This is a genomic window from Embleya sp. NPDC025285 (assembly GCF_055558835.1).
Window position 1 is genome coordinate 57672 of the sequence record NZ_JBVHLU010000022.1, and the last position, 57671, is coordinate 115342.

The following is a 57671-nucleotide window of genomic DNA, read 5'->3' on the forward strand; positions in this document are numbered from 1 at the left end:
GCCGGAGTTCCTCGGCACCGACGGCCTCGGCCGCAGCCACCTGACCCGGCTCGCCTTCGGCGCACGCGTGTCGATGATCGTCGCGCTGGTGTCGGTCGTGGTCGGCGTGGTGATCGGCGGCCTGCTCGGTCTGGTCGCGGCCTACTTCCGCGGCGTCACCGAGATGATCATCGACCTGTGCTCCGACGCGCTGCTCGCCTTTCCGCCGCTGATCCTGCTGCTCGCGCTGTCCTCGGTGTACGAGCCGTCGCAGACCAGCATCACCGCCGGTCTCGCCGTGTTGACCATCCCCGGCTTCACCCGGCTGACCAAGGCGAGCGCGATCGCCCAGTCCAACCGCGAGTACGTCACGGTGGCCAAGGCGATGGGAGCGGGTCCGGGTCGGATCATCTTCAAGGAACTGTTGCCCAACACGTTCCCGGCGGTGATGTCGTACTCGGTGATCGTGATGGCGGTGCTGATCGTCGCGGAGGGCTCGCTGTCCTTCCTCGGCCTGAGCATCCCGCCGCCGATGCCCAGTTGGGGCGGCATGATCAACGCCGCCAAGGACGACCTCTCGCTGTATCCGTCCCAGGTGTTCGTGCCGTGCGGCGTGCTCTTCCTGACCGTCTTCTCGCTCAACGTCATCGGCGACCGGCTGCGCGCGAAGTTCGACGTCCGCGACACCAAGCTGTAGCCGAGGGATCGGCGCCGGCCCTCGCCCCGAGGGCCGCCGTCGATCCCGTTCTTCGACCCCCTCACACAGACGGGACCGCTCTCATGGACGGGATCCAACAGCCGCGCGGCGCGAAGGTGGCGTGGTGACCATGGCGGAGCCGAAGACGACCGGCTCGCCCACGCCGGACGCACCACTGCTGCGGGCCACCGACCTGCGGGTCCACCTGGACACCCCGCGCGGGTTGCTCAAGGCGGTGGACGGGGTCTCCTTCAGCATCGAACGCGGCGAGACGCTCGGCCTGGTCGGCGAGTCCGGCTCGGGCAAGTCGATGCTGGTGCGCTCGCTGATGGGCATCTGCCCCTCGATCGCCGACATCCACGGCAGCGTGCGCCTGGACGGCCGCGAACTGGTCGGCGTACCGCGCAAGGAGGCCCGCACGATCTGGGGCAACCGGATCGCGATGGTCTTCCAGGACCCGATGACCTCGCTCAACCCGGTGCTGCGGATCGACCGCCAGCTCACCGAATCGATGCGGCTGCACCTGGGCATGGGCAAGAAGGAGGCCGGCGAGCGCGCGATCGAACTGCTCACGCTGGTCGGCATCCCCGAGCCGGTCAAGCGCGCCCGGCAGTATCCGCACCAGCTCTCCGGCGGTATGCGCCAGCGGGTGACCATCGCGATGGCGCTCGCGTGCGACCCCGACGTGCTGATCGCGGACGAGGCGACCACCGCGCTGGACGTGACCGTGCAGCGGCAGATCCTCGACCTGCTCCAGGAGATCCAGGCCGAACGCGGCATGGGCATGATCCTGGTCAGCCACGACCTGGGCGTGGTGGCCGGGCGGACCGACCAGATCGCCGTGATGTACGCCGGCCGCATGGTCGAACACTCGCCCACCGCCGACCTGTTCGCCCACCGCCGGCACCGCTACACCGAGGCCCTGCTGGGCGCCGTGCCGCGCCTGGACGTGCCCCGCGAGCAGCGCCCGCGGGCGATCCCGGGCGCGCCGCCCGACCTGGTCACGCTCAAGTCCGGCTGCGCGTTCGCGGCCCGGTGCACGGCGGCGGACGACCTGTGTCGGACCGAGCGGCCGGAGTTGGGCGACGAACTGGGCACGCACCGGTTCGCCTGCCACCACCCCGTCGGCGAGGACGTCGCCGTCGCCGCGGACGACGCGACCGGGCCGCCGTCCCTGATCAAGGAGACCTCCGCATGACCGCCGACGGCACCGCGCCGGGCGCGCTCGCCCTGGACACCAAGCCCGCCGCCGAGCCCGCGACCGGCACCGACCCGCTGCTCACGGTCACCGACCTGGTCCAGCGCTTCCGGGTGCCCGGCGGGATGATGAACGCCGTCGCGGGCGTGAGCTTCGAACTCGGGCGCGGCCGTACGCTCGGTCTGGTCGGTGAGTCCGGCTGCGGCAAGTCCACGCTGGCCCGGGCCATCCTGCAGTTGACCAAGCCGTCCGAGGGCTCGGTCCGGTTCGACGGGCAGGAACTGACCACGCTGCCCAAGGCCGGCCTGCGCACCATGCGCCGGCGGATCCAGATGGTGTTCCAGGACCCCATCTCGGCGCTGAACCCGCGTCGCAAGATCTTCGACATCGTCGCCGAGGGGCTGGTCATCTCCGGCCTGTCCGCCGAGGAGATCCGCCCGCGGGTGGAGGCGGTGCTGCGCCAGGTGGGCCTGGACCCGGAACTGGTCGCCGATCGGCGTCCGCATCAGTTCTCCGGCGGACAGTGCCAGCGGATCGCCATCGCCCGGGCCATGGTGGTCGACCCCGACCTGTTGATCTGCGACGAGCCGGTGGCGTCCCTGGACGTGTCGGTGCAGGCGCAGGTGCTGGACCTGCTCGACGAGATGAAGACCCGCACCGGCGTGTCGATGATCTTCGTCGCGCACGACCTCGCGGTGGTGCGCAACATCAGCGACGACGTCGCGGTGATGTACCTGGGCACCATCGCCGAGACCGGCGACACCGCGGCGATCTACGACTCGCCCGCGCACCCCTACACGCGCGCCCTGCTCGACGCGGTGCCCGCGCCCGACCCCGCGGCGGCGCCGGCCGGTCCCGCGCTCAAGGGCGAGATCCCCTCGCCGATGAACCCGCCCAGCGGCTGCCGGTTCCGGACCCGCTGCCCGATCGCGCGCGACGAGTGCGCGGCGCACGTACCGACGCTGCGCGAGATCGCGCCGGGGCACCGGGTCGCGTGTCACTTCCCGCTGGTGGGCGAGGCGGCCGTGTTCGACCGCGCCGTCTCGGCCGCGGAGCCCGACCCCGAGGCCGAGGCACGTTCCGAGGCACCGGCAGAGGCCGCGTCGAAGGCCGAGGTCACGTCGAAGTCCGGAAGCGAGGTCGAGCCGGCGCCCGAGACGAAGACCGGGACCGAGGCCGCGTCGAAGTCCGAGCCGGTCACCGAGGCCGCGGCCGAATCCGACCCGGAGGCGGAGGCAGCGGCGGAGCCGGCGGCCGACGCCGGGGCCAAGCCCACGACCAAGGCCGAGGCGACCGAGCGGGACTGAGCACCGACACCCGACGCGGTACGGCCGACCCGGCCGTACCGCGTCGCTGTCCGTACACGGGCGTGTCCGGGCCGAGCGATCGGGGGCCGAATCGGGCATCCCGTCGACGATGCGACACGTGTCGACCTATAGCCTCACGGCGCTGACCGCGCTGACCGCGCGGCAGCCGGCCTTCGGCCGGCCTGCTCCATGCTTGAGGACGTTTCCAGTGGCACACGCACGAACCTTCGCCCTTCGGGCACGCCGTCGCACCGCCGCCGTGATCGCGGCGATCGGCCTCCTGGCCGCGGCCGGCTGTGGTGCCGAGTCCGGTGAGATCCCCAGCGCGGCGGGCACGCCCAAGGCCGGCGGCTCGCTGGACGTCCTGGCCACCGCCGACGCCCGCAGCCTCGACCCCTTCCTGCCCTCGTACGCCGCGCAGGCGGACGGAAACCGGATGGCGGCGCTGTACGACAGCCTGGTCTGGACGAACCCGGTCACCGGCTCGGTGCAGCCGCAGCTCGCCGAGAGCCTGGCCCCGGTGGAGGGCGGCGGCAACAAGATCTGGAGCCTGCGGATCCGGCCCAACCTCAGGTTCACCGACGGCACGGTCTTCGACGCCGCGTCCGTCAAGATCAACTGGGACACGCACGCGGTGCCCACCACCAAATCCCGGCAGCGGGACGCCACCGTGGGCATGAAGAGCCAGATCGGCGCCGACGCGCTCGAACTGCGGATCATCCTGGACAAGCCGAACGGCAACTTCGACCGCCTGGTCGCACGCAGCCTGTCCTTCATCGCCTCGCCCAAGGCGATCGCCGAGGGCGTCGACAAGCTGGCCGAACACCCGGTCGGCGCGGGCCCGTTCATGCTCCCCCCGGGCGGCTGGGTCAAGGGTGACCACCTGACCCTGGTGAAGAACCCGACCTACTGGCAGGGCCCGGCGAAGCCGTTCCTGGACAGCCTCACCTTCCGCTTCGAGGGCTCCGGCAGCGCGGCGGTGGACAAGGTGAAGAAGGGCAAGGCCGACGTCGCCAACGTCAGCGACGCGTTCACCCTCAAGGCCGCGCGCGACGCGGGCATCGGCGTCGAGTCGCTCGCGCTCTCCGGTGGCCAACTGCTGAGCTTCGACACCTCCGGCGGCCCCACCGCCAACCCCGAGGTGCGCCGCGCGATCGTGCTGGCGCTGAGCAGCGAGGAAATCAACAAGCGCGTGTACGGCGGCGCGGGCACCCCCGCGCGTGGCATCTTCAACCAGGCCACCGCGCTGGCCAACCCGCAGTTGTCCGCGCCGGAGAACAAGCCGCAGCAGGCCGCCGAGTTGTTCGACAGGGTGACCGAGCACGGCGCCAAGCCGATGCGGATCAAGTTCTTCGCGCCCAAGAGCGGCGCGATCGACGAACTGGGCCGCTACATGAAGGAGACGCTGGAGCGGTACCCCGGCGTCGCGCTCGACGTGGAGACCGCCGACCTCTCCGAGTTCGTCAAGCGCTCCAACCTGGCCGAGGCGTTCGACGTCAAGGTCAGCCAGTTGCTCGCCGACGACCCCGAGCCGGTGGTCTACCAGTACCTGCACCGGGGCAGCCCGAGCAACTGCTGCTTCTATGGCGACGACGTGGTGGACCGGGCACTCGACGACGCCCGCAACACCACCGACCCGTCCCGGCGTCGCGCCGCCTACACGCAGCTCCAGCTCCAGTTGGACCGGGACATGCCGCTGTGGGTCTATCAGGAGGCGGTGGTGGCGGGGGTGTTCCGTTCCGGGGTGACCGGCGTGCAACTGTCCAACGACGGCATCTTCCTCTTCGATCGCATCGGCAAAAAGGACTGACTGGTCATCAGAAGTACAACAGTGACCCGATCTTGATGGACCAGATCGCCGGAAGGCAGTAGAAAGGGACGGCACCCTTACCAGTCGGTTCGTGGAGGCCGGGAATCACCTTCGTGATTCCCGGCCTTCACGTGTCTCGACTCCGGGCCGCAGACATCCGAGTAGCACGCACCACCGCACGACAGCACAGCCGCACGGACGCACCACCATGCTCCACCCGGGGCGCCGTCGCCCTCTCCCCCCGAGTCGGCCGACGTACCCGGCACCAAGCACGTCCGCCGCCCGGCCACGGAAGCCCGGGCGGTCCGTCAGGTGAAGGTTGGCCCTGCAGTGACTCGTACTTCCCCGTTGTCCCTTCGATCCACGCGCCGTTCCCGTCCCCGGCGCCGAATAACCGTGCTGGTCGTCGCGACCGCACTGGCCACCGTCCTCGCCGGTTGCGGGGGCGACGACGAGACCAAGCCGTCGGCCGCGGGCACGCCCAAGCAGGGCGGCTCGCTCACGATGAGCCTCCCGGGCGACTCCACCAGCCTGGACCCCTTCTCCACGTCGTACGTCAACGTCGCCGACGGCAGTCGCATGCAGGCGCTCTACGACTCGCTGGTGTGGGCGGACCCCACCACCGGCAGTGTGCGCCCGCAGATCGCCGAGTCGCTGGCGATCAACGGCCCCAAGGCCGACACGTGGCGACTCAAGCTCAAGCCCAACGTGAAGTTCAGCGACGGCACGGTGTTCGACGCCGAGGCCGTCCGGTTCAACTGGGACCGCCACAAGGACCCCAAGGTCGGTTCCTTCCAGCGCGGCGCGGCGAGTGCGATCCTCTCGCTCGCCGTCAGCGACCCGCTCACCCTCGACATCAAGCTGGTCACCGAGAACGCGAACTTCGACCACCTGGTGACCCGCAACCTCTCCTACATCGCCTCGCCCACCGCGCTTCGGGCCAGTCCCACCGGAATCGGTGACAAGCCGGTCGGCGCGGGTCCGTACAAGCTGGTGAAGTGGGATCGCGGGGTCAAGCAGACCTTCACCCGAAACCCCGACTACTGGCAACTCGACAAGGGTCTGCCACACCTGGACAACCTGACCATCACGGTGGACACCGACGTCAACCACTCGGTGACCGCGGTCGACGAGGGCAAGACCGACCTGACCGTCGCGGTGGACCCGCTCGCCACCGCACAGGCCGAGGAGAAGAAGCTGGGCGTGACGCGGATCGGGCTGAACGGCGGCCAGATGGTCGTGTTCAACCTCAGCGTCGCGCCGTTCAAGGATCTGCGGGCCCGCCGCGCGTTCGTCTACGCGTTCAACGGGATCGAGATCAACCAGAAGTTCTTCGGCGGCAAGGGTACGCCCGCCAAGGGCATCTTCGCCGCGTCCTCCCCCGTGGCCAACATCCAACTCGCGGCCTCGGAGAACGACCCGAAGCGGGCCAAGGAGCTCTTCGACGACGTGACGGCGGGCGGCACCAAGCCGCTCAAGTTCACCTACTGGGTGCCGCAGGCTCCCGCGTCGATCCGGGTCGCCGAGTACATGAAGCAGGTCCTGAACACCTACCCCGGCGTCGAGATGGAGGTCAAGGTCGTCGACATCGCGACCTACGTCAAGACCGTCCGCAGCGGCAACACGGAGTGGGCCGCCGCTCTCGGTCAGCAATGGATCGACGACCCGGAGCCGGGCATCTACGATCTGCTGCACAGCAAGAGCATGCCGAACAACAGCAATTACGAGAACCAGGCGGTCGACACCGCGCTCGAGGACGCGCGCAGGACGACCGACCCCGCCCAGCGACGCGACGCGTACACGCGTGTACAGCTGCAGGTGAACAAGGACATGCCGTTCTGGGTCTACCAGGAAGCGGTCACCGCCGCGGTCTACAGCCCCAGGATCACCGGCATCCAGTTGGCCAACGACGGCGCCATCCTGTGGGACCGGATCGGCACCACCGGCTAGTGGATCCACCCGTCCCGCCCGGGCCCGTGTGCCCGGGCGGGACGTCCCTCCGTACCCCCGGGCCGAATCACGCCCGCCATGCGGACGCACCCGGTTCCGCCGCGACTCGGGCGCGAACCGCCGCACCACAGCGCTACCGCACTTCCGGAACGACTGCACGACTGCACCGACGCACGAGGCACGTTCGAACCCCACAGTGATAGGTAGGTAGGCCGGCAGTGGTAACCCACCCGAAAACACCCTTGCGACGACCACCGTGCCGCGGCCTGCGCCGCCGACTGGCCCTCGCTCTCGCGGCGGCGACGGTGCTGGCGACGGCGGGCTGCGGTCTGGACTCCTCCGACTCCGGGAGTTCCTCCGGTGAGCCCGAGCACGGCGGTTCGGTCACGATCCTGATGCCCGGCGAGGAGCGCGGACTCGACCCGTTCACCGCCTCCTACTCCAGCGTCGCCGACTCGAACCGGTTGGCCGCGCTGTACGACGTCCTGGTGTGGACCGATCCGAGCACGGGCGGGGTGCGCCCCAAGCTGGCCGAATCGCTGGTCTCCGACCAGAGCGCGCGGATCTGGACCCTGACCCTGCGTCCGGACGTGCGGTTCAGCGACGGCAGTTCGCTCGACGCCGGCACGGTCAAGGCGAACTGGGAGGCGCACCGCGACCCCACGGTGCGCTCGCTGGTCGGCGGTCCGCTGCGCGGGGTGCTGCTGACCGAGGTCTCCACGCTCCAGTTGCGGATCGAACTGCCCTCCTCGAACGCCAACTTCGACCACACCATCGCGCGCAACCTCTCCTTCGTCGCGCCCCGACGCCTGGTCGCCACCGCCGACGGCCGCTACGAACTCAAGCACGCGCCGGTGGGCGCCGGCCCGTTCAAGGTGAAGAGCTGGGAGCCGGGCAAGGAGTTGCGGCTGGAGCGCAATCCCCAGTACTGGCAACGGAATCGGCCCTACCTCGACGAGGTGGTCTTCCGGGTGGACAAGGATGTCGAGGGCGCGAACAAGTCGATCCGGGCAAAGCGGGCCGACCTCACCCTGACCATCGATCCGCAGAGTGTGGCGCAGGCCCGCGCGGACGGACTGGTCGCCGAGGACACCCGTCTCAACGGCGGACTGATGGTCGCCTTCAACGTGCGCAAGGGAGTCTTCCAGGATCCGGCCGCCCGCCGAGCGGTGGCGCTGGCGCTCAGCAGCGCCGAGATCAACCGGCGTTTCTACGGCGGCCGGGGCGAATCGGCGCGTGGCATCTTCGACGCCACGTCGCCGCTGGCGAACGTCAACCTGGCCGCGCCGGAGAATCGGCCCGACGAGGCCCGCGCGCTGTTCGCGCAGCTCACCAACAACGGGAAGAAACCGTTCGTCTTCCGCTACCTGGTGCCCGACAACGTCAAGATGCGCGGCACCGCCGAGTACATCCGGCAGACCCTGGAGGGCTATCCGGGCGTCACCGTGATCGTCGAGATCACCGACATGGCCTCGCTGGTGACCCGGTTGGCGGGCAGCGACTTCGACGCCACCGTATGTCAGCTCTGGGCCGACGACGTCGAGCCGACGATCTATCAATTCCTGTACAGCAAGGCCGGTTTGAGCAACATCACCGGCTACGCGAACGACGTCGTGGACGCCGCTCTGGAGGACGGTCGGCGATCCACCGACGCGTCCTCGCGGCGGGACGCCTACACCCGGTTGCAGAACCAGGTCAATCGCGATCTCCCGTTCTGGGTCTACTCGTCGGCGGTCATCGGCGCGGTACACCGGGCCGACCTGGTCGGGATCCAGTTGTTCAACGACGGCCTGATCCACTTCGACGCCATCGGGCGGCGCTGATGAGCGGCTGACCCCCACAGACCCGGCCGGGTGGCCGGCGCGACCCGGTGTTCTCGGTGTCGCGCACACCACCCGGCCGTGCACCACAGCACCACAGCACCCGATCCGAACGGGGATCGGATGTGCCTTGTGACAACGGAGGAGTCACATGAGCAGCAACCTCGGCAACAACGCACGAAAGCGCTCGGCGGCCATCGCCGGCGTTTCCGCACTCGCCCTGACCCTCGCCGCGTGTGGCGGCGGGGACGACGCCGCCGGCGGCAAGGCCGACCCGAACGCGTCCGCGGGTGCCAAGAAGGGCGGCAACCTGACCCTGCTCACCGTGTCCGACGCGCGCAGCATGACGCCGTTCAACGCGTCGTACGCGGCGGTCACCGACCTCAACCGCATGCTCGCCGTCTACGACGCGCTGTTCTACGTGGACAACACGCAGAACAAGGTGGTCCCGCAGATCGGCGAGAGCCTCAAGAGCGACGACGGCGGCAAGGTCTGGACGCTCAAGGTCAAGCCGAACGTCAAGTTCAGCGACGGCACCCCGCTGGACGCCGCCGCCGTCAAGTTCAACTGGGAGATGCACGCCAAGCCGGAGGTGCTCAGCCAGCACCGCCCGGCCGCGAGCGGCCTGGGGCTGGAGGTGGCCGACCCGCTGACGCTCAGGATCACGCTGCCGATGCTGAACGCGAACTTCGACCGCACGGTGGCCTCGGAGCTGTCCTACATCGAGTCGCCCAAGCAGTACGCGGCCGACCCCAAGGGCGAAAAGCCGGTCGGAGCCGGTCCGTTCGTCCTCAAGTCCTGGACCCGGGACAGCCAGATGGTGTTCGAGAAGAACCCGAACTACTGGCAGGGACCGGACAAGCCCTACCTGGACACGCTGACCATCAAGGTGGTCAACGACGTCAAGCAGCAGGTCGACACGATCAAGGCCGGTGGCGCGGACATCACCTTCACCATCGACCCGCAGAAGACCAAGGCAGCGCAGGAAGGCGGCCTGGGCGTCACGCCGTTCACCCTCGACGGCGGCCAGATGATCGTCTTCAACACCTCGACGGCGCCGTTCGACGACGCTCGCGCGCGCCGTGCGGTCGCGCTCGCGCTCGACCCGGTCGACCTGAACCAGAAGATGTACGCGGGCACGGCGACCCCGGCCAAGAGCATCTTCCACAGCGGCAAGACCTTCACCGACGCCACCGCCGCGCAGCCGAGTCCGAACAAGGTCGAGGCGCAGAAGCTCTTCGACGAACTCGCGGCCGAGGGCAAGCCGGTCAAGTTCAACTACCTGGTCCCGGAGAACCCGACCTCCAACGCGACCTCCGAGTACACCATGACTGCGCTCAACGCCTTCAAGAACGTCGAGGTCAAGCTCGACAAGGCCGAGGTGGCCAGCTACTACCTGCGCCTGACGGTGCAGAAGAACTACACCGCGGCGCTCTACCAGATCTGGTCCAGCGACCCGGAACCGGTGCTGTTCAACAGCCTGTTCTCGCAGACCCCGTTGAACTTCACCGGGTACAAGAGCCCCGAGGCGGACGCGGCGCTGATCAAGGGCCGCTCCACCACCGACGAGGCGGCGCGCAAGGCCGCCTACTCCGACCTGCAGAAGGTGCTCGTCAAGGACCTGCCGATGCTCGCCTACCAGGAGGCGGTCACCAACATCATCTCCGGCCCCAGGGCCGTGGGTGTGGTGGGTGTGCAGGACGGTGGCATGCTGATGGACCGGGTCGGCCTGAAGTAGCCGAACGCCGGTCCCGGATCGCCTCCGGCTGATCCGACACACCGTCACCTCGGGTGTCCGGGAGGCCCGTTCGCAATCCGCGAGCGGGCTTCCCGGCCACCTCCCGGGCCGGAAAGTCCGGTCTCCCGACACGATTCGACAACTGTCTGTAACGATGTAACAGATCGGCTTACAGGTCGTGCAAGTTGCGCCGAGTGGACCTACGGTGTGCCGCACGCAGTACCGATTCGGCAGTGCCCGCTCCACAGCTCATGGCTCCCGGCACCACTTGTGTTGTTCCCGGCGGAGGTGGCAAGAACGTTGTCTGCACGACGCACGACCGCACGTCGCACGGCTCTCGTCTCGATGATGGTGGTCCTCGGTATCACGGCCACCGCGTGTGGCGGATCGGACGACTCCGGCTCCTCGGGCGGCAAACAGTCGACCGTCCAGGGCGAGGCCAAGTCCGGCGGCAGCATGACCATGCTGGCCGTCCAGGACTCCGCCTCGCTCGACCCGTTCAAGGCCGCGTCCGTCGCGGTGGCGGACGAGCCGCGCCTGGCGGCACTGTACGACCCGCTGTTCTACATCGACGCGGCGGACAACTCGGTCAAGCCGCACCTCGGTGCGAGCCTGGCCACCTCGGACAACGGCAAGACCTGGCAGCTCAAGCTCCGGCCGGGGGTCGTGTTCTCCGACAACACGCCGTTGAACGCCGAGGCGGTCAAGTTCAACTGGGACATGCACGCGAAGGCGGAGACCCAGTCCCAGCACCGCCAGATAGCCGCCGGGCTGACCAGCAAGGTGGTCGACGAGACCACGCTGGAGATCACCCCGCTGGGCATGCCGAACGCCAACCTGGACCGCGCGATCGCGATCGACCTGACCTACATCGCGTCGCCCGCGTCGCTGGCCAAGGGTCCGGACGAGTACCGCAACAAGCCGGTCGGCGCCGGCCCGTTCAAGCTGGAGAGCTGGACCCGCGGCAGCCAGCAGGTCTACGTCAAGAACGAGAACTACTGGCAGAAGGACAAGGGTCTGCCCAAGCTGGACAAGCTGACCATCAAGAACGTGCCGGACGTCAAGCAGCAGTACAACACCGTCAACAGCGGCGGCGCGGACATCTTCGTGAGCTCCGACAACGCCACCATCGCGCAGGCGGAGAAGGCGATCGGCGTCGTCCAGCGCTCGGTCGACGGCGGCCAGATGATCCAGTTCAACATGACCAAGCCGCCGTTCGACGACCCGCGGGCACGGCAGGCGATCACCCTCGCCCTGGACCCGGCCGGCATCCCCAAGACCCTCGCCAACGGCTACGTGCCCGCGAAGGGCTACTTCGCCCAGAAGTCGCCGTTCTACGACGCGGCGAGCGCGCAGGCCGCGCCCGACAAGGCCAAGGCCAAGCAGCTCTTCGACGAGCTCGAACGCGACGGCAAGAAGGTCGAGTTCAACTACCTGCTGCCGCAGAACCCGTCCTCGGTCAAGGTCGCCGAGTGGATGCAGACCCAGCTCGCCGAGTACAAGAACGTCTCGATGAAGCTGGAACCGCTGGAGATCGGCGCCTACATCGAGAAGTACGCGTTCCGCCGCGACTTCCAGGCGATGCTCTTCCAGCAGTGGCTGGTCGACCCCGAGCCGCTGGCCTTCAACAACTGGTTCTCCAAGAGCCCGACCAACTTCATCGGCTGGAACAACCCGGCGGTGGACGCGGCCCTGGTGACCGGCCGCAACTCGACCGACCCGACCATCCGCAAGAAGGCCTACTCGGAACTGCAGAAGGCGATGTCCGCCGACCTGCCGGTGTGGACGTACGCCGAGTCCTCGATCGGGGTCCTGTTCAACAAGAAGGTCACCGGTGTCGCGCAGTACAACACCGGCGTCTTCTTCATGGACCGGGTCGGGCTGAAGTAGTCCCGCCTCCCCGCCGTTCGGCCCCCGTCCGCCTCGCGCGGGCGGGGGCCGACGCGCGTCACGCGGTGGGGAACGGCGCCTCGGGCAGCTCGCGGGCCACCCGGGCGGCCAGGTCGCGCACCGCGGGATCGCTCGGGAAGCGCCCGGCCAGTGCCTCGACGGTGCGCCGCAACCGCACGATCAGCCGCTCGGAGCGCACCCGGGAGGCGATCTCCAGCGCCGCGCCGGCCTGCTCGACCGCGGCCGGCGGGTCGTTCTCGATCAGGAACACCGTGGCCAGCCCCACCCGGGCGAGCGCGAGGCTGCGGACGAACTCGTCGGTGCCCCGCAGCAGCCGTACGGCCTCGCCCAGCCGCTCCCCGGCCGGGGTCACGAACGCCGGTCGGGTGTAGGCGAGATCGCGATACGCGTGCCCGCTCTCGGCGAGCAGTTCGGCCCGGTCGAAGTAGCGGATCCAGTCCGGCTCGGTCCCGGGCCGGCTGTCGGCCAGCGCCTGTTCGGCCAGGCCCAGCGCGCGCCTACATCGATCCGCGTCGCCCAGCGCGGCGTACGCACGCCCCTCCAGCGCGCACAACATCGCCTGGAGCCCCGCTCCGCCGGTGTCCCGGCTGCCGTACTGGGCCAGGTGGATCAATTCCAGCGCGTCCTCGGGCAGCTCGTAGTGGATCATCTGCCGGGACATCACCCCGAGCACGTTGGCCCCGAACGGCGCGTCGTCGCACTCCTTCGCGGCGTGCAGCGCGAGCACCATGTACTTCTGCGCGCCCGGTTGCAGGCCGGTGTCGTAGGACATCCACCCGGCGAGCAAAGCGAGTTCGGCGGTCAGACCGAGCAGCCGGGTCCGGACGGCGGCCGACCGCTCGGTGCGCAACAGGTCGGTGAGCGCGTTGAGTTGTCCGATCACCGCCTTGCGCCGCAGCCCGCCGCCGCCCTGCATGTCCCAGCGCCGGAACAACCGCACCGAGTCGCGCAGATGTTCGGTCGCGGCGGCCGGCAGCCGCATCGGGCGAGCCGGCCCCGAACGGTCGCCGACACCGATCGACGGCGCGCTCGGTGTCGCGGGCAGCGGCGCCGACCAGCGCTGGAGCGGTTCGACCAGATCGCGGCCCGCCGCCAGGCGCAGCGCCGGGCCGACGAACTCCTGTCGGCCCAGCAGCAGATCGCCGCGGGTGTACTCGCCGAGGATCTCCACCACGGTCTCGAACGTCCAGGGCAGGTCCACGCCGAAGTCGCCGTGCGGCTCGTCCGGCTCGCGCAGGCCCAACTCGTCGATGCTGACCACCCGACCGAAGCGTCGGGTGAACAACTCGGCCAGGATCTGCGGTATCGGCTCGCGCGGTTGTTCCCCGTCCAGCCAGCGGCGCACCCGCGAGGTGTCGGTGCTCACGTGGGGGGCCGACATCGCCCGCGCGTGCCGGTTCACCTGGCGGGCCAGCTCGCCCTTCGACCACCCGCTGCGGGCGAACCACGCGGCGAGCCGGTCGTTGGGTTGCCGCCCGCCGTCCGGCTCGTGTTCGTCCGCGGACCCGCCGTCCCGCGTTCGCGTCGTCGCCACCGCATCGCCCCCATGCCCTCAGCGGTCCGGCCGGTCAGGCGTCGGGCCCCGATGGGAACCGTACGCGCAGGCCCGTTCGCCGAACGTATTCGCAACTCGCGCGCAGGCGTCGGTCGATGCGCCAAACGCCAGGCTTCGCCACCCCACGCGCCCGGGACGCGCCAGGGGGGAACCGGCGTTTGACTGATCATCGACACAGCGTCGACGACGACTGCCGGTCCTGTTCATATCGCGCGGAGCCGACAGCCGTCGAGATGACGTTCTGCGGTCACAGCGTAACCAAACGTAATGAGTGCCGTTGGGGAGGACATGGACATCATGCTCGGATCGCGCCGGCGTACGCGGGCCGCACTGTGGCAGGCGGTGGCCGAGTTCGCGGAGGAACGCGGCTGGCCGGTGGCCCAGGGTGCGCACCTGGTACGCGACGGACGCGGCACCCACTGTTCGTGCGGCCGCGTCACGTGTGCCGCGCCCGGCATGCACCCGGCGGACCCGCGCTGGTCGGAGCGGGCCACCGCGTCGCCGGCCGCGGTGCGCTACCTGTGGTCGCAGTGGCCGGACAGCACGGTCGTGGTCCCCACCGGCCGGGTCTTCGACGCGATCAGCGTGCCCCGCCAGGCGGGCACCCGGGCGCTGGTCCGGCTGGAGCGCATGGGCACGCCGCTGGGCCCGGTGCTGGCCACGCCGACCGGGCGGGTCGCGTTCCTGGTCGCCCCCGGCGCGGCGGCCGAACTACCCCACCTGCTCTACCAGATGGGTTGGGACGACGCCGTCCTGGACCTGCGCTGCCACGGTGAGGGCGACTACGTGTTCGCGCCGCCGTCGCCGATGGGCATGCTCGGCCCGGTGGAGTGGATCCGCCCGCCCGAGAGCGGCGACCCGGCGCTCCCGGAGGCCCGTCTGCTGCTCGGTACGCTGGCCTACGCGTGCCACCGCAAGGACGCGTCGTCGACCGGCCGAGGACTGTGGCTGGCGTCCTGACGCCACCCGGGTCCGGACCCGAAAACGCCGGACGGGCCGTGTCGGCCCGCCCGGCGTCGCAGCTCGAACCCGCTCAGTCGCCGATCAACGCGTCCACGAACGCGGACGGCTCGAACGGCGCCAGGTCGTCGGGCCCCTCGCCCAGGCCGATCAGCTTGACCGGCACACCCAACTCGCGCTGCACCGAGACCACGATGCCGCCCTTGGCGGTGCCGTCCAGCTTGGTCAGCACGATGCCGGTGATGTCCACCACCTCGGCGAACACCCGGGCCTGGACCAGACCGTTCTGACCGGTGGTGGCGTCCAGGACGAGCAGCACCTCGTCGACCGGACCGTGCTTCTCCACCACCCGCTTGACCTTGCCCAGCTCGTCCATCAGGCCGGTCTTGGTGTGCAGGCGGCCGGCGGTGTCCACGAGCACCGTGTCCACGCCCTCGGCGATGCCCTCCTTGACCGCGTCGAACGCGACACTGGCCGGGTCGCCCGCCTCCGGCCCGCGCACCGTGTGGGCGCCCACCCGCTCGCCCCACGTCTGCAACTGGTCGGCGGCGGCCGCACGGAAGGTGTCCGCGGCGCCGAGCACCACGCTGCGGCCGTCCGCGACCAGGACCCGTGCGAGCTTGCCGGTCGTAGTGGTCTTGCCGGTGCCGTTGACGCCGACCACGAGCACCACGGCCGGACGGTCGCCCCCCTCGCCGCCGGTGTGCCGGGCCGTCTTGAGGGTGCGGTCCAGGTCGGGGCCGAGCAGCGTGAGCAGTTCCTCGTGCAGCAGCGCGCGCAGCTCCGCGGGCGTACGGGTGCCCAGCACCTTGACCCGGGTACGCAGGCGCTCGACCAGTTCCTGCGTGGGCGCCACGCCGACGTCGGCGGTCAGCAGGGTGTCCTCGATCTCCTCCCAGGTGTCCTCGTCCAGGTGCTCGCGCGCGAGCAGCGCCAACAGGCCCTTGCCGAGCGTGCTCTGCGAGCGGGCCAACCGGGCGCGCAGCCGGACCAGCCGCCCGGCCGTCGGCTCGGGCACCTCCAGCGGAACGAGTTCCGGCTCGGCCGGCACGACGATCGACGTCTCCGGCAGATCGACCGTGTCGACGGTGCGCCGGGGCGCTTCGACGGGCGGGGCGGCCTCGTCGCCGACACCCGGCTCGACCGGTGTGCGCGGCGGCGCCGGCGGCGCGCCCTTGCGGCGCGAGCCGACCACGAACCAGCCGGCGGCGCCGAGGACGACGAGGGCAATGACGACGATCAGGATCACAGTCTCCATAGGACCTCCAGTCTCCCAGACCACCCGGCGCCGAACCGCGACCGGCCGCTCCCGGCGGGTCCGCGTCCGGCCGCCCGGCCGTGACCGGAAGACCGTTGAATCCTGACACTGCGTCAGATAGCTTGCCAGAGCCAAGCACCGTCCGGCAGATGACACGTGTCCGAGACGGCTTCGGCTCGACCCGGAAGGTGTTCACGCTCCATGGCTGTCACGAATCTGCGGTTCAACCAGGTCCTCCCCGGTCTCGACCGGCAGGAGATGTCCGCGCGTTATCGGGCCACCGTCGAGATGGCGGCCTTCGCGGACAAGAACGGGTTCGACATGATCAGCCTCGAGGAGCACCACGGCGCGGACAACGCGTGGAGCCCCTCCCCGCTGAGCACCGCGGGCGCGATCTTCGGCGCCACCGAGCGGATCGGCGTGATCGTCTGCGCACTGCTCGCCCCGCTGTACGACCCGATCCGGCTGGCCGAGGACATCGCGGTCCTGGACAACATCAGCGGCGGCCGACTCTCCCTGGTCGCCGGCCTGGGCTACCGGCCCGAGGAGTACGCGGCGCTGGGCAAGGACTGGAAGCGGCGCGGGAAGATCCAGGACGAGGTGCTGGAGACGCTGCTCAAGGCGTGGACCGGAGAGCCGTTCGAGTACCGCGGCACCACCGTCCGGGTCACCCCGAAGCCGTTCACCGACCCGCACCCGATGGTCATGGTCGGCGGCACCGCCAAGGCGTCCGTACGCCGCGCGGTGCGACTGCGCCTGCCGTTCTACGCCGCGGCGCCGATCCCGGAGCTCGAGCAGTACTACTACGAGCTCGCCGCCGAGGAGGGCTTCGAGGGCGGCTTCGCGATCCTGCCCCCGGTCAAGACCCGGATGATCTTCTGCACCGAGGATCCGGACAAGGCATGGGCGGAGTACGGCGAGTACTTCCTGCACGAGGCCACCACGTACGCCGGCTGGCAGACCCCCGACATAGCGTCGGTGGTCGAGTCCTCGGCCACCACGGTCGCCGCACTGCGCGAGGAGGGCATCTACTGCTGCCTCACCCCCGACGAGTGCGTCGAGATCGGCCAGGCCGGCGGCCTGACCGACGCGCTGATCCTGCACCCGCTGGTCGGCGGCCTGCCGATCGACGCGGGCTGGGCCAGCCTGCAACTGTTCAACGACAAGGTGATGCCGCGCAACGTGCCGGCCGAGTAGCCCGGCGCCCCGCACACGGCGGCGGTCACACCCTCGACTCGACCGGGGTGTGGCCGCCGTTCGTGTTCACCCGCTCGCGGCGACCCCGCTCATCGGCTCCGCGTGCTCGGACGCGACCCGCCGGTCCTCCTGCCGCAGCCGCTGGCTGATCACCGTGGTCACCCCGTCGCCACGCATCGAGACGCCGTACAGCGCGTCCGCGACCTCCATCGTGCGCTTCTGGTGGGTGATCACGATGAGCTGCGAACTCTCCCGCAGCTCCGCGAAGATCCCGATCAGCCGCTGGAGGTTCATGTCGTCCAGCGCCGCCTCGACCTCGTCCATCACGTAGAACGGACTGGGCCGGGCCTTGAAGATCGCCACCAGCAGGGCCACCGCGGTCAGCGAGCGCTCACCGCCGGAGAGCAGCGACAGCCGCTTGACCTTCTTGCCCGGCGGCCGGGCCTCCACCTCGATGCCGGTGCTCAGCATGTCGTCCGGATCGGTCAGGATCAGCCGGCCCTCGCCGCCGGGGAACAGCCGGGCGAACACGCCCACGAACTCGCGCGCCGTGTCGTGGTACGCCGCCGTGAAGACCTGTTCGACCCGCTCGTCCACCTCCTTGACCACCGTCATCAGGTCGCGGCGGGTGTTCTTCAGATCCTCCAACTGCTCGGTCAGGAAGTTGTGTCGCTCCTCCAGGGCGGCGAACTCCTCCAACGCGAGCGGGTTCACCTTGCCCAGTTGCACATGCGCCTTCTCCGCCGCGCGCAGCCGCTTCTCCTGCTCGGCCCGGACGTAGGGCCGCGGCAGCGCCTCGGGCGAGTCCGGGTCGCGCTCCTCGCCCTCGGCCGGCGGCGACGGCGGCACAAGTTGGTCCGGGCCGTACTCGGCCAACAGGCCCTCGGCCTCGATCCCGTGCTCCTCCAGCGACCTGGCCTCCAACTGCTCGACCCGCAGCCGCTTCTCCGCGCGCAGCATCTCGTCCCGGTGCACCGAGTCGGTCAGCTTCTCCAACTCGGCGGCGAAGGCGCGGGACCTGCCGCGCTCGCGGGCCAGCTCCGCCTCGTGCGCGGCCCGGGCGCCCTCCGCCGCGTCGCGCTCCGCCCCCGCGCGCGCCAACGAGGCGTCGACGTGGCGCAGCAGTACGTCCGTGCCCGCGAGCACCGCGCCCGCGACCCGCGCCTCCACCGCCATCCGCTCCCGCCGCCGGGCGGCGCTCGCCCGCGCCTCGCGCTCGGCCCGCGCGCCCCGATCCAGCGCGTCGGCCCGGCCGGCCAGCGAACGCACCCGCTCCTCGTGCGTGCGCACCGCGAGCCGGGCCTCCATCTCGGCCTGCCGCGCGGCACTCGCACCGCCCGCGAGCCGGTCCCGCTCGGCGGTGTCCGGCTCCTCGTCGCCCTCGGCCGCGTTGTACTCCTCGGCCGCCTCCAGCCGCGCCGACAGTTCCTCGACCTTGAACTCCTCCTGGGCCCGCGCCGCCTCGGCCTCGGCCACCGCGCCCGCCAGCCGCTCCGCCTCGCCGGCCGCCGCCCGGGCCTGGCCGCCGAGCCGGCCCAACTGCTGCGCCGCCGCGGCGGCCTTGTGCTCCGCCTCGCGTCGTTGTGCCGTGATCCGCTCGACCGCGGCAGCCGCCTCGCGCCGGGTCGCCACCGCATCCGCCAGCGCGTCGCCCAGCCGCGCGCACCGCCCGGTCAGCTCGGCCAGCCGCTCGGCCGCCTCGTCCACCGCCGCCTGCACCTCCAGCAGGCTCGGCGCGCTCGCCGACCCGCCGTGCGCGAAGCCCTCGCCGACCAGATCACCCGCCCGGGTGACCGCCCGCACCCCGGGCAGCGCCCGCACCAGGTCCGCGGCGGCGGCGAGGTCCTCGACGACCGCGACCCGATCGAGCAGCCCGGCCACCGCTCCGCGCAACTGCTCCGGTACGGACACCAGACGCGCCGCGTACACCGCGCCCGCCGGCAGCGCAGGCCACCGCGCCGGACCCCCGGCCGCCGACCCCGCCTCCGCGACCCCGCCGAGCAGCAGAGCGGCCCGGCCCGCGTCGTCCTTGCGCAGCAGCCGCAACGCCTCCACGGCCGGCTGCACACCGGTCACCGCGATCGCGTCCGAGGCCGCGCCCAGCGCCGCCGCGACCGCCTGCTCGGCGCCGTGCTCGACGGTGACCAACGCGGCCACCGTGCCCAGCACGCCGGACAACCGGTCCCCCGCCGCGAGCAGCGCGCCCGTACCGTCCTTGCGCCGAAGCCCCAACTCCAGCGCCTCCTTGCGCGCGGTGACCGCCGAGCGCTCCCGCTCGGCCTCCTTCTCCGCGTCGCGGGTGGCCGTCAACGTCTCCTCGGCCTCGGCCAGCGCCTCCTCGGCCGTGCCCAACCGGGCCTCGATCACGGCGAGTGCGGACCCGCCGCCGTCCTGCGGAGCGCCCTCGACCCCGAGCCGGAGCAGCTCGTACTCCTCCTGCGCGGCCGCCGCGCGCTCGTGTGCCTCGTCCCGGGCGCCGACCAGCCGACCGATCTCGGCCTCCGCCGCGGCCACCCGGCTGCGCGCGGCGCCGACCCGGCCGACCAGCCGGGCCAACCCCTCGCGGCGGTCCGCCAGCGCCCGGGCGACCTCCTTGAGCCGGCGCTCCTCCTCGACCAGGGCGCGCTCCAACTCGCCGCGCTGCTCCACCGTCTCGGCCAGCTCGACCTGCGCGGACTCGAGCGCGGCGGCGAGTTCCGCCTCCTGCCCGCGGATCCGCTCCGCCTCGCGCTCCATCTCCTCCGGGTCGCGCCCGCGCCGCTCGTCGGCGGGCGCCGAGGTCGCGTGCTTGACCCGCTGCCGCGCCAGCCCGGCCGTCCCGCGCACGCGTTCGGCCTGTGCGGACAGCGCGTACCAGGTCTCCTGGGCCCGGGCCAGCCGCGGCGCCATCGACCGCATCTCGGTCTCCAGGTGCGCCTCGCGTACCTGGACCGCCCCGAGTTCGCGCTCCACCGCGGTCCGCCGCTCGCGCAACGCGGCCTCGTCCGCGACCTCCTCGGCCAGCGCTCGCTTGAGCCCCACGAGGTCGTCGGCGAGCAGCCGCAGCCGCGCGTCCCGCAGATCGGCCTGGATCGCCGCCGCCCGCCGGGCCACCTGGGCCTGCCGTCCGAGCGGCTTGAGCTGCCTGCGCAGTTCGTTGGTCAGGTCCTGCACCCGGTTCAGGTTGGCCTGCATCGCGTCCAGCTTCCGCAGCGCCTTCTCCTTGCGCTTACGGTGCTTGAGTACGCCCGCGGCCTCCTCGATGAACGCCCGTCGGCCGGTCGGGTCGGCCTGGAGCACCGAGTCGAGCCGCCCCTGGCCGACGATCACGTGCATCTCCCGGCCGATACCGGAGTCGGAGAGCAGTTCCTGGATGTCCAGGAGGCGACAGGTGCTGCCGTTGATCTCGTACTCGGATCCGCCGTTGCGGAACATCCGTCGGGTGATGGTGACTTCGGAGTAGTCGATGGGCAGCGCGCCGTCCGCGTTGTCGATGGTCAGGCTCACCTCGGCGCGCCCGAGCGGCGGTCGACCGGCGGTGCCGGCGAAGATGACGTCCTCCATCTTGCCGCCGCGCAACGTCTTGGCGCCCTGCTCGCCCATCACCCACGACAACGCGTCGACCACGTTCGACTTGCCGGAGCCGTTGGGCCCGACGACGCACGTGATCCCCGGCTCGAAGCGCAGCGTCGTCGCAGACGCGAAGGACTTGAAGCCACGCAGTGTCAGACTCTTCAGGTGCACGCGACGAAAGAGTAGTCGGGGGCACTCGGGCGATTCGTCCGGTCGGTCCCTTCCACGGCGTGTCGGGTACCCCGGATGGGGGTATCAACCGCTGGAAGCGAGTGGGTGGGCGCAAGGGGGCATGGCGGGGACGGGCACAGGGGGAAGACCGAGGTACCGGGCGCGCGGATGGTGGTGCGTGCCACAGGGGTCGCGCGGGACCCCGGGAGAGCGAGTCGCTCAGACATCGGGTTCGCAGACACAACCGGCTTCTCGGACCGGGTGGTTCGGGGCACACTGCGGTTCGAGAACACCTCCGGAAACGACAAAGGGACGCCGGAAGGCGTCCCTGGTTATCGCTTGCGCGGACCTACGCTCGCGAAAGCGCGGGTTCCGCCGCCGCGGATACGTCGAAGCCGGCAAGCAGCTCGTCCGAAGCGGCGGCGTTGAGCGCGTCGTTACGCTCCTGGGCACGGACGAGTTCCGTTTCCAGGTCACGAACACGCTGCTGGAGCCGTCGATTCTCGGCGAGCAGTCGGGGATCGGGGCCACCGACGTAACCGAGAAGCGCCTTCGCCATGAGAGGGTCCTCCACGCTGAAAATGAATGACCACGCAGATTCGCGGGTCTAAATGTGGCACCCGGCCGCAAGGCTCCTGATAGGGTGCGCGGGCTTCCAGCGTCGCACCAAAAACGCAGGAGGTCAATATCATAACGGCACGATAACGAGACCTTCACCCGATCAAACGCGGTTCGACCGCGGACTGGGGTGACGGCTGTCGTGCTGGGTGTACGAGATCATCTTTCGACCTCCACCGTCAAGAAGATTCCGGTTGTCCGCCAACTCCGGACGGCCGTGCCCTAGAGTCACTCCGGCACGACACCCGTTCGGGTGAACTGATATCCCCTGCCGGAAGGTGACTCAACCCTCCATGGCCCGGCACAGCCGCACCTCCTCGACCCCGGCCCGCCCGCGTCGACGACGCGCGAGGGCCCGACGTCGACGCGTCGCCCCCCTGCTCGCCCTGTTGGCCCTTCTCGCGCTCGGCGGGACGGTGGCCGGCCTGGTCGTCTCGGATCGGGCCGGCGAGTCCTCCGGCAACCGGGTCGCCGGTGCCGACAAGCCGTTGCCCGGGCACGGCGCCGACGGGTCCGGCCCGTCGGGCGCCGCCGGAGCCGACCGCACCGGCGACGGAGCGTCCCGAAGCCTGCTCCCGGGCGCGGCGACCACCGGCCGCACCGCGCTGCCCGGCGCGAGCGCCGACCCCACGCCCTCCGCGAGCGCGGTGCCGAGCGCACCGACCACGAGCGCGGCCGGCACCCCGAGCGCGACCGCCTCGCCGAGCAAGCCCGCCCCCACCCCGAGCACGAGCACCCCGACCCCATCCAGCGGCCCCGAGGACAAGGTGCTCGCGGCGGTCAACGAGGAGCGGGCGAGCGCGGGCTGCGGTCCGGTCAAGAACGACGCCAAGCTGGTCGCGCTGGCCCGTGCGCACAGCGCCGACATGGCCGCCCGCGACTACTTCGACCACAACACACCCGAGGGGCTCACCCCGTGGGACCGCGCCGAGAAGGCCGGCGTGAGCTACCTGGGCGCGGAGAACATAGCGCGCGGCCAAAAGACCGCCGACGCCGTGATGCGCGCCTGGATGAACAGTCCCGGCCACCGCCGCAACATCCTCGACTGCGGCCTGACCAAGCTCGGGGTCGGCATCAAGGAAGGCGCCAACGGCCCCTGGTGGACCCAGGAGTTCGGCCGCTGACCCGACGGCCCGGCCCGGGCGGACCCGGGCCGGGCCTCGGCGCGAGCCGAGCCGGCCGAGCGCCTCAGCGCGGCCCCACCCCGAGCCGGTCCGCGAGCAGGCCGAACACGTACAACCCGGATTCGCCCTGGTTGCGGGCGAGCACGAGGTCGACCGCCTGTTCGCCGGCCGCCCGACCCGCCGCCCGCGCCCAGCGCACCGCCGCCGCGACCACCTTCGGGCGGGCCCGGTCCAGCACCTCGCCCACCTCGTCGCGCAGTCGGGCATAGCGCTCGGGCCGACGCAACTCGCCGTCGTCGTCGAAGACCTCCGCGCCGGCCCGGGCCGCCTCCACCTCGAGTCGGCCCATCGCCAGATGCGCCGCCGCCTCCCCCGGATTCAGCCACGCCTCCCACGCGCCCGCCTCGCTCATCCCCTGGACGTGCGCGACGTGCGTCTCGAAGACCCAGCACACCAACACCGGCGAGTCCGCCTTGGCCGCCAACGCCTCCAACCACGGCCGCTCGAAGGCGTACGGGTCGTCCTCGTGCCGCACGTGGGTCGCGGTCCAGCCGTCCGACGACTCCCACATCGTCCGGGCCGGGTGCGCCGCCGTGTCCACGTGCGGCGCGAACTCGGACAACGGCCGCGCCCCACGCACGACGACGATGTCCCCGTTGAATCCCATGACACGCGCTCCCTGGGTTCCGGTGCCTACGCCCCGACCGTCGCCTTGCGTGGCGTCCGCTGACAGGTCGGACAGAAGTAACTGCTGCGATTCATGAACGAGATCCGCCGGATCGGCGTCGCGCACCGGTTGCACGGCTCGCCCTCGCGGCCGTAGGCGTCCAGGCCGCGCGAGAAGTAGCCGCTCTCGCCGTTCACGTTGACGTACAGGCTGTCGAACGAGGTACCACCCGCCGCCAACGCGTCGGTCATCACGTCCCGCGCGGACGTGAGCAGCAGCGTGGTCTGCGCGAGGGTGAGTTTCCCGGTCTGCCGGGCACCGTGCAGCCGGGAGCGCCACAACGCCTCGTCGGCGTAGATGTTGCCGATCCCGCTGACCAGGGTCTGGTCCAGGAGTGCGCGTTTGACCTCGGTGTTGCGCCGGCGCAGCGCCGCGTGGAAGAGCGCGTCGTCGAACAGCGGATCCAGCGGGTCGCGGGCGATGTGCGCCATCGAGGGCGGCAGTTCGGCGCCGCCGCGCTCGACCGCGAGCCCGCCGAAGGTGCGCTGGTCGACGAAGCGCAACTCGAGCCCGCCGTCGGTGAAGGCGAACCGCACGTGCAGGTGCTTCTCCCGGGGTGCCTCGGGCGGCTGGACCAGGAGTTGGCCGCTCATCCCCAGGTGTGCGAGCAGCGCGTCCTCGGGCGCCTCGGCACCGGGCGCCACCAGCGGCAGCCACAGGTACTTCCCGCGTCGGCGGGCGGCGTGCACCCGGGCACCGGCGAGCGCGTCGGCGAAGTCCACCAGGCCCGCCAGGTGGCGCCGGACGGCGCGCTCGTGGGTGACCTCGACGTGTGCGATGGTGCGACCCACCACCCACTTCTCCAGTCCGCGACGGACGACCTCGACCTCGGGCAGTTCGGGCACCTTGCACTCCCCCTGGGGACGGCACAACCGGAGACGACACGACTGGAGAGAACACGAACGCACGGGACACGACACGGACGCCGGCCCGGGCCGGATCCGAGAATGCGAAAATGCCTGCCGGTAGGTGAGATCGTGCCGGGCGACCGTGAGGTCGGCGACCGGTTCGAACTTACCTATCGGCAGGCATTGGCTCGGAGACTACGCGGTGGCGGCCGGCGGCGTGCCGGAACCGTCTCCGTACTTGGCGCGGATCGAGTGCCAAGCGCTTTCGGCGGCCTGCTGCTCCGCCTCCTTCTTGCTCCGCCCGACACCGGTGCCGTAGTCGACACCCGCGACCCGGGCCAGTGCGGTGAAGGTCTTCTCGTGGTCGGGACCGGTCTCGGAGACCACGTACTCGGGGACTCCGATGCCCGCCGCGGCGGTCTGCTCCTGGAGGCTGGTCTTCCAGTCCAGGCCCGCGCCGAGATTCGCCGACTGCTCGATCAGTGGATCGAACAACCGGTGGATCAGCTCGGTCGCCGCGTCGAGACCCTGGTCCAGGTACACCGCACCGAGGATGGCTTCGAGCGTGTCCGCGAGGATCGAGGACTTGTCTCGCCCACCCGTGCCCACTTCACCTCGGCCGAGCCGGATGAAGGCGCCCAGGTCCAGTCGTCGACTGACGCCCGCGAGGGCGCGCGAGTTGACGACCGCGGCCCGCAACTTCGCGAGCTGGCCCTCGGGCAGGTCGGGGTGCCTGCGGTACAGCGTGTCGGTGACGACGAGGCCGAGTACCGAGTCGCCCAGGAATTCCAGGCGCTCGTTGGTCGGGAGCCCGCCGTGCTCGTACGCGTACGAGCGATGGGTGAGGGCGCGTTCCAGAAGGGCGGCGTCGAGCGACCAGCCCAGCCGCCCTTCCAGATCCGCGTATTGCGCGAGTGATTCCGTCACCGGAACGACCACCGGCCTGATCAGACGTCGAGGACCTGGCGGCGGTTGTAGGTGCCGCAGCTCGGGCACGCGATGTGCGACAGCTTCGGCTCACGGCAACGCTCGCAGGTCACCAGGTTGGCGGCAGTGGCCTTCCACTGGCTCCGGCGGTGCCGGGTGTTGCTGCGCGACATCTTCCGCTTCGGAACAGCCACGGCTACTTCTCCTGGTTCTCGTCGGCGCTGGACGCGCCGTCAACGTCGGCTTCGGCGGAAGGTCCGTCGAAGATGTTGGTCAACTTCGCCCACCGGGGGTCGGCGAGCTCGTGACTGTGGTCGGGGTCCTCCGCGAGCAGCGCTCCGCATTCGGAGCACAGGCCCGGGCAGTCCTCCCGGCACAGCGGCGAGAGCGGCAGTGCGAGCACCGTCGCGTCCCGCAGCACCGGCTCCAGGTCGAACAAGTCGTCCGTGAGCCGGAAGGCGTCCTCGTCGGCTTCCGCGTCCGGGTAGACGTACAGCTCCTGGAAACGCACCGTGAGCTCACGCTCGAGCGGTTCCAGGCACCGGACGCACTCACCGGTCAGCGGCACCTGCGCGACGCCGGTGACCAGCACACCCTCCATGACCGCTTCCAGCCGGACACCCAGCTGGATGGGGGCACCTTCGGGCGCGCCGATCACATCTGCCACACCCATGTCCTTCGGGGCCGGCACGGAGCGGGACACCTTCAGCATGGATCCAGGCCGACGCCCCAGCTCGCGTGTGTCGACGACGAGTGGTTTGCGGTGATCCAAGCGGTCCAGGACGTCCTACCTCATGCAGTGCCACCCCCCGGGATGACGGGGGGCTCGAATGGTCAGGGTGCCGACCCTCGGGGCACGCGAAAAACACGCCTCGGGCAGGGTCGGTCCGTAAGAGTATCGCAGCCCGCGCGCCAGGCCCCAAACGGGGCCATTCGAGCGGGACGATCAAGCGGCGATTCCCGCGACGCCCGGACCGACCGGACGCCGCGAGCGGGCGCCGCGAACGGCGGTGCCCGTCGCCGGACTGGGCCTAGCGCCCGCCGTCCTGCTGGAACTGGCGGACGTCGATCAGACTCGTGTCGAAGAAGCTGGTCTCGTCCAGCGACTGCGCGTACTGGGCCTGCGGGTCGTAGGCCTGCTGCTGCCCCGTGCTCGCCGGGTCGTGCTGCGCGGCGTACGGCTGCTGCTGCCCGTGCTGGTCGTACTGCGGCATGTCGTACTGGCCCTCGTAACCGCCGGCGTATCCGGTGTCCGGTCCGGTGCCCTGCGCGTAGGCGGGCTGCCCATAGGCGTCCTGGCCGTAGCCGTGCTGACCACCGTAGGGGCCGGCCTGCGCGGGCACGGTCGGCGCGGCGGGCGGCGCGGGCGGGTAGTCGGGCTGAGCGGGCTGAGCGGGCTGAGCGGGCTGAGCGGCGAACGTCTCCTCGTGCCCGTCGAGCTGCGCCTGGAGGCTGCCCGGCCGGCCCTTGGCCTGCGCGTCGGCCAACTCCTGCGCCTGCATGTACTCGCCGAGTTCGTCGGACGGGCGGCGACCGCGCATCTTGTCCCGGCCGCGACCGATCGCGCCGAGCGTCTTGGTCAGCACGACCTCGAAGTTGGCCAGCTTCTGGTCGACGTAGTCGTCGGCCTCCTCGCGGATGCGCTGGGCCTCGCGCCGGGCCTCGGACAGGATCCGGTCGGCCTCGCCGTACGCCTCGCGGGCCACCTCGGTGTCCGCGATCAGCGAGCCGCGCTCCTCCCGGGCGGTGGCCAACACCCGCTCGGCCTCGCGGCGGCCCTCCTCGATCACCGACTCGCGGTCGCCGAGCACCCGGCGCGCGTGGTCGAACTCCTCGGGCAGCAGGTTCTTGAGTTCCTCGAGCCGGGCCACCACGTCCGCACGGTTGACCACGCACGACGCCGACATCGGCATCGAGCGGGCGTTCTCCACCAGTGCGATCAGTTCATCGAGCTTGGGCTGCACGTCCACGGGCTTGCTCTCTCTCCTCAAACCGACGGTAGCCGTCGTGTTCGCCGGCATCGCGTGACGGACCGACTCGCCGCGGGCGGTCGGCCCGGCGACGAGGCACGTGCCGCGTCAGCCCTGCGCGAGCCGCTCGGTGAGCCGACGTAGCACCGTCTCCGGCACCAGGCCGGACACGTCGCCTCCGTACGTCGCGACCTCTTTGATGAGACTCGACGACAGAAAGCTGTAGAGGGGGTTCGTCGCCACGAACAACGTCTCCACCTCGGTAAGACCGTAGTTCATCTGCGCCATCTGCAACTCGTAGTCGAAGTCGGTGACCGCGCGCAGACCCTTGATGATCGCCGGGATCCCGCGCTCCTGACAGAAGTTGACCAGCAACCCCTCGAACGCCTCGACCTTGACGTTCTTGTACTGATCGACCACCTCGTGGAGCATCTCGATGCGCTCCTCGATGGTGAACAGGCCGGAGCGCTTGGCGCGATTGAAGCCGATCGCCACGTAGACCTCGTCGTACAGGCTCGAGGCCCGTCCGATGATGTCCAGATGACCGTTGGTGACCGGGTCGAACGAACCGGGGCAGACGACTCGACGCAACGGAGGTTCCCCTCGAAATCGGGTGCCGACGGGTCCGGACCCGATGGCCCGCCCGCCTGGTCAGGCTTGCGCGGCGCGACCGTACCAGAGCGTTCCCTCGCCGTAGCGACGGGATCTGATCTCGGCGAATTCGGCGGGCCACGCGAATGGCCCCCCGCGCGTGGCACGTTCGACCACGATCAGCGCCTCCTCGGCCAGCCAGCCGTGCTCGGCCAGCGCGCCGAGCAGCGCGCGCACGTCCTCGTCGGTGACCGCGTACGGCGGATCGAGGAAGACCACGTCGTACGGCTCGTCCGGGCAGGGCACGGCGGCGGTCTTCTCCGCGCGGGCCGGGCGCAGTTCCGCGCCGGGCAGCGCGACGAGCCGGATGTTCGCCCGGATCGTGCCCGCCGCGCGGGGGTCGGACTCGACCAGGAGCACCCGCGCCGCGCCCCGGGACAGCGCCTCCAGGCCGACCGCGCCGGAGCCCGCGAACAGGTCGAGCACCCGCGCGCCGTGCAGGTTGCCGCGCAGCGACTGGAGGGTGGAGAACAGTCCCTCACGGGCCCGGTCCGAGGTCGGCCGGGTGCCCTCGCCCGGCGGTGTGCTCAGTCGTCGACCGCCCGCCGCCCCGGCGATCACCCGGGTCATGCGTGCCCTCGCGGGTACTGGTGGGGCTCGCCGGTGCCCGGCGGGTCGGCCTGCGCGTACGTGTCCTGCATGGCGCCCACGCTATCGACTGGTCGCGGTGGACGAAATCCGGGCCCGTGCACTTTGTGCGACGTGTCATACACGCGGAGCCACTGGATCGTATGAGGGGTGTGCACGGCGGGGGCGCCACCGTCGTGCACCGGCGACACCGATCGCCGTCCAGGCACCGACCCCACCCGATTCCCACCCGATTCCCACCCGACCCGGGAGATCCGATGAAGCTCCGCACCTTCCTCGCCACGGTCGTCGCCGGCGCCGCGCTGGCCGCGACCGGCATGGCCCCGGCGGTCGCCGAGACCGCCGCGCCGCACACCCCCGCCGCGAACTGCTACGTCGACAGCAACGGCACCCTGCACTGCGCCAACGGCGCGAGCGACCTGCGCTCGGAGCCGTACTTCCGGGCACCCGTGGTCAGCCGGCTGAACACCACCTACAGCTACTTCAGTTGCTGGACCTCCGGTGACCCGCACTCGGGCGGCAACGACATCTGGTACTACACCGACGGCGACGACGGCGGGCACGGCTTCCTGCCCGCGCAGCGCGTCTTCACGCCGCAGGACCCGATGCCGGGCATGTACCACTGCTGACCGGTATGCGATGAGCCCACGTGGTCGGGGGACGGAGATCGTCCCGTCCCCCGACCACGTGTCCGCGCCGACGCGGCGGCGCCGATCGCACTGCCCCGTCCCCCGGAGTCCCGGTCGCGCTCTCCGGTCAGCGCGCGCAGTCCGGTACCTCGGTCTCGTTGCGGGTGCGCACGCCGGGCAGCCAGCCCTCGGCGTTGGTGCCCAGCACCACCACCCGGTACCAGTGCCGGGAGGCGACGCCGGTCTCGTCGGTGACCCGCGGGCCGTCCGTGAGCAGGCAGACCAGGAGCAGTCGGTCGCCGTGCCACACCCGATCCGCGAGGTCGGCCGTGCGCGAGGACAACTTCGGCTCCTTGAACACGCCCATCGAACACTCGAGCGTGCGCAGCGCCCGGCACGGCACCTCGGAGTTGTGGACCTCGCTCTGCACACTCGCCGCGCGCGCCGCGGGCGGCCTGGGGGCGGGCGCGTCGCTCGCGTCGTGCCGACCGACCAGAAAGGCGCCGAGCCCGACCACGGCCGGGACGAGCACGGCGGCGAGCGCGATCGCGAAGGTGCCGCGCCATCTCGACCGCGGGGCCGGCCGGCGCAGCACTCGGACCGCGAGGCCGGGCGGTTCGACACAGGCGGCCTCCGCGTCGCGCAGCCGGGTGCGCAGTTCGTGGACCGCGTCGTCCGGGTCGTCGAGGTCGGGAGGCGAGGGGTTCACCGGGTGACTCCTTCGTGTCGATCCCGGCGGCGGAACCGGCCGGAGGGGCCGCCGAGGCCGGCGCGCAGCCGGGTCAGGGCACGCTCGCGCGAGCGGGACACCGTCCCCCGGTGCACGCCGAGGATCTCGGCGGCCTGATCGATCGTGTATCCGTCCAGGTCGACCAGGAGCACCGCCGCGGCCTGCTTGGCGGGCAGCGAGCCGAGCATCCGCACGGCCTCCCACTCGGCCTCGCGCCGGGCGATCGGGTCGGCGGCGGACCGGGCCCGCTCCCCCGGCTCGGGCGGTTCGGGCAGCAGGACCTGGCGGCTGCGCACGCGCCATATGTCGCGGGTGACACTCACCAGTGCCCGGAAGGCATAGGCGTAGGGCTCGGGATGGCCGAGCAGGCGGTCGGGTCTGCGGGCCAGTTTGAGGTACGTCTCGTGCACCGCGTCCTCGGCGCTGCCCTCGCCGGCGAGCAGCACGGCCCGCCGATACAACCGAGGGAGCAACCCGCAGAAGAGCGCGTCGAAACCCTCGTCCCCCGTGCGTGCGTCCATGGCCCCCATTGGTAGCCAACCGACGGGGTGTTCCGCGTGCTCCGAACGGGTGACCGGTGGGGGCGCGTCGGAGCGGAGGGAGGGCGGTCAGCCCTTGTCGAGGTATTCCGCGCGCTCGTCGTCCAGGATGCTGGCGAGCGCGCTGCGCAGGTCGTGGTGCTCGATCAGATCCGGGTCGTTCGCCACGATCGAGCTCGCCTCCTCGCGGGCGGCCACGATCAGTTCCTCGTCCCGCACCACCTCCAGCATCCGCAACGAGGAGCGCGAGCCGGACTGCGCGTCGCCGAGCACATCGCCCTCGCGGCGTTGCTCGAGGTCGATCCGGGAGAGTTCGAAGCCGTCCAGGGTGGCCGCCACCGCGTCCAGGCGTTCGCGCGCGGAGGTGCCGCCGGGCATCTCGCTGACCAGCAGGGTCAGTCCGGGGGCGCTGCCCCGGCCGACCCGGCCGCGCAGCTGGTGCAGTTGCGAGACGCCGAACCGGTCGGCGTCCATGATCACCATCGCGGTCGCGTTGGGCACGTTGACGCCGACCTCGATCACCGTGGTCGCCACCAGCACGTCCAGTTCGCCGGCGGTGAAGCGGCGCATCACGGCGTCCTTGTCGTCCGGCGCCATCCGGCCGTGCAGCACCTCGATCCGCAGGCCGGCCAGCGGACCGGCGCGCAGCGACTCGGCGACGTCCAGCACGGCCAGCGGCGGGCGCCGCTCCTCGCCGCCCGCGGCGTCCGCGCCGATGTCCTCGGGGTCGTCCAGGTAGGCCTCGGCGGGCAGGTCCTCGTCCCGCGCGGCGGCCTTCGCCTTCGACTTCGCCTTCTTCTTGGCCTTCGGGTCGTCCTCCTCGTCGCCGATGCGCGGGCACACCACATACGCCTGGTGGCCGTTCTCCACCTCCTCGCGCACCCGCTGCCAGGCGCGGTCCAGGAAGTGCGGCTTCTCCTTGGCCGGGACCACGTGCGTGGCGATCGGCGATCGGCCGGACGGGAGCTGGGCCAGGATCGAGGTCTCCAGGTCGCCGAAGACGGTCATCGCCACCGTGCGCGGAATCGGCGTCGCGGTCATCACCAGCAGGTGCGGCGGGCGCTTGCCCTTGCCGCGCAGCGCGTCGCGCTGTTCGACACCGAAGCGGTGCTGCTCGTCGACCACGACCAGGCCCAGGTCGTGGAACTCCACCTTGTCCTCGATCAGCGCGTGCGTGCCGATCGCGATCCCGGCCTCGCCGGTGACCAGGTCCAGGAGCGCGGCGCGGCGCGCGGGCACCCCCATCGAACCGGTGAGCAGGGTGACCTTGGTGCCGATCTCCGACCCGCCGAGCATCCCGGCACCCTCGGCCAGCGGCCCGAGCATCTCCACGATCGAGCGATAGTGCTGCTGCGCGAGCACCTCGGTGGGCGCCAACAACGCGGTCTGCCCGCCCGCGTCCACCACGGTCAACATGCCCCGCAGCGCGACCAGGGTCTTGCCGGCGCCGACCTCGCCCTGGAGGAGGCGGTGCATCGGGTGTTCGGTGGCCAGGTCGGTCTCGATCTCGGCGCAGACCTCCTTCTGGCCGTCGGTGAGTTCGAAGGGGAGGCGGGCGTCGAAGGCGTCCAGGATGCCGTTCGCGCGGCGCGGGCGGGCCACCGCGGACTGGGCCCTGGCGTCCCGGCGGCGGCGGGCCAGGGCGATCTGGAGGACGAACGCCTCATCCCACTTGAGGCGGTCCTTGGCCGAGTTCACCTCGTCCCAGGAGTTCGGCCGGTGCACGTGCCCGAGCGCCTCGGCCAGTCCCGGCATGCCGCGCCGCTCGCGCATCTCGGCGGGCAGCGGGTCGCCGACCTCGCCGAGTGTGTCCAGCGCCATGCCGACGCACTGCGCGATCTTCCAGGACGGCATGTTGGCGGCGGCCGGATAGACCGGGATCAGCGCGCCCGCGAACAGGTTCGCCACACCGTCCTGATCGTCCTCGCCGATCAGCTGGTAGTCGGGCTGGCTGAGCTGGATCACGTTGTTGAACCGCCCGACCTTGCCCGCGAACAGGCCGCGCCGACCCGGGCGCAGCTCCTCCTCGCGCCATGCCTGGTTGAAGAAGATCAGGGTGAGCTTGCCGCGCCCGTCGGTGACCTCGACCTCCAGGAGGTTGCCGCGCCGATTGCGGAACTGGCGCTTGTTCACCTTGGCGATCTCCGCCATCACGGTGACGTGTTCCTCGGGCTCCAGGCGGGAGAGGTCGGTCAGGCGCCCGCGCTCCGCGTAACGCCGGGGGTAGTGGCGCAGCAGATCTCCGACGGTGTCCAGCTTGAGGGACTTGGCCAGCACCGTCGCCGTGCGGTCGCCGACGAGTTTCTTCAGCGGTTCGTCAAGGCGCGACATGCCGCCCAACGGTACTGGTCGAGGGTGTCATCGGGCCGTTCCAACCGCCGGACCGATCGCTACTCGACCCCGATGAGCAGCGGGTACACCTCCTGGCCGCCCTCGTAGACCATCACGTCCACCCCGAGTCGGGTGGCCCGCAGGTGTCGCTCGATCGAGGCGGCCAGGCCCGGCGGGCAGGCGCTGCCGGTGACCAGGGTGACCAGCTCACCGCCGCCCGCGAGCATGCGGTCCACCACCACGGTGCCGGTCTCGCGCTGGTCGTGGCCGATCACCGCGATGTCGCCCTCGATCACGCCGAGCACGTCCCCCGCCTGGCACACGCCGGCCATCGTCCACGACTCGCGGACGGCGACCGTGAGCGCGCCGTAGCGGGTGGCGCCCGCCGCCGAGGTCATCCCGACGATGTCCTGGTCGAAGCGCCGGCCGGGCTCGTGCACGGCCAGCGCGGCCAGGCCCTGGACGGCGGCCTTGGTCGGGATCACCTGCACCCGGACGCCGTGCGCCTGTGCCTGTTGGGCGGCCACCCCGGCCACCGCGTGGCAGTCCGCGTCGTTGGGCAGCAGCACCACCTCGCGCGCCTCGGTCCGCAGGATCGCGTCGACGAGCACGCCGGTGGACGGCCGCCGGCCCGGTCCGGCCTGCACGACGTGCGCGCCGTTGTCCGCGAACAGGGTGGCCAGGCCGTCGCCCTGGGCGACGGCGACGATCCCGCGCGTGGGGCTGGGCTCGGGCGCCGAGAGGCCGGCCAGGCCGCGCTCGAGGTGGGTGATCCGGATCCGGTGCGGCCGGCCGGCGGCGATGCCCGCCTCGACCGCCGCGCCCGCGTCGTCCACGTGCACGTGCACGTTCCACAGGCCCTCGCCGCCGACCACCACGAGCGAGTCGCCGAGCGCGGCGAGCCGTTCGCGCAGCTCCGGCAGCGCGGCGTCGGGCGCGTCGAGCAGGTAGATCACCTCGAACCCGGGCCCCTGGGTCGCCTCGTTCGACCCGACCGGCGTGGCGAACGGGACCGGGACCGGGATCTGCGCCTGGTGCGGGTGGATCCGGTACGCCGAGCGCTCGCCGGTGACCACCGCGAGCAGCGCGTCCAGGAGCACGGTCAGGCCGCGCCCGCCCGCGTCCACCACACCCGCCCGGCGCAGCACCTCCAGTTGCTCGGGCGTACGGGCGAGCGCGCCGTGCGCGGCGGTGGCGGCGGCGCGCACCACCGGTCGGATCTCACCGCCCGCGCCCGCCGCGGCTTCGGCGGCGGCCCGGGCCACGGTGAGCATGGTCCCCTCGACCGGCCGGGCCACCGCGGCGTACGCGGCGTCGGCGGCGGTGCGCAGCGCGTGCGCGATGGCCAGCCCGGCGGGCACCTCGCGGCCGGTCTCGACCGCGCCGGCCTGTTCGGCCTCCAGTCGCTCGGCCATGCCGCGCAGGAGTTGGCTGAGGATCACCCCGGAATTGCCGCGCGCGCCCATCAACGCGCCGTGCGCCAGTGCCCGGAACGCGGTCGGCAGGTCGGGCTCGGGCAGGTCGCGGCCGAACAGCGCGTCGACCTCGGCGATCCCCGATTCCAGGGTCAGGAACAGGTTCGTGCCGGTGTCGCCGTCGGGCACGGGATACACGTTGAGGGCGTCGATCTCCTCGCGCGCTCGCCCCATCAGCTCCAGGGCGACGCGGCCCCAGCGGCGTACCGCCGGACCGTCCAGCTCTCCCAGCAGGCCCTGCACGCCCACCTCCTGTACGAATCCGTTGTGCGCGTCCCGTCCGCCGGCCACGTTATCGAGACGGGGAGCGGTAAAGCGGCCCACCCGGATGGGTTAGGCTTGGCGGGAAGCATGACGAGATCGGCTGATCGCCTATGCCCGGATCATCCCGGGTTCGCGCATCGCCTGGTTCGTCGGTTACTCTTCTGCGGTTGTCCGGCATTCGCCGGCACGTGTTCGTACGCAATTCCCATTCGTCTTTGGAGTGTTCCCGTGGCTGCCAACTGCGACGTCTGCGGCAAGGGGCCGGGCTTCGGCAACAGCATTTCGCACTCTCACCGCCGGACGCCCCGTCGCTGGAACCCCAACATCCAGACGGTGCGCGCGATGGTTGGTGCCACGCCGAAGCGCCTCAATGTCTGCACCTCTTGCATCAAGGCGGGCAAGGTTTCCCGCTAGTTGCTCGATCGCTCGACATCGAAGGGCCGGTTCACCCCAGGGTGGATCGGCCCTTCGGCTTGTCCGGGACGGCTTGGCGGAACACGAACGGGTCCGCGCCGTCGACGCGGACCCGTTCGTGTCGGTGTTCGTGCGCCGCTCAGAATTCCTCGCGCCGGCGCCACGCGTGGTCGACCGGCCCGATCCCCTCGCCCAGCGGGAAGCCCGCCCGGATCGCGCCGGTGACGTAGTCCTTGGCGGCGGCGACCGCGTCCGGCACGGTGTCGCCGACGGCCAGGCGCGAGGCGATCGCGCTCGCCAGCGTGCACCCGGTGCCGTGGGTGTGCCGGTTGTCGTAGCGCGGGCTGGTGAACCAGTGCTCGTGGGTGCCGTCGAAGAGCAGGTCGGCGGCCTCGCCCTCCAGGTGTCCGCCCTTGACCAGGGCCCAGCGCGGACCGAACGCCAGCACCGCCTCGGCCGCGCCGCGCATGTCGGCCCGTTCGCGCACCTTGTGGCCGGTCAGCAGCTCGACCTCGTACAGGTTGGGCGTGACCACCGTGGCGACCGGCAGCAGGCGGGTGCGCAGCGTCTCCAGCGCCTCGTTCGCGAGCAGGGTGTCGCCGTGCTTGGAAGAGGCCACCGGGTCGACCACCACCGGCACGGACACCTCGGCGAGCAGGGCCGCGACCACCGCCACCAGGTTCGGCGACGCGAGCATGCCGGTCTTGATCGCCTGGACCCCGATGTCGTCCACGACGCTGCGGAACTGCGCCCGGACGGCCTCCTCCGGCAGTTCCCAGTAGCCCTGCACGCCGAGCGAGTTCTGCGCGGTCACCGCCGCGATCACACTCATCCCGTGCACGCCGTGGGCCAGCATCGTCTTGAGGTCGGCCTGGATCCCGGCACCACCGCCGGAGTCGGAGCCGGCCACCGTCAGCACGCGTGGAGGAGTCTGCACCATGTCGGGCAGCCTATCCACGCCGCGGGCGCGCCTATCGGCCACGCCCGAAGTGGTCCCATCCGCCCGCCAGGCCCGGGTCCCGGCCGTCGACGGTGACGCCGCGGCCGGCGTGCACCCGCCCGATCACCCGCCAGCGCGCGGGCAGCGCGGTGCCCGCCGGGAAGGTGGCGACCAGGGCGTGGTCCTCGCCGCCGGTGAGCACCCAGTGCAGCGGGTCGGCGCCCAGCGCGCGGGCCACGTCGCGCATCTGCGCGGGCACGTCCAGCCGGCCGGAGAGGATGTCGATCCGCACGTCGGAGGCGCGCGAGAGGTGGCCCATGTCGGCGAGCAGGCCGTCGCTGACGTCGATCATCGAGGTCGCGCCGAGTATCGCCGCGCCGGGGCCGGCGTCGTAGGGCGGCTCGGGTCGGCGGTGCGCCTCCACGAACGCGCGCGGCGCTCGGTGCCCGTGGCCCAGTATCGCCAGCCCGGCGGCCGACCAGCCCAGCCAGCCCGCGACCGCGAGCACGTCGCCGGGCCGGGCGCCGGAGCGGACCACGGGAGCACGGCCCTGGAGGTCGCCCAGCGCGGTCACCGCGACGGTGACGGTCTCGCCGCCGACCACGTCGCCGCCCGCCACGCCCGCGCCGACCACCGCGCACTCGTCGCGCAGGCCGTCGTACAGCTCCAGCGCCCACCCGGTGGGCAGGTCCGGCGGTCCGCACAGGCCGATCAGCAGCGCCGTGGGCACCGCGCCCATCGCCGCGACGTCGGCCAGGTTCTGCGCGGCGGCCTTGCGGCCCACGTCGTACGCGGTGGACCAGTCCCGCCGAAAGTGCCGACCCTCGACGAGCAGGTCCATGGTGGCCACCACGCGCCCGTCGGCGGCGGCGACCACGGCGGCGTCGTCGCCCGGTCCCAGGGACACGTGCGGCCCCGTGGGCACGCGGGCGACCAGTGCCCCGATCAGGCCGAACTCGCCGAGATCGCCAAGCGTCCCGCTCATCGCCGCTCTCCTGCCATGCCCATCAGCCCTGATCCGCCTCGTTCACCGTGTCCACCGTGTTCGGCCGTGATCCGTCGGCTCCCGCTGTGGTCGCCGATGCCCCGCCGGGCCGACAATGGTCGCAGCAGCGGGGATCACGTCAAGATCCCATCATCCTGCGCGCCGGGAGGCCGTGGTGGTACAGGCATACATCCTGATCCAGACCGAGGTCGGCCGTTCGGCTTCGGTGGCCCGACGCATCGCCGAGCTGTCGGGGGTGACCCGGGCGGACGACGTCACGGGCCCCTACGACGTGATCGTGCGGGCCGAGGCCGCCGACGTCGACCAGTTGGGCCGCATGGTGGTCGCCGAGGTGCAGCGCATCGACGGCATCACCCGCACCCTGACGTGTCCGGTGGTCAACCTGGGGTGAGCACCCGCGAACGACCCGGCGCGGGCGCGACCTAGGATCGAGGCCGTGCGCCCTACTCGACTCATCGCCTGCCTGCTCCCGGTCATCATGCTGACGGCCGCGGGGTGCGGCGGCGACGGATCGGGTCCGGTGCAGGTCGCCGTGCCGACCCCGCCGCCGGGGGCCGCGGCCGACGCGTGCCGAGCGCTGCACGACGCGCTTCCGGCGAAGGTGATGGACGCCGGGGCGCGGAAGATCTCTCCCGAGTCCACCCTGACCGCCGCGTGGGGCGATCCGGCCATCGTGTTGCGCTGCGGCGTGGGCCTGCCCGCGTCGCTGCGCGTGGTCGATCCGGCCAAGGCCGGTTCCGAGCCGGTCGACTCGGTCGAGGTCAACGGCGTGACCTGGGCCTTCGCGAGGTACGCCGACGGGGTGCGGTTCACCACGGTCTATCGGCGGGCCAACGTCGAGATGACCGTCCCGAAGAAGTTCGCCGAGCCGGCCGCACCGCTCGTCGACGTCGCCGACGCGGTCGCCCGCACGGTGCCGGCCACCCTGGACCTGAGCAACGCGTGAGGGGCGGCCGGGAGGTCGACCGCCCCTGGTGTGCGTACGGGTTCTAGCGCAGCAGCGCGTTGGGCCGCCGCAGCGCGGCCTGGATCAGCCGGTCGACCAGCTCCGCGTAGCCCACGCCGGTCGCCTGCCACATGCTCGGGTACATCGACACCGGTGTGAAGCCCGGCATGGTGTTGACCTCGTTGATCACGAAGTGGCCGTTCTCCAGCAGGAAGAAGTCCACCCGGGCCAGGCCCTCGCAGGACAGCGCCTCGAAGGCGGCCACCGCGAGTCGCTGCACCTCGGCGGTCTGCTCCTTGGTCAGCACCGCGGGCACGTCCAGTTCGGTGCCGTTGTCCGGCAGGTACTTCGCGGCGAAGTCGTAGAACTCGTGGTCGCCGCCGACCCGGACCTCCGCGGGCAGGCTCGCCCGCGGCCCGTCCTCGAACTCCAGGACGCCGCACTCGATCTCACGGCCCGTCAGCATGCCCTCGACAATCACCTTGGGATCGTGCCGACGGGCTTCCTCGATCGCCGCGTCCAGGTCCTGGATCCGGTGCACCTTGGTGATGCCCATGCTGGAGCCCGCGCGGGCCGGCTTGACGAACACCGGGAAGCCCAGCGAGGACACCGCCTCGCGCACCGCGGCCGGATCGCGCTCCCATTCCCGGGGGCGGACCGTGGCGTACGGGCCGGAGGGCAGGCCGAAGCCGGCGAACAGGGCCTTCATGTACTCCTTGTCCATGCTCGCCGCGCTGGCGAACACGCCGGACCCGACGTAGGGGACCTGGGCCAGTTCCAGAAAGCCCTGGAACGTGCCGTCCTCGCCGTAGGGGCCGTGCAGGAGCGGGAAGATAACGTCGACCTCGCCGAGCAGCTTGGGCAGCGCGCCGGGTTCGAGCACGGTGATCTCGCGTGCCGTGGGGTCGGCCGCGAGTACGACGGCGGCGGTGGACTCCGCGACGTCGGCCACCGAGGGCAACCTGTCGCCGCGGATCGCCAGCCGTTCCGGGTCGTCGTCGACGAGCAGCCAGCGCCCGTCGGTGCCGATGCCGATCGGCAGCACGTCGTACTTGGAGCGGTCGATCGCGGCCAGCACGCTGCCGGCGGTGACGCAGGAGATCGCGTGTTCGGAGCTGCGGCCGCCGAAGACGACCGCGACGCGGGGGCGCGAGGAGGGGTGCGGGGTGGCGGAAACGTCGTTCATGGTCGGACGACCCTATCCCGCTTGCCGTTCGGACGGGGTATTGCCCGCCGGGCGCCCGGCGTTGCGCCGCCGGCGTGCCCCCGCCGCGCATCGTCCCCGCCCTGGTCGCGTCGCCCGCGGATCACCGGCCCGGGTCACGTCGCCCGGGTCGTGTTGCCCGTGTCGTGTTGCCGGTGTGGCGTCGCCGGTGTCGCGTCGCCGCCGCGTCTCGTCGCCGGCCGGCCGGAGAGCGCGGGTCCGGCCGGCGACGTTCGTCACGACAGGCGATGGTGGGCTACGACTCGTAGCGTTCGGGCTTGGCGGAGCGCGAGAGCAGGGCCATGCCGACCGACGGGGGCTTGCCGCCGTGCATGATCGAGACCACCACGTCGGTGATCGGCATCTCGACGCCGTACCGGCGTGCGAGCGTCTGCACCGACTCGCAGGACTTGAAGCCCTCGGCGATCTGCCGGCTGTCCCGCACCGCCTCCTCGATCGGCGTGCCCCGGCCGATCTTCTCGCCGAAGGTGCGGTTGCGCGACAGCGGTGACGTGCAGGTGGCCACCAGGTCGCCGAGGCCCGCCAGGCCCGCGAAGGTGTGCGCGTCGGCGCCCATCGCGGCACCCAGCCGGGCCGTCTCGGCCAGTCCCCGGGTGATCAGCGTCGCCTTGGTGTTGTCGCCCATGCCCATGCCGTCCGCCATCCCCACGGCGAGCGCGATCACGTTCTTGACCGCGCCGCCGAGTTCGCAGCCGACCACGTCGGTGTTCGTGTACGGGCGGAAGTAGGGCGTGTGGCTGGCCTCCTGGAGCCGCCTGGCAACCTCTTCGTCGGTACACGCCACCACGCTCGCGGCGGGCTGGCGCTGGGCGATCTCCATCGCCAGGTTGGGCCCGCTGACCACCGCGATCCGGCCCTCGGACACGCCGGTGACCTCGCGGATCACCTCGCTCATCCGGTTCGCGGTGCCCAACTCGACGCCCTTCATCAAGCTGACCAGGATCGCGTCGTCGGGCAGCAGCGGCGCCCACGCGGTGAGGTTGCCGCGCAGCGTCTGGGAGGGCACCGAGAAGACCACGAACTCCGCGCCCTCGGCCGCCTTCGCCGGGTCGGTGGTGGCCTGGATCCCGGTCGGCAGCGCGATCCCGGGCAGATACTCGTCGTTCTCGTGCCGCGCGTTGATCGCGTCGGCCATTTCCGGGCGCCGACCCCACATCACCACGTCGCAGCCCGCCTCGGCGAGCACGATCGAGAAGGCGGTCCCCCAGGAACCCATGCCGAATACCGCGCAGCGCGTCATGCGCGGCCATCCTCGGTGTGCTCGGTGCCGGTGCGCTCGCCCGCGGGCCGGTCGGTCTCGGTCTTCGCCGCCTCGGCCCCGGTCGGGACCTCGACCCTGGGCACCTCGACCTTGCCGACCTCGACCCTGGCGGCCGCGGTGCGCGGCGGCTCGGCGGGCGCCGGCTCCGGCGCGGTGGACCCGATCGGGTCGGTGCCGCCCGGAACCTCGCGACTCGGCTCGATCCCGGCCTGTGCCTCGCCCTCGTCCTCGCCCTTGCGGCCGGACGCCTTGCGGACGCCGGCGTTCGGCGGAGCGGGCTCCTCGCGGAGCTTGGCGAGCAGTTCGGTCACCGCCTCCATGATCCGGTCGGTCGCTCCACGCAACACGTCCGCGGTCAGCTCACGCCCACGGAACTCGTCCAGGTCCACCGGCGGCCCGGCCAGCACGTGCATCGTCTTGCGCGGCAGCAGACGCGGTCGCTTGCCGTACGGCGGCAACAACTCGTGCGCGCCCCACTGGGCCACCGGGATCACCGGGGCGCCGGTGGTCAGCGCGATCCGCGCCGCGCCGGTCTTGCCCGGCATCGGCCACAGTGCCTTGTCCCGGGTGATCGTGCCCTCCGGGTAGACCGCGACGCACTCGCCCTTCTCGACCGCCTCCACGGCCGCGCGGAACGCGAGCGCGGCGTCGGCGGAGTCCCGGTACACCGGGATCTGGCCGGCGCCGGCCAGCACCCGACCGACGAACGGGATCTTGAACAGGCCGGATTTGGCCAGGAAACGCGGCACTCGGCCGCTGTCGTACTGATAGTGCGCGTAGGTCAGCGGGTCGACATAGGAGATGTGGTTCACCGCCGTGACGAACCCGCCCGACGTCGGGATGTTCTCGGTGCCCCGCCAGTCACGTTTCGTGAACAACAACAGCAGGGGCTTGATCACCACGACCGCCAGGCGGTACCAGAAACCGATCCTTCGGCGGGCCACCGGCGTTCCTCCCGTTCATGTGTTTCAGATCCGTGCGTGTCGACGCGAAAGTCCCGCCCCGATGTTTCCGCCGCCGTGTCGCTCCTCACACCATCGACGTTCCCCGCGAGAAGCACGGAACATCGATTCTGGCGGAACATCGATTCAGTACGGCGGACCCCACAGTTTCCCCCGGGCCTTCCGCATTGTCGAGAAACGTCCTCGTCGACCGACGAGGATATGGGCTTACGGTACGGATGCGAGGATCTTGCCGATGTCCCCCGCGACGGATTCCACCGCCCGGCGCCGGCCCGCCGCCGACGGGCGTCCCGCCTCCTCCGGCACGCGCTCGTGGCGGCTCGTGGTGCCGGTGAAACCGCTGTCGATCGCCAAGAGCCGCCTCGCCGGCACGATCGGTCCCGGCCATCGCCCCGAACTCGCCCTCGCCTTCGCCCTGGACACCGTTCGGGCGGCCCTGGCCTGCGCTCGCGTGCACGGCGTGCTCGTGGTCACCGACGACGCGCGGGTCGCGGCGGCGATCCGCGCGCTGGGCGCGGACGTGGTCGCCGACGTCGGCGGCGGCCTGAACGCCGCGCTCGCGCACGGGGCGCGGGTGGCCGGCGAGCGCCGGCCACGGACCGGGGTGGCCGCGCTGTCCGCCGATCTTCCGGCGTTGCGAACCCGGGAGTTGGATCGGGTGCTGGCCGCCGCGACGCGCGCGCCGCGGGCGTTCCTGGCGGACGCGGCGGGTGTGGGCACCACGTTGCTCACGGCCGCGGCCGGCGTCCCGCTCGCGCCCGGCTTCGGCGGCCCCTCCCGGGCCCGGCACCTGGCCTCGGGCGCGGTCGAACTCACGCCCTACGACGTGGATTCGGTGCGTCGGGACGTGGACACCGGCGAGGATCTGCGGACCGCGATCACGCTGGGCGTCGGCGAGGCCACCGCCGCGCTGCTCCCGTCCGTGCCGTTTCTGCCGCGTGCGGCCGCCTCCTGACGCCGCGTCGGATCGACGGCGGTGCGTGCGGTCGCGGCGGCGGTGGGTGACGGGTGACGGACAGGCGAGAATGGGGTCATGCAGGGGACCGTGTACACCTTCGAGACCGACTCGCGAGAGGGCGTCGTGCTGCTCGACGACGGCTCTCCCGTGCCCTTCGACGCGGCGGCGTTCGACGCCGGCGGAATGCGGTTCCTGCGCCCCGGTCAGCGGGTGCGGATGACCATGGACGCCACGGGTGATCGGGTTGTGCTGGTGACGCTGTACACGTTGCCGGATCCGCTGCGCTGACCCTCGCGCCGGACGCCGGCACGCACGGCGACGGGCCGGAACCCCGAGTGGGATTCCGGCCCGTCGTCCTCGTCGGCCGTCGGCCGGCCGCCGATGTCCGCCGCGTCAGGCCTTCTTGGCCGCGCGCTTGGTAGCGGGCTTCTTGGTCGCTGGCGCCTTCGCGGCGGCGGCGGGCTTGGCCGCGGCCGGCTTGGCGGTCGCGGCCTTCGGCGCGGCCTTGGTCGCCTTCGCCTTGGTCGCCGGAGCCTTGGCCGCGGCTGCGGCCGGAGTGCTCTTGACGGCCTTGGTGGTGGTGGCCTTGGCGGTGCCGGTCGCGGCCTTGGCCGTGACCTTCTTCGCCGCGGCCGGCTTAGTCGCGGCCTTGGTCGCGGGCGCCTTGGTCGCCTTCTTGGCGGCGGGCTTGGCGACCGCCGTCGTCTTGGCGGTGGCCGCGGTCTTGCGGGTGGTCGCGGCCGGGGTCTTGACCGCCGCAGCGCGCGTGGTGGCCGGCTTCGCCGGCGCCTTCTTCGCCGTGGTGGCCTTGCGGGTCGTCGCCTTCGCGGCGGGCGCCGTGGCGTCCGTCGCGATCACGCGCGGAGTCGGGCTGCTCTTGGCGGCCGCGCTCTTCACGTTGGGCTTGGGGAGCTTCTTCGTCCCGCTGGTGTAGTCCTTGAAGCCCTGGCCCGCGCGGAAGCGCGGCACCGAGGTCTTCTTGACGCGCACCCGCTCACCGGTCTGCGGGTTGCGGGCGTATCGAGCCGGACGGTCCACCTTCTCGAACGAGCCGAAGCCCGTGATGGACACCCGGTCTCCTCCCGTGACCGCACGAACGATGGTGTCGAGGACGGCATCGACTGCCTCTGCGGCGGCCTTGCGGCCACCCAGTCGGTCAGCGACCGCCTCGACGAGCTGCGCCTTGTTCACGTCTTCCCCTTCGGAAACCGATGCCGGGACAGTTCAGCCGGCATTGGGCACGCTAAGCATCCAAAAGTGCCGAAGCAATTACCGAACGGGCGAATCACCCTTGTGTCGCAACGGATTCAGGCTTCGGCGGTGTCCCGCGAACTCGCGGGCCCCGCGTCCAACTCGTCCATGAGCTTGGTCAGTCGCCGCGAGGCGTCCGCCAAATCATGCTTTGCCGCGTCGGTGATGACCAACAAGCGGCGTATTAGCGCCACTTTAGCCTCGTTCGGTAGTCGGAGCCTACGCACCCGGGCGTGGGCGACCTTCAACCGGGTGGCCAGTTCGGCGAAGAGTTCCACTTCTTCGAACTCGTTCACGTGTCGGCCTTGGTGCTCCACACCGCAATTGTGACAGCTCATCCGGCTATGGGCACAACGGGGCGCCCATTGGGGCGAACGCCGAACATGCGAACGGCGGGACGCGATCGCGTCCCGCCGTTCAATCCTCGCGAATTCCCTTGCACTGCAAGGTAGTTCGTAATCAGCCCACCGGTTGGGTGCGCGGCAGCCAACTCGGCCGGTCCGCCTCGAACGAGGTGATGTCCTCCTCGTGACGCAGGGTCAGACCGATGTCGTCCAGCCCTTCCAGCAGCCGCCAGCGCGTGTAGTCGTCGATCTCGAAGTCCGCGACGAGCTCGCCCGCGCGGACCTGACGGCCCACCAGATCAACGGTGATCTCGGCGGTGGGATCGGCCTCGGTCAACGCCCACAGGCGTTCGACCGTCTCCTGCGGCAGCACGACGGTCAACAAACCGCCCTTTTGCGAGTTGCCGCGGAAGATGTCCGCGAAGCGGGCCGAGATGACGGCGCGGAACCCGTAGTTCTGCAGGGCCCACACCGCGTGCTCACGCGAGGACCCGGTGCCGAAGTCGGGACCGGCCACCAGGACCGTGGCGCCGGCCCGCTCCGGCCGGTTCAGCACGAACTCCGGGTTCTTGCGCCAGGCTTCGAACAGTCCGTCCTCGAAGCCGTCGCGGGTGACCTTCTTGAGCCAGTGCGCGGGGATGATCTGGTCGGTGTCCACGTTGCTCTCGCGCAGCGGGACGGCCGTTCCGGTGTGGGTGGTGAAGGCTTCCATCGCTCAGACTCCTGCGGTGTTCAGGTCGGCGGGTGCGGCCAGGTGGCCCAGCACCGCGGTCGCGGCCGCGACCTGCGGCGAGACCAGGTGGGTGCGGCCGCCCTTGCCCTGCCGCCCCTCGAAGTTGCGGTTGGACGTGGACGCGCTGCGCTCGCCGGGGGCGAGTTGGTCGGGGTTCATGCCCAGGCACATCGAGCAGCCCGCGTAGCGCCACTCGGCGCCGAACTCGGTGAACACCTTGTCCAGGCCCTCGGACACGGCCTGGAGCGAGACCCGCACCGAACCGGGAACGACCAGCATCCGCACGCCGTCGGCGACCTTGCGGCCCTTGATGATGCCGGCCACCTCGCGCAGGTCCTCGATCCGACCGTTGGTGCACGAGCCGACGAAGACCGTGTCCACCGCGATCTCACGCAGTTTCTGGCCCGCCGTCAGGCCCATGTACGCGATGGCCTTTTCGGCCGCCGCGCGCTCGACCGGGTCCTCGATCGCAACCGGGTCCGGCACCGAGTCGGCCAGCGGCGCACCCTGACCGGGGTTGGTCCCCCACGTGACGAACGGCGACAGTTCGGCCGCGTCGATGACGACCTCCTTGTCGAACACCGCGTCCGCCTCGGTCGCCAGGCTCTTCCAATACGCCAGCGCGGTGTCCCAGTCGGCACCCTGCGGCGCGTGCGGGCGACCGTTCAGATACTCGAACGTGGTCTCGTCCGGGGCGATCATCCCGGCCCGGGCGCCGGCCTCGATCGACATGTTGCACACGGTCATCCGGCCCTCCATCGAGAGGTTCCGGATCGCCTGACCGCGGTACTCGATGACGTAGCCCTGACCGCCGCCGGTGCCGATCCGCGCGATCACCGCGAGGATCAGGTCCTTGGCGCCGACCCCCTCGGGCAGGTCGCCCTCGACGGTGACCGCCATCGTCTTGAACGGCGCCATCGGCAGCGTCTGGGTCGCCAGCACGTGCTCGACCTGGCTGGTGCCGATGCCGAACGCCAGTGCGCCGAAGGCGCCGTGGGTGGCGGTGTGGCTGTCGCCGCAGACCACGGTCATGCCCGGCTGGGTCAGACCGAGCTGCGGGCCGACCACGTGCACGATGCCCTGTTCGACGTCGCCCAGCGAGTGGATCCGCACCCCGAACTCGGCGGCGTTCTTGCGCAGCGTCTCGATCTGGGCGCGCGAGACCGGGTCCGCGATGGGTTTGTCGACGTCGAGCGTCGGCGTGTTGTGGTCCTCGGTCGCGATCGTCAGATCGGTGCGCCGGACCGGCCGACCGGCCTGGCGCAGACCGTCGAACGCCTGCGGACTGGTCACCTCGTGCAGCAGGTGCAGGTCGATGTAGAGCAGGTCCGGCTCGCCCTCCGCGCGGCGCACCACGTGTGCGTCCCAGACCTTCTCCGCGAGTGTCCGTCCCATCGCTGTCCCTCCGGCCGGCGCCATTGCCGGCGCTGTGTGTCTTCTGTCGCGCGGGTGCGGCTGATTCCGTATCCGCGGTCGACGCCCTGACGCGTGCCCGCGTCCCGACGGCTCCCGGCTGTTGCCCCGGTGCTCGGGTTCGGCGCGTTGCGCCACTGTGCCGGCACCGGCCTCGGTCGCGGACTTGCGTCTCGTAATCCGAGACGGCAATATCAAGGCATGGACAATTCTAGCGGAGTCGGCGTTCTCGACAAGGCCGCTGTCGTGCTGGCCGCGCTCGAAGCCGGTCCTGCCACGCTCGCGGGACTCGTCGCCATAACCGGTCTTGCCCGGCCCACCGCACATCGACTCGCGGTGGCCCTGGAACACCACCGTCTGGTCGCGCGCGACATGCAGGGGCGCTTCGTGCTCGGCCCGCGGCTGGCCGAGCTGGCCGCCGCGGCCGGCGAGGACCGCCTGCTGGCCGCCGCGCACCCGGTGCTCGCGCACATGCGCGACATCACCGGCGAGAGCGCGCAGCTCTACCGACGCCAGGGCGACATGCGCGTGTGCGTGGCCGCGGCCGAGCGGCTCTCCGGCCTGCGCGACACCGTCCCGGTGGGCAGCACGCTGCCGATGAAGGCCGGGTCGGCCGCGCAGTGCCTGCTCGCGTGGGAGGAGCCCGAGCGGCTGCACCGCGGCCTGCAGGGTGCGCGGTTCACCGCGACCACACTCTCCGGCGTGCGGCGCCGCGGTTGGGCGCAGAGCATCGGCGAACGTGAACCCGGCGTCGCGTCCGTCTCCGCCGCCGTGCGCGGCCCGAGCAACCGCGTGGTGGCCGCCGTGTCCGTCTCCGGCCCGATCGAGCGGCTGACCCGGCATCCGGGCCGCCTGCACGCGCAGGCCGTCATGGAGGCCGCCGCCAAGTTGTCCGACGCGCTGCGTCGGGCACAGGTGGAGGTCTGACCGCCCCGCTCCCCGGGCGCCGACGGGCGTCCGGGGAATCACGCCCCATGTCGCGCCTCGAAGCGGAGCCGGCCGCCCCCGGCGAACGGCGCCCCGAAGCGCGAAGCCGCACCAACGACGAAGCCGCACAACGAAGAAGACCTCCCGCGATTGCGAGAGGTCTTCTTCTTCGAGGTAGCCCCGACGGGATTCGAACCCGCGCTACCGCCTTGAGAGGGCGGCGTGCTAGGCCACTACACAACGGGGCCTCGTACCACTGGTGTTGCTCGGTGCCGTGGAAGCCGCGAACGGCTGATCTGGTAGCCCCGACGGGATTCGAACCCGCGCTACCGCCTTGAGAGGGCGACGTGCTAGGCCACTACACAACGGGGCCAGATCATCAATCATGAACTTCTTCCAGCGACATCGCCCGAAGACGGACGATGCAGCTGGGGTACCAGGACTCGAACCTAGACTAACGGAACCAGAAACCGTCGGGCTGCCAATTACCCCATACCCCAATGCTCCGTCCTTCGCGTTACCCGGGGGCTTTTGCGAGGACTTCGCTCCGTGCCGCTCCCTTGCGGGGCGGCACGAGAAGAACTTTACCCGATGAGGCGCGCGTGACCAAAACGGGTTACCGGACCCTCGTTCGAACCACCACAAGTCCGGGTGTCCCGCCCGTGATCGGCCGCGCGCGACGAGTCATCCGCGTTTGATCACCGTGTTCGTGAGGGTGCCGACGCCACCCACGGTGACCGAGACCCGGTCGCCCACGTGCAGCGGACCGACCCCCGCCGGCGTGCCGGTGAGCAACACGTCGCCGGGCAGCAGCGTCATCGCCTGGGTCACGTGCACGATCAACTCGGTGACGGTACGGATCATCTGCCCGGTGCCGCCGGCCTGACGCACCTCGCCGTTGACGGTGCACGCCACGGTCAGGCCCTCGCCTTCGGAGACCTGGTCGAGGGTGATGTCGGTCTCCACCCACGGGCCCAGCGGGCAGAAGGTGTCCATGCCCTTGGCCCGACCCCACTGGCCCTCGGCCCGTTGCAGGTCGCGCGCGGTCACGTCGTTGGCGCAGGTGAAGCCGAAGATCACCTCGGCCACCCGCTCGGCCGGCACGTCCCGGCACATCCGACCGATCACCACGGCCAGTTCGGCCTCGTGGTGCACATCGTCGGAGATCTGCGGGTAGGCGATCCCGTCGCCGTGCCCGATCACCGACGTGGACGGCTTGAGGAAGGTGATCGGCGCCTCGGGCACGGCGGAGCCCATCTCGGCGGCGTGCGCGGCGTAGTTCCGGCCGATCGCGACGACCTTGCTCGGCAGTACGGGCGCGAGCAGGCGGACCGAGGACAGCGCGTGTTGCGCACCGGTGGGTCGCAGTTCGCCGAACGGGTGGCCGGCGAGGGCGTGCACCACCAGCGACTCGGGTTGGTCGGCGTCGCCGGTCACCACCCCGAAGGAGACGGAGTCGTCGGTGGAGAACCTGGCGATGCGCAAGATGGGTCACCCTTGCCGGAGAGTCACGAACGAGACGTGCCCAAGGCTACGCGGGCCCGGGCCGCCTCGGCGTGCGGTCCGACGGGGTCAGGCCGGGGTGTCCATCAGGTTGGTGCGCCTGGGGTTCGCGGTCCGCACCTCGGCGATGACCGACTGCTCGACGCCTGCCTCGGCCACCCGCTGGTGGGGCAGCACCACGTCCAACTGGGTGCGCCGGGGGTTGGCCGTGCTGGGGCGGTGCGTGCTGATGTTGTCCACGGTTCCCGGTTCTCGCTCTTCCTAGTCCGTACGCGGTTACACGTGCGTGTCCGCAAATGCGTGCAGGGTGCAGCCTTGTTCTTCGAGATTACCCGTGGTTACGTCAGGGGTGGTCACGGGTGACCCGACGGCCTCGATCACCGACTGCGCATCACGGTTTACACCAGGTGTTCGAACCCGGACGTCAATATGTGATTTTCACCTCCCCGGAACATCAGCAAACGTGTGGTGTTTTGCCCCTGATTACCCCTTAATACCGGTTGTTTTCCTGGCGAAACGGCTTAATCGCCGACACCGGGTGCAATGGACATTTGTCCGGACCCCGCTATCTTGTTGCGGCCCCGTGGCTGTGCTGAAATGCCTGCGACCACGGGGGTGGTTCCCATCAAGCGGAGTTCCTTCACCTCACCGCGCGAACGCGGCCGAGGTGCCCTGGGAAGACGCGAATCCAGGGATTAACGCACACGAGCCTCGCCTTACCGGCGGGTCTAACGACTGGTCACAAGAGGTTGCGACGCTAGTGCAGGGACGTCGGAAGAAGCAGCACGACTCCGCAGGGGCCCCGGCCACGGCCGGTCCCTCCACGCCGGAGGTGCGAGCCCCGCAGCAAGCCAGCGGACCCCAGGACGCCAACGAGCCCGCCGACTCCGTCGGGGACTCCATAGCCGGCGCCGGGGCAGCCCGGCCCGCCGGGACGGCACCGTCCCGGCTCAAGTTGCTGTTCTCGATCAGGAACTGGCGCATCCGTACCCGGATCACCGCGCTGCTCCTGCTCCCGGTCGTGGTCGCCGCGTTGCTCGGCGGCCTGCGTATCCAGTCGTCGATCGACAAGACGCGCGAGATGGACACGGTGCAGAAGGCCGCGGCCATCATCGACCAGGCGTCGACGCTGGCCGCGTGGCTGGAGCAGGAACGCGACCTGCTCGCGCAGGCGAGCGTGGCTCCGTCGGCGGATCTGACGGCCGAGGTGAACAAGGCCAAGAAGACCACCGACGACCAGGTCACCGTCTACAACGCGACCGTCGCGAAGATGAACACCGATTCGATGCCGGTGCTCGGCGCCACACTCAAGGACATCGGCCACTCGCTGACGGAGTTGAACCGAACCCGTCAGGACGCCTTCCGCACGAGCACCCGCAGCACGGTCGACGCCTACAACAAGATGATCCTGCAGTTGTTGCAGATCAACCAGGAGGCGCCCGAAGTCACCCGTGACGCCGATCTGATCCAGGGCGCCCGCGCGCTCGGATCGTTCGGTGAATCGAAGGCGTACGCGTCCTCGCAGCGTGCCGCGGTGATCGCGTACGGCCTCAAGCCGAACGAGATCCCGCTGGAGGCGAGCGAGACGCTCGCGCGCCTGAACGAGGCCGAGCAGAACGCGATCCGCGGATTCACCAGCGTCGCGCCCTCCGACTGGAACGCCGTCTACAAGGCCAACGTCAGTCGGGACAAGATCACCGCCGTCGAGGAGCGCTTCCAGCTCTTCAAGAGCATGGTCAACGCCGCGCTGTCGTCCTCCAACAAGCCCAACGGTTTGGCCCGGCTCGAGAACGCGAACGACTTCACCACGCAGGAGTGGTGGACGCTGTCCACCGACAAGATCAGCGCGCTCGGCCAGGTCGAGGCCCAACTCGGGCTCAAGCTGACCGCCACCGCGAAGGACCTGCGCGACGAGGCCCGCACCGACGCCCTGCTCAACACGATCCTGGTCGTCGGCGCGCTGTTGATCACCATCCTGCTCGGTGTGATCGTGGCGCGGTCGCTGGTGCGTTCGCTCAACACGCTGCGGCGCTCCGCGCTCGAGGTCGCCGAGGAGCGACTGCCCGAGACGGTGCGTCGGCTCTCCGAGTCCGATCCCGGCGACGTGGATCTGGCCATCGAGCCGATCGGCGTGTTGTCCAGGGACGAGATCGGCCAGGTGGCCCGCGCGTTCGACGCGGTGCACGCCGAGGCCGTGCGACTGGCCGCCGAACAGGCCCTGCTGCGTGGCAACGTCAACGCGATGTTCGTCAACCTCTCGCGTCGCAGCCAGAGCCTGATCCAGCGTCAGCTCGCGCTCATCTCCGACCTGGAGAACCGCGAGGCGGACCCGGACCAGCTCGCCAACCTGTTCAAGCTCGACCACCTCGCGACGCGTATGCGCCGCAACGGTGAGAACCTCCTGGTGCTCGCGGGTGAGGAGCCCGGCCGTCGCTGGACCCGACCGGTTCCGCTGGTCGACGTGCTGCGCGCGGCGGCCTCCGAGGTGGAGCAGTACGAGCGGGTCGAGTTGGGCGCACTGCCCACCACCGACATCGCCGGCCGCGCGGTCAACGACCTCGTGCACCTGCTCGCCGAGTTGCTGGAGAACTCGACCACGTTCTCCAGCCCGCACACCAAGGTGCGCGTGACCGGCCACATCCTCCCGGACGGCCGCGCGCTCATCGAGATCCACGACAACGGCATCGGCCTGACCGGCGACGACCTCGCCGACGCCAACCAGCGACTGGCCCGCCCGCCGGTGGTGGACGTGTCCATCTCGCGCCGCATGGGTCTGTTCGTGGTCGGCCGACTGGCCACCCGGCACGGCATCCGCGTCCAGCTCCGGCCGGGCGAGGGTGGCGGTACCACCGCGCTGGTCATGCTCCCGATCGAGCTCATCCAGGGCGATCGCCCCGGTGGCGGCGACGGGTGGAGCAAGGGCGGCGACAAGACCGCCGCGGCCGTGTCCGGTTGGTCCGAGGAATTGCCCTCGGCCGCGCCGGTCGCCCAGGCCCTTCCGGGGCCCCGGGTGGGCAGCCGCGCCGAGGAGCGCAACCGGCGGCGCGAACTGCCGCAGCGCGGTGCCGACGCACCGGCCCAGCCGGTCAACCAGGCCCCGCAGCCGACGCAGATCCCGAGCAACCGGCCCGCGCAGCCGCCGGTCCAGCAGGAGCCCTCGTACGGCAGCACGCAGTCCTTCGCGGCCCCGTCCTTCCAGGACGGTTCGGCCGGGACGGACACGCCGTACCCGGGCACCGTGAACCCGTTCGCGAGCGAGCCGGGCGTCACCAGCACCGGCGCGCACCGCGCGCCGAGTTCGCCGCCGCCCGCCACGCCCGGTCGGGACAACCCGTTCGCACCGGTGCTGCCGCAGCCGCCGCAGCACCAGCCGCGACCGGACGACCCGCGCACCGGGGCCTTCCCGGCCGCGCCCTCGGCGCCGATGTTCGGCACCGGCGAGGACGGCCGCGAGGTCGAGTCGCAGCAGGCGCGATACGGGCAGGACACCGGGTCCTTCCCGGCCGCTCCGCAGTCGCCGGCCGACTCCGGACGCGCCGGTGACACCTCGCAGTTCGCGTTCGGTACGCCCTACGCGGACGAGTCGCAGCCCGCGGCGGAGTTCGACCGGGGCGGTTACGAGCAGCCCGCGCAGCCGTTCGGCGGCCCGGGTGCGGAGCTCGCGCCGCGGTCGCAGGAGCGGGCGCCGGCTCCGTGGGGCACCGAGTACGACGAACTCGCCCCGGTGGCCCCGCTGCCGGTCGAGCCCGTCGCACCGCCGGCCGACGTGCCGTCGGCCTACGACGCGCCGCGCCGCGAGGAACTGACCCGTCGCGAGGACCTGCCGCAGCACGGCCAGGGCCCCGCGGACGGCCGGACCTCGGCCGGCGACGCGTTGCCGGTACTGCGCGGTCTGCCGCAGGCTCGTCCCGAGCCCGCCCGGCAGGAGCAGGACGAGCACACCCGGGCCGAGCAGGCCCGCGGCCCGCAGGGTGACGTGCGACCGGCGGTCTCGCCGTTCGCGCCCGCCGGACCGGGTCGTTCGCAGGGCTCGCCCTTCGCGCCGGTCGGTGGCTCGGAGAGCGCCGAACTGCCCGCTCCTTCCGAGTTGGACATGAGCGCGCCGCCGAGCACCGGCGATGACGGTAGGCTGCCGATCTTCGACACGCTCGAGTCCGACTGGTTCCACCGGCAGGGCAACCGCGGCGGTCGGATGCGTGCCGCACAGGTCCGTTCCACGCCGCGAGGCGGGGAGCAGGCCACGCCGGCGCGCGAGCAGGCGGAGCCGGAGGCCGGTCCGCTCGGCGGTCTCGACCGCCGGGTGCCGATGGCGACCAACCCGCCGCAGACACCGGCACCGGTCGAGCAGGTCCCGACCTTCGGTGCCGGGCGTCCGCAGCCCGTCACCGACATGTTCGGGACACCGACGGAACCGGACGAGATCGTCGAGCAGTCCCCCGCGGTCGCACCCGCCGTCGGCCCCCAGGGTCAGCAGTCCGGCTGGTACTCCGCCGGTGACGACGGTTGGCGCGCGGCGGAGGCCGCTCGCGAGCCGTCCTCGGGTGGCACCACCGGAGCGGGTCTGCCCCGCCGCGTGCCCCGCGCCAACCTGGTGCCGGGCGGCGTCGAGCAGTCCGGCGGCGCCCAGGCGTCGGGTCACCCGGGTGCGGGTCCTGCCGCTCCCGGCACCCGTCAGGAGCAGCCGGGCCGGCAGGCCGCGCCGGGCGCTCCGGGCCTGTCCCGGTCGCCCGACGAGGTTCGCGGGCGTCTGACCAACTTCCGCCGGGGCATCCAGCAGGGTCGCACCGCCGGGTCCGGGGGATCCGCCCCTCGGCCTCGTGACGAGAACAACCAGGAGCAGGCATGACTGAGAAGTCGTTGAGCCAGGCCGCGCAGAACCTGAACTGGCTGATCACGAACTTCGTGGACAACACCCCTGGGGTGTCGCACACGGTCGTGGTCTCCGCGGACGGCCTGCTGCTCGCCCTGTCCGAGGGCTTCCCTCGCGACCGGGCCGACCAGCTCGCCGCCGTCGCATCGGGTTTGACCAGCCTGACCCAGGGTGCGTCCCGTATCTTCGAGGGCGGGCACGTGACCCAGACGGTCGTGGAAATGGAACGGGGTTTCCTCTTTATCATGTCGATTTCGGACGGCTCGTCGTTGGCCGTGCTGGCGTCGCCGGAGTGCGACATCGGCCTGATCGGCTACGAGATGGCCCTGCTCGTCGACCGCGCGGGTGCCGTGCTCACGCCGGCCTTGCGCGCCGAACTCCAAGGTGCACTGCCGCGATGACACCTCCGGATATGTCCGATCACGGGGACCAGGAGTTTCACGAGACCCTGGTCCGCCCGTACGCCATGACCGGTGGTCGCACCCGGCCTCGCTATCAGCTCGCGCTGGAGGCCCTGGTCACCACGACACCTCAGGTGGCCAACCCACCCGGCCTGTTGCCCGAGCACCAGCGCATCTGTGCGCTGTGTCGGGAGGTCAAGTCGGTAGCCGAGATCTCGGCTCTGCTCACCATCCCGCTCGGCGTCGCCCGCGTACTCGTCGCGGACCTCGCCGAAGCCGGGCTGGTGGTCATCCACCAGCCCGGGAACGACCAGGGGCAGCCGGACGTCACGCTGCTCGAAAGGGTGCTCAGTGGACTTCGCAAGCTCTAGCCCGGGCCCGGTCCCCGCCAGGTCCTCCACCACGTCGGCGAAGATCGTCGTCGCCGGCGGATTCGGCGTGGGCAAGACCACGCTCGTCGGTGCCGTCTCGGAGATCGCTCCGCTGCGTACCGAAGCGGTCATGACGTCCGCGAGCGCCGGTGTCGACGACCTGTCGGCGACGCCGGACAAGCAGACGACGACGGTCGCGATGGACTTCGGTCGTATCACGCTGGACGAGGATCTGATCCTGTACCTCTTCGGTACGCCGGGTCAGCACCGATTCTGGTTCATGTGGGACGACTTGGTCCGCGGTGCCATCGGCGCCGTGGTTCTCGTGGACACCCGCCGACTCGCCGATTGCTTCCCCGCGATCGACTACTTCGAGAACAGCGGACTGCCGTTCATCGTGGCGTTGAACTGCTTCGACGGATTGCAGACCCACCACGCGGAGGATGTCCGCGAGGCATTGCAGATAGGGCCCGACACACCGATCGTGAGCTGTGACGCACGGCGCCGCGAATCGGCCAAGTCGACCCTGATCACGCTGGTGGAGCACGCACTGATGGCTCGCCTGCGCTGACCTTCGGGTCCATCCACGCCGGTCTTCGGTAACTGCTCGAACCTGTTTTTTCGTATTGCGCACCACCTCACCTCAGGCGAATCCCATTGCGGGGTTCGCCTGAGGTGTTGTGGTCGCGAACCCCATGTGGCGGGATTCCCAAGGGTGTTCGGGCCCGGGCGTTCGAGAAATTCGACAAACGTGTGACAGGACTCCGCGACATGCCCGGCCGAGTCCCCGCCTCGACCCGCACATTGCTAAGGTCCTCCCATAGTCATCTGTTGCCCAATTGATATCAGAACGTTTTGAGGCGCAGGCCCAACAACGAACCGAGGTGGGTTCGGTGGACGACAACAGCAGGCGCGCGGCGCAAGCGGCCCGCCTTCCGATGGTCGACGGAACGACCGAGTCGGGGCTGCCGCGAAGGCCCCCGCAGGCGAACCTGCTGCCGGGTGCGGCGGCCGAGGAGTTCGGCCTCGATCGCGAGCTGTCCGTGTCGCGGGAACCGGAAGAGGTCCGAGGGCGGCTGGAACGATTCGCCGTCGGACGCGAGTTGGCACGTCTCGAAGAGAGCGAACCGCTGCTGCCGCCCAATCCGATGACCGCGGCGAGTCCGCTGGCCTCGTCGCCCGTCCGCCCGCCCGCCCCCGCGCCGGCCCCGCTCCAACCGCGGGCCGCGAAGCCCGCCCCACCGGTCCCGCCGGTCCCGCCCGCGATGCCGTCGCCACCGCCGGGGTCGCTGTCGCCGCTGCCGGCGGGCTGGGACGAACCGTGGGGCGACGGATGGCGATCGTTCCGCCCCGGCCGCCCCTGACGGTTCATCACCTCTGGTTCTAGGTACGGTCGCAACCCTCGGTGTCGTGGGCACCGGGGGTCAGGCCCGCCTTGAGCAGACCGTAGGTGTACGCGTCCTCCAGGGCCTGCCAGGACGCCGCGATCACGTTCTCCGCGACCCCGACGGTGCTCCACTCCTGCTTGCCGTCGGTGGTCTCCACCAGGACGCGGGTGATCGCGTCGGTGCCGTGCCGGCCCTCCAACAGACGCACCTTGTAGTCCACCAGCTCGAACGCCGCGAGCTGCGGGTAGATCCGCTCCAGGGCCAGCCGCAGCGCGCGGTCGAGCGCGTTGACCGGGCCGTTGCCCTCGCCGGTCGCCACGATCCGCTCGCCCTTGGCCCGCAGCTTGACGGTGGCCTCGTTCACCGGCACGCCGTCGCCGCGCTGCTCGCTGATCGCGCGCCACGACTCCAGCGCGAAGAAGCGCGCACGGCCCAGGCTCTCGTCGCGCAGCAGCAGTTCGAAGGACGCGTCCGCGGCCTCGTACGTGTAGCCGGCCGCCTCGCGCTCCTTGACCTGGTTGACCACCCGGCCGACCAGATCCTTGTCGTTCGAGAGGTCGTAGCCCAGTTCCTTGCCCTTGAGCTCGATCGAGGCGCGTCCGGCCATGTCCGAGATCAGCATCCGCATGTCGTTGCCGACCAGCGCCGGGTCGATGTGCTGGTACAGGTCGGGGTCGACCTTGATCGCCGAGGCGTGCAGGCCGGCCTTGTGCGCGAACGCGGACACGCCCACGTAGGGCAGGTGCGTGGAGGGGGCCAGGTTGACCACCTCGGCGATCGCGTGCGAGATCCGGGTCATCTCGCGCAGCTTGCCCTCGGGCAGCACGCGCATGTCCTGCTTGAGCTCAAGGTTGCCGACCACCTGGAACAGGTTGGCGTTGCCGACGCGTTCGCCGTAGCCGTTGGCGGTGCACTGGACGTGCGTGGCGCCGCCCTCGACGGCCGCGATCGTGTTGGCCACGGCACAACCGGTGTCGTCCTGTGCGTGGATGCCCAGGCGTGCCCCGGTGCCCGCGTGCACGGCACCGACGATCTCGCGGACCCCGCTGGGCAACATCCCGCCGTTGGTGTCGCACAGCACGACCACCTCGGCGCCCGCGTCGTGCGCGGCGGCGACCACGCTCAGCGCGTACTCGGGATTGGCCCGGTAGCCGTCGAAGAAGTGCTCGCAGTCGACGAACACCCGGCGGCCCTGGGCGCGCAGGTGGGCGACGGTGTCCCGGACCATCTCCAGGTTCTCGTCCAGCGTGGTGCGCAGCGCGAGCGAGACGTGCTTGTCGTGCGACTTGGCCACCAGGCACACCACCGGCGCCTGCGCGTCGAGCAGGGCCTGGACCTGCGGGTCGGCGGCGGCGGTGGTACCGGCCTTGCGGGTCGAGCCGAACGCGACCAGGACCGCGTGCGCGAGATCGAGCTCCTCCCGGGCCCGGCGGAAGAACTCGGTGTCGCGCGGTACCGCGCCTGGCCACCCGCCCTCGATGAAGCCCACGCCGAAGTCGTCCAGGTGGCGAGCCACGGTGAGCTTGTCGGACACCGTCAGGTTGATGCCCTCGCGCTGCGAACCGTCCCGGAGGGTGGTGTCGAAGACGTGGAAGGCGCTCGGGTCGGTCGTCGTGGGGTGCATCGGCCTCGGTTCTCCCGTCGATCAAGAAATGGCGGGCCCGTGCGCGCTCGCTCGCCGCGTGGGTGGTGCGGCCAAACAAAAAGACCCCTCGCGGTCGCGAGAGGTCTGCGTGCGGGCGGTGGGCGGTATGGCACCCCTTGTAGGGGGTCAACCCGTTGCCGGCACGCTGCGGCTAATAATGAGCCACTGCTGCATACTCGCGAGTCTCGCACATGAGATTACGCGTGGTGCGAGGGTCTCACTATGTGGGCCATGGTCGGGGCGCGGAGTTTTGTGTTCGCCCACCCGCTCCACCCGTTGCGTCGAGCGGGCGGGTTGCGGTTTCGGGCGGAATGCCGCGCGGCGGCGGGCTCCGCGACGACAGGCAGGATGAGGGCCGCTGCGGACCCCGGCCGCTCTCCCGGCGCGTCAGCGCCCACGACTTGATCGTCGACCGGTGATCGACGAGCCTGCGAGGAGAGCGGCGGGGCCGCCTGTTCGCGCGTAGCGCGTTTCATCCGTGCCCACGACTCGATCGTCGACCGGTGATCGACGAGCCTGCGAGGAGAGCGGCCGGAGGCCGCCGGCGGCGCAGCCGCCACCGCGCGAAGCGCGGCGTACAGCGCGGCTT

General features: G+C 71.1%; 52 protein-coding genes and 3 tRNA genes (2 of these 55 cut by a window edge). 23 read left to right on the plus strand and 32 right to left on the minus strand.

Going from position 1 to position 57671, the window contains the following annotated elements:
- The 8 genes from ACZ4FV_RS17190 to ACZ4FV_RS17225 form a co-directional block, all read left to right on the plus strand.
- On the plus strand, positions 1-676 hold the 3' portion of the coding sequence (locus ACZ4FV_RS17190) for an ABC transporter permease (RefSeq protein WP_395872659.1). The gene continues 251 nt to the left of window position 1, outside the view; 676 of the gene's 927 nt are visible here — the last part of the coding sequence; the start codon falls outside the window, past its left edge; it ends in the stop codon at positions 674-676.
- Positions 677-806: 130 nt separating this feature from the next.
- Positions 807-1874, plus strand: coding sequence for an ABC transporter ATP-binding protein (locus tag ACZ4FV_RS17195; protein WP_395872657.1), 1068 nt, complete (start codon positions 807-809; stop codon positions 1872-1874).
- Positions 1871-3181, plus strand: coding sequence for an ABC transporter ATP-binding protein (locus ACZ4FV_RS17200; protein WP_465322856.1), 1311 nt, complete (start codon positions 1871-1873; stop codon positions 3179-3181). Before ACZ4FV_RS17195 ends, ACZ4FV_RS17200 begins: the two co-directional genes overlap by 4 nt.
- A 208-nt stretch (positions 3182-3389) precedes the next feature.
- Positions 3390-4991: an ABC transporter substrate-binding protein gene (locus ACZ4FV_RS17205; protein ID WP_395872653.1), complete on the plus strand. Its 1602-nt coding sequence runs from the start codon at positions 3390-3392 to the stop codon at positions 4989-4991.
- Between the two features lie 396 nt (positions 4992-5387).
- The gene (locus ACZ4FV_RS17210; protein ID WP_395872651.1) at positions 5388-6941 is read left to right on the plus strand and encodes an ABC transporter substrate-binding protein; all 1554 of its coding nucleotides are present in this window, start codon (positions 5388-5390) and stop codon (positions 6939-6941) included.
- Between the two features lie 242 nt (positions 6942-7183).
- Positions 7184-8764: an ABC transporter substrate-binding protein gene (locus ACZ4FV_RS17215; protein WP_465322857.1), complete on the plus strand. Its 1581-nt coding sequence runs from the start codon at positions 7184-7186 to the stop codon at positions 8762-8764.
- Positions 8765-8912: 148 nt separating this feature from the next.
- The gene (locus ACZ4FV_RS17220; protein WP_395872648.1) at positions 8913-10499 is read left to right on the plus strand and encodes an ABC transporter substrate-binding protein; all 1587 of its coding nucleotides are present in this window, start codon (positions 8913-8915) and stop codon (positions 10497-10499) included.
- A gap of 300 nt (positions 10500-10799) precedes the next feature.
- Complete coding sequence (locus tag ACZ4FV_RS17225) at positions 10800-12389, plus strand: ABC transporter substrate-binding protein (protein WP_395872646.1); 1590 nt, start codon at positions 10800-10802, stop codon at positions 12387-12389.
- A 58-nt stretch (positions 12390-12447) separates the two neighbouring features.
- Here ACZ4FV_RS17225 and ACZ4FV_RS17230 read toward each other — a convergent pair whose 3' ends face one another.
- The gene (locus ACZ4FV_RS17230; RefSeq protein ID WP_395872644.1) at positions 12448-13944 is read right to left on the minus strand and encodes a hypothetical protein; all 1497 of its coding nucleotides are present in this window, start codon (positions 13942-13944) and stop codon (positions 12448-12450) included.
- Between the two features lie 288 nt (positions 13945-14232).
- Here ACZ4FV_RS17230 and ACZ4FV_RS17235 point away from each other — a divergent pair, with 288 nt between their 5' ends.
- A complete protein-coding gene (locus tag ACZ4FV_RS17235) occupies positions 14233-14925 on the plus strand; it encodes a bifunctional DNA primase/polymerase (protein ID WP_395872642.1) in 693 nt (230 codons plus the stop codon).
- A gap of 73 nt (positions 14926-14998) precedes the next feature.
- Here ACZ4FV_RS17235 and ftsY read toward each other — a convergent pair whose 3' ends face one another.
- Positions 14999-16183 (minus strand): signal recognition particle-docking protein FtsY, encoded by a 1185-nt coding sequence (gene ftsY, locus ACZ4FV_RS17240; RefSeq protein WP_465322858.1) that lies wholly within the window; start codon positions 16181-16183, stop codon positions 14999-15001.
- 201 nt (positions 16184-16384) lie between these two features.
- Here ftsY and ACZ4FV_RS17245 point away from each other — a divergent pair, with 201 nt between their 5' ends.
- On the plus strand, positions 16385-17380 hold the full coding sequence (locus tag ACZ4FV_RS17245; RefSeq protein ID WP_395872638.1) for an LLM class flavin-dependent oxidoreductase: 996 nt from the start codon (positions 16385-16387) through the stop codon (positions 17378-17380).
- 66 nt (positions 17381-17446) lie between these two features.
- On the opposite strand, the gene smc is transcribed toward ACZ4FV_RS17245, so the two are convergent.
- Positions 17447-21103, minus strand: a complete 3657-nt coding sequence (smc, locus tag ACZ4FV_RS17250) for a chromosome segregation protein SMC (protein ID WP_465322859.1) — start codon at positions 21101-21103, stop codon at positions 17447-17449.
- Between the two features lie 349 nt (positions 21104-21452).
- Complete coding sequence (locus ACZ4FV_RS17255; protein ID WP_395872634.1) at positions 21453-21662, minus strand: hypothetical protein; 210 nt, start codon at positions 21660-21662, stop codon at positions 21453-21455.
- 352 nt (positions 21663-22014) lie between these two features.
- Here ACZ4FV_RS17255 and ACZ4FV_RS17260 point away from each other — a divergent pair, with 352 nt between their 5' ends.
- A complete protein-coding gene (locus tag ACZ4FV_RS17260) occupies positions 22015-22845 on the plus strand; it encodes a CAP domain-containing protein (RefSeq protein ID WP_395872632.1) in 831 nt (276 codons plus the stop codon).
- A 64-nt stretch (positions 22846-22909) separates the two neighbouring features.
- Here ACZ4FV_RS17260 and ACZ4FV_RS17265 read toward each other — a convergent pair whose 3' ends face one another.
- The 8 genes from ACZ4FV_RS17265 to rsmD form a co-directional block, all read right to left on the minus strand.
- Positions 22910-23512 carry a hypothetical protein gene (locus ACZ4FV_RS17265; protein WP_395872630.1) on the minus strand — a complete coding sequence of 201 codons (603 nt, stop codon included), beginning with the start codon at positions 23510-23512 and terminating at the stop codon, positions 22910-22912.
- A 26-nt stretch (positions 23513-23538) separates the two neighbouring features.
- Positions 23539-24417: a bifunctional DNA-formamidopyrimidine glycosylase/DNA-(apurinic or apyrimidinic site) lyase gene (gene mutM / locus ACZ4FV_RS17270; RefSeq protein WP_395872628.1), complete on the minus strand. Its 879-nt coding sequence runs from the start codon at positions 24415-24417 to the stop codon at positions 23539-23541.
- Positions 24418-24615: 198 nt separating this feature from the next.
- The gene (gene rnc / locus ACZ4FV_RS17275; protein WP_395872626.1) at positions 24616-25359 is read right to left on the minus strand and encodes a ribonuclease III; all 744 of its coding nucleotides are present in this window, start codon (positions 25357-25359) and stop codon (positions 24616-24618) included.
- Between the two features lie 8 nt (positions 25360-25367).
- Positions 25368-25541 (minus strand): 50S ribosomal protein L32, encoded by a 174-nt coding sequence (gene rpmF, locus ACZ4FV_RS17280; RefSeq protein WP_026218805.1) that lies wholly within the window; start codon positions 25539-25541, stop codon positions 25368-25370.
- A gap of 2 nt (positions 25542-25543) precedes the next feature.
- Positions 25544-26059 carry a YceD family protein gene (locus ACZ4FV_RS17285; RefSeq protein ID WP_395872624.1) on the minus strand — a complete coding sequence of 172 codons (516 nt, stop codon included), beginning with the start codon at positions 26057-26059 and terminating at the stop codon, positions 25544-25546.
- Between the two features lie 319 nt (positions 26060-26378).
- Positions 26379-27317 (minus strand): cell division initiation protein, encoded by a 939-nt coding sequence (locus tag ACZ4FV_RS17290; protein WP_395872622.1) that lies wholly within the window; start codon positions 27315-27317, stop codon positions 26379-26381.
- A gap of 108 nt (positions 27318-27425) precedes the next feature.
- Positions 27426-27908, minus strand: coding sequence for a pantetheine-phosphate adenylyltransferase (gene coaD / locus ACZ4FV_RS17295; RefSeq protein WP_395872620.1), 483 nt, complete (start codon positions 27906-27908; stop codon positions 27426-27428).
- 60 nt (positions 27909-27968) lie between these two features.
- A complete protein-coding gene (rsmD, locus tag ACZ4FV_RS17300; RefSeq protein ID WP_395872618.1) occupies positions 27969-28538 on the minus strand; it encodes a 16S rRNA (guanine(966)-N(2))-methyltransferase RsmD in 570 nt (189 codons plus the stop codon).
- A 275-nt stretch (positions 28539-28813) separates the two neighbouring features.
- Here rsmD and ACZ4FV_RS17305 point away from each other — a divergent pair, with 275 nt between their 5' ends.
- Positions 28814-29185: a hypothetical protein gene (locus ACZ4FV_RS17305; protein ID WP_395872616.1), complete on the plus strand. Its 372-nt coding sequence runs from the start codon at positions 28814-28816 to the stop codon at positions 29183-29185.
- 127 nt (positions 29186-29312) lie between these two features.
- Here ACZ4FV_RS17305 and ACZ4FV_RS17310 read toward each other — a convergent pair whose 3' ends face one another.
- The 4 genes from ACZ4FV_RS17310 to ACZ4FV_RS17325 all read right to left on the minus strand — a co-directional run bounded on the left by ACZ4FV_RS17310 (position 29313) and on the right by ACZ4FV_RS17325 (position 34509).
- Positions 29313-29894 carry a hypothetical protein gene (locus tag ACZ4FV_RS17310; RefSeq protein WP_395872614.1) on the minus strand — a complete coding sequence of 194 codons (582 nt, stop codon included), beginning with the start codon at positions 29892-29894 and terminating at the stop codon, positions 29313-29315.
- Positions 29891-30436, minus strand: coding sequence for an RNA polymerase sigma factor (locus ACZ4FV_RS17315; RefSeq protein WP_395872612.1), 546 nt, complete (start codon positions 30434-30436; stop codon positions 29891-29893). The genes ACZ4FV_RS17310 and ACZ4FV_RS17315 overlap by 4 nt, the downstream gene beginning before the upstream one ends.
- A gap of 87 nt (positions 30437-30523) precedes the next feature.
- A complete protein-coding gene (recG, locus tag ACZ4FV_RS17320; RefSeq protein ID WP_402230774.1) occupies positions 30524-32785 on the minus strand; it encodes an ATP-dependent DNA helicase RecG in 2262 nt (753 codons plus the stop codon).
- 59 nt (positions 32786-32844) lie between these two features.
- A complete protein-coding gene (locus ACZ4FV_RS17325) occupies positions 32845-34509 on the minus strand; it encodes a DAK2 domain-containing protein (protein ID WP_402230868.1) in 1665 nt (554 codons plus the stop codon).
- A gap of 243 nt (positions 34510-34752) precedes the next feature.
- Between ACZ4FV_RS17325 and rpmB the strand changes: the two genes are divergently transcribed.
- Positions 34753-34938 (plus strand): 50S ribosomal protein L28, encoded by a 186-nt coding sequence (gene rpmB, locus ACZ4FV_RS17330; RefSeq protein WP_079026714.1) that lies wholly within the window; start codon positions 34753-34755, stop codon positions 34936-34938.
- A 139-nt stretch (positions 34939-35077) separates the two neighbouring features.
- Here the strand turns inward: rpmB and thiD are convergent, their stop codons facing one another.
- A complete protein-coding gene (gene thiD, locus ACZ4FV_RS17335) occupies positions 35078-35878 on the minus strand; it encodes a bifunctional hydroxymethylpyrimidine kinase/phosphomethylpyrimidine kinase (protein WP_395872608.1) in 801 nt (266 codons plus the stop codon).
- A 31-nt stretch (positions 35879-35909) separates the two neighbouring features.
- Positions 35910-36863, minus strand: a complete 954-nt coding sequence (locus ACZ4FV_RS17340; protein ID WP_395872606.1) for a thiamine-phosphate kinase — start codon at positions 36861-36863, stop codon at positions 35910-35912.
- Between the two features lie 175 nt (positions 36864-37038).
- Here ACZ4FV_RS17340 and ACZ4FV_RS17345 point away from each other — a divergent pair, with 175 nt between their 5' ends.
- Together ACZ4FV_RS17345 and ACZ4FV_RS17350 are read left to right on the plus strand one after the other, a co-directional pair.
- Positions 37039-37275 (plus strand): Lrp/AsnC family transcriptional regulator, encoded by a 237-nt coding sequence (locus ACZ4FV_RS17345; protein WP_395872755.1) that lies wholly within the window; start codon positions 37039-37041, stop codon positions 37273-37275.
- Positions 37276-37320: 45 nt separating this feature from the next.
- On the plus strand, positions 37321-37830 hold the full coding sequence (locus ACZ4FV_RS17350) for a DUF3515 domain-containing protein (RefSeq protein ID WP_395872604.1): 510 nt from the start codon (positions 37321-37323) through the stop codon (positions 37828-37830).
- Positions 37831-37873: 43 nt separating this feature from the next.
- On the opposite strand, the gene ACZ4FV_RS17355 is transcribed toward ACZ4FV_RS17350, so the two are convergent.
- The 3 genes from ACZ4FV_RS17355 to ACZ4FV_RS17365 all read right to left on the minus strand — a co-directional run bounded on the left by ACZ4FV_RS17355 (position 37874) and on the right by ACZ4FV_RS17365 (position 41260).
- On the minus strand, positions 37874-39016 hold the full coding sequence (locus ACZ4FV_RS17355) for a D-alanine--D-alanine ligase family protein (RefSeq protein ID WP_395872602.1): 1143 nt from the start codon (positions 39014-39016) through the stop codon (positions 37874-37876).
- Positions 39017-39290: 274 nt separating this feature from the next.
- The gene (locus tag ACZ4FV_RS17360; protein WP_395872600.1) at positions 39291-40295 is read right to left on the minus strand and encodes an NAD(P)H-dependent glycerol-3-phosphate dehydrogenase; all 1005 of its coding nucleotides are present in this window, start codon (positions 40293-40295) and stop codon (positions 39291-39293) included.
- Entirely contained in the window at positions 40292-41260 is a 969-nt protein-coding gene (locus ACZ4FV_RS17365) for a lysophospholipid acyltransferase family protein (protein ID WP_465322860.1), read from the minus strand. Before ACZ4FV_RS17365 ends, ACZ4FV_RS17360 begins: the two co-directional genes overlap by 4 nt.
- 253 nt (positions 41261-41513) lie before the next feature.
- Between ACZ4FV_RS17365 and cofC the strand changes: the two genes are divergently transcribed.
- Both cofC and ACZ4FV_RS17375 read left to right on the plus strand, forming a co-directional pair.
- Positions 41514-42233, plus strand: a complete 720-nt coding sequence (gene cofC / locus ACZ4FV_RS17370; RefSeq protein WP_465322861.1) for a 2-phospho-L-lactate guanylyltransferase — start codon at positions 41514-41516, stop codon at positions 42231-42233.
- 78 nt (positions 42234-42311) lie between these two features.
- Positions 42312-42524, plus strand: coding sequence for a hypothetical protein (locus tag ACZ4FV_RS17375; RefSeq protein ID WP_360310697.1), 213 nt, complete (start codon positions 42312-42314; stop codon positions 42522-42524).
- Positions 42525-42629: 105 nt separating this feature from the next.
- On the opposite strand, the gene ACZ4FV_RS17380 is transcribed toward ACZ4FV_RS17375, so the two are convergent.
- The 4 genes from ACZ4FV_RS17380 to leuC form a co-directional block, all read right to left on the minus strand.
- Positions 42630-43427, minus strand: a complete 798-nt coding sequence (locus tag ACZ4FV_RS17380; protein ID WP_395872595.1) for an HU family DNA-binding protein — start codon at positions 43425-43427, stop codon at positions 42630-42632.
- Between the two features lie 116 nt (positions 43428-43543).
- Entirely contained in the window at positions 43544-43825 is a 282-nt protein-coding gene (locus ACZ4FV_RS17385) for an SCO5555 family protein (protein ID WP_052173824.1), read from the minus strand.
- 121 nt (positions 43826-43946) lie between these two features.
- Positions 43947-44543 carry a 3-isopropylmalate dehydratase small subunit gene (gene leuD / locus ACZ4FV_RS17390; RefSeq protein WP_395872593.1) on the minus strand — a complete coding sequence of 199 codons (597 nt, stop codon included), beginning with the start codon at positions 44541-44543 and terminating at the stop codon, positions 43947-43949.
- A gap of 3 nt (positions 44544-44546) precedes the next feature.
- The gene (gene leuC, locus ACZ4FV_RS17395) at positions 44547-45959 is read right to left on the minus strand and encodes a 3-isopropylmalate dehydratase large subunit (protein WP_395872591.1); all 1413 of its coding nucleotides are present in this window, start codon (positions 45957-45959) and stop codon (positions 44547-44549) included.
- A 219-nt stretch (positions 45960-46178) separates the two neighbouring features.
- Between leuC and ACZ4FV_RS17400 the strand changes: the two genes are divergently transcribed.
- Positions 46179-46904: an IclR family transcriptional regulator gene (locus tag ACZ4FV_RS17400; protein ID WP_026218813.1), complete on the plus strand. Its 726-nt coding sequence runs from the start codon at positions 46179-46181 to the stop codon at positions 46902-46904.
- A 175-nt stretch (positions 46905-47079) separates the two neighbouring features.
- Here ACZ4FV_RS17400 and ACZ4FV_RS17405 read toward each other — a convergent pair.
- From ACZ4FV_RS17405 to ACZ4FV_RS17425, 5 genes are all read right to left on the minus strand, one after another.
- Positions 47080-47152, minus strand: a tRNA-Glu gene (locus ACZ4FV_RS17405).
- A gap of 49 nt (positions 47153-47201) precedes the next feature.
- Positions 47202-47277: transfer RNA gene (locus ACZ4FV_RS17410), tRNA-Glu, on the minus strand.
- 55 nt (positions 47278-47332) lie between these two features.
- Positions 47333-47404: transfer RNA gene (locus ACZ4FV_RS17415), tRNA-Gln, on the minus strand.
- Between the two features lie 184 nt (positions 47405-47588).
- Positions 47589-48389: a fumarylacetoacetate hydrolase family protein gene (locus tag ACZ4FV_RS17420; protein WP_395872589.1), complete on the minus strand. Its 801-nt coding sequence runs from the start codon at positions 48387-48389 to the stop codon at positions 47589-47591.
- A gap of 87 nt (positions 48390-48476) precedes the next feature.
- On the minus strand, positions 48477-48647 hold the full coding sequence (locus tag ACZ4FV_RS17425; protein WP_395872587.1) for a hypothetical protein: 171 nt from the start codon (positions 48645-48647) through the stop codon (positions 48477-48479).
- 520 nt (positions 48648-49167) lie between these two features.
- Here ACZ4FV_RS17425 and ACZ4FV_RS17430 point away from each other — a divergent pair.
- The 5 genes from ACZ4FV_RS17430 to ACZ4FV_RS17450 all read left to right on the plus strand — a co-directional run bounded on the left by ACZ4FV_RS17430 (position 49168) and on the right by ACZ4FV_RS17450 (position 55413).
- Entirely contained in the window at positions 49168-53253 is a 4086-nt protein-coding gene (locus ACZ4FV_RS17430) for a sensor histidine kinase (RefSeq protein ID WP_402230758.1), read from the plus strand.
- A complete protein-coding gene (locus ACZ4FV_RS17435) occupies positions 53250-53678 on the plus strand; it encodes a roadblock/LC7 domain-containing protein (RefSeq protein ID WP_020553297.1) in 429 nt (142 codons plus the stop codon). Before ACZ4FV_RS17430 ends, ACZ4FV_RS17435 begins: the two co-directional genes overlap by 4 nt.
- On the plus strand, positions 53570-54049 hold the full coding sequence (locus ACZ4FV_RS17440) for a DUF742 domain-containing protein (protein ID WP_395872583.1): 480 nt from the start codon (positions 53570-53572) through the stop codon (positions 54047-54049). Before ACZ4FV_RS17435 ends, ACZ4FV_RS17440 begins: the two co-directional genes overlap by 109 nt.
- Positions 54030-54620: a GTP-binding protein gene (locus tag ACZ4FV_RS17445; protein WP_078975288.1), complete on the plus strand. Its 591-nt coding sequence runs from the start codon at positions 54030-54032 to the stop codon at positions 54618-54620. Before ACZ4FV_RS17440 ends, ACZ4FV_RS17445 begins: the two co-directional genes overlap by 20 nt.
- A 322-nt stretch (positions 54621-54942) precedes the next feature.
- Positions 54943-55413: a hypothetical protein gene (locus ACZ4FV_RS17450; RefSeq protein ID WP_395872581.1), complete on the plus strand. Its 471-nt coding sequence runs from the start codon at positions 54943-54945 to the stop codon at positions 55411-55413.
- A gap of 19 nt (positions 55414-55432) precedes the next feature.
- On the opposite strand, the gene cimA is transcribed toward ACZ4FV_RS17450, so the two are convergent.
- Complete coding sequence (cimA, locus tag ACZ4FV_RS17455) at positions 55433-57061, minus strand: citramalate synthase (protein WP_395872579.1); 1629 nt, start codon at positions 57059-57061, stop codon at positions 55433-55435.
- A 608-nt stretch (positions 57062-57669) separates the two neighbouring features.
- Positions 57670-57671, minus strand: partial view of a branched-chain amino acid aminotransferase gene (locus tag ACZ4FV_RS17460; RefSeq protein ID WP_395872577.1) — a 2-nt sliver only. The gene runs 1126 nt beyond the window's last position; just 2 of its 1128 coding nucleotides fall inside the window; its start codon lies beyond the right edge, outside the window; its stop codon straddles the right edge of the window (only 2 of its three bases are visible, at positions 57670-57671).

Bases quoted from the DNA above. Each gene is read 5' to 3' on its own strand.
- ACZ4FV_RS17195 (WP_395872657.1), top strand. From the start codon at position 807: ATGGCGGAGCCGAAGACGACCGGCTCGCCCACGCCGGACGCACCACTG.
- ACZ4FV_RS17200 (WP_465322856.1), top strand. From the start codon at position 1,871: ATGACCGCCGACGGCACCGCGCCGGGCGCGCTCGCCCTGGACACCAAG.
- ACZ4FV_RS17220 (WP_395872648.1), top strand. From the start codon at position 8,913: ATGAGCAGCAACCTCGGCAACAACGCACGAAAGCGCTCGGCGGCCATC.
- ACZ4FV_RS17235 (WP_395872642.1), top strand. From the start codon at position 14,233: ATGAGTGCCGTTGGGGAGGACATGGACATCATGCTCGGATCGCGCCGG.
- ftsY (WP_465322858.1), bottom strand. From the start codon at position 16,183: ATGGAGACTGTGATCCTGATCGTCGTCATTGCCCTCGTCGTCCTCGGC.
- ACZ4FV_RS17245 (WP_395872638.1), top strand. From the start codon at position 16,385: ATGGCTGTCACGAATCTGCGGTTCAACCAGGTCCTCCCCGGTCTCGAC.
- ACZ4FV_RS17255 (WP_395872634.1), bottom strand. From the start codon at position 21,662: ATGGCGAAGGCGCTTCTCGGTTACGTCGGTGGCCCCGATCCCCGACTG.
- ACZ4FV_RS17260 (WP_395872632.1), top strand. From the start codon at position 22,015: ATGGCCCGGCACAGCCGCACCTCCTCGACCCCGGCCCGCCCGCGTCGA.
- ACZ4FV_RS17265 (WP_395872630.1), bottom strand. From the start codon at position 23,512: ATGGGATTCAACGGGGACATCGTCGTCGTGCGTGGGGCGCGGCCGTTG.
- ACZ4FV_RS17285 (WP_395872624.1), bottom strand. From the start codon at position 26,059: ATGCTGAAGGTGTCCCGCTCCGTGCCGGCCCCGAAGGACATGGGTGTG.
- rsmD (WP_395872618.1), bottom strand. From the start codon at position 28,538: ATGACCCGGGTGATCGCCGGGGCGGCGGGCGGTCGACGACTGAGCACA.
- ACZ4FV_RS17305 (WP_395872616.1), top strand. From the start codon at position 28,814: ATGAAGCTCCGCACCTTCCTCGCCACGGTCGTCGCCGGCGCCGCGCTG.
- ACZ4FV_RS17315 (WP_395872612.1), bottom strand. From the start codon at position 30,436: ATGGACGCACGCACGGGGGACGAGGGTTTCGACGCGCTCTTCTGCGGG.
- recG (WP_402230774.1), bottom strand. From the start codon at position 32,785: ATGTCGCGCCTTGACGAACCGCTGAAGAAACTCGTCGGCGACCGCACG.
- thiD (WP_395872608.1), bottom strand. From the start codon at position 35,878: ATGGTGCAGACTCCTCCACGCGTGCTGACGGTGGCCGGCTCCGACTCC.
- ACZ4FV_RS17340 (WP_395872606.1), bottom strand. From the start codon at position 36,863: ATGAGCGGGACGCTTGGCGATCTCGGCGAGTTCGGCCTGATCGGGGCA.
- ACZ4FV_RS17355 (WP_395872602.1), bottom strand. From the start codon at position 39,016: ATGAACGACGTTTCCGCCACCCCGCACCCCTCCTCGCGCCCCCGCGTC.
- ACZ4FV_RS17360 (WP_395872600.1), bottom strand. From the start codon at position 40,295: ATGACGCGCTGCGCGGTATTCGGCATGGGTTCCTGGGGGACCGCCTTC.
- cofC (WP_465322861.1), top strand. From the start codon at position 41,514: ATGTCCCCCGCGACGGATTCCACCGCCCGGCGCCGGCCCGCCGCCGAC.
- ACZ4FV_RS17375 (WP_360310697.1), top strand. From the start codon at position 42,312: ATGCAGGGGACCGTGTACACCTTCGAGACCGACTCGCGAGAGGGCGTC.
- ACZ4FV_RS17385 (WP_052173824.1), bottom strand. From the start codon at position 43,825: ATGAGCTGTCACAATTGCGGTGTGGAGCACCAAGGCCGACACGTGAAC.
- leuD (WP_395872593.1), bottom strand. From the start codon at position 44,543: ATGGAAGCCTTCACCACCCACACCGGAACGGCCGTCCCGCTGCGCGAG.
- leuC (WP_395872591.1), bottom strand. From the start codon at position 45,959: ATGGGACGGACACTCGCGGAGAAGGTCTGGGACGCACACGTGGTGCGC.
- ACZ4FV_RS17400 (WP_026218813.1), top strand. From the start codon at position 46,179: ATGGACAATTCTAGCGGAGTCGGCGTTCTCGACAAGGCCGCTGTCGTG.
- ACZ4FV_RS17435 (WP_020553297.1), top strand. From the start codon at position 53,250: ATGACTGAGAAGTCGTTGAGCCAGGCCGCGCAGAACCTGAACTGGCTG.
- cimA (WP_395872579.1), bottom strand. From the start codon at position 57,061: ATGCACCCCACGACGACCGACCCGAGCGCCTTCCACGTCTTCGACACC.